This is a genomic window from Mixta mediterraneensis (assembly GCF_014946725.1).
Taxonomy (GTDB): Bacteria; Pseudomonadota; Gammaproteobacteria; order Enterobacterales; family Enterobacteriaceae; genus Pantoea; species Pantoea mediterraneensis.
This window is the reverse complement of sequence record NZ_JACFXY010000010.1, coordinates 1-57,671: the sequence shown is the minus strand read 5'-3', so window position 1 is coordinate 57,671 and position 57,671 is coordinate 1. Positions and strand designations below refer to the sequence as shown.

General features: G+C 53.1%; 43 protein-coding genes, 9 pseudogenes and 1 riboswitch (1 of these 53 running past the window's edge). Of the genes and pseudogenes, 29 read left to right on the top strand and 23 right to left on the bottom strand.

Annotated elements, in window-relative coordinates:
• The 3 genes from H2P46_RS16880 to ilvA form a co-directional block, all read left to right on the top strand.
• Positions 1 to 548, top strand: the 3' portion of a protein-coding gene (locus H2P46_RS16880) for a branched-chain amino acid transaminase (RefSeq protein ID WP_193406073.1). It extends 382 nt beyond the left edge of the window; 548 of the gene's 930 nt are visible here — the last part of the coding sequence; its start codon lies beyond the left edge, outside the window; its stop codon occupies positions 546 to 548.
• Between the two features lie 62 nt (positions 549 to 610).
• Positions 611 to 2,461, top strand: a complete 1,851-nt coding sequence (gene ilvD, locus H2P46_RS16875) for a dihydroxy-acid dehydratase (RefSeq protein WP_193406072.1) — start codon at positions 611 to 613, stop codon at positions 2,459 to 2,461.
• A 3-nt stretch (positions 2,462 to 2,464) separates the two neighbouring features.
• Positions 2,465 to 4,012 (top strand): threonine ammonia-lyase, biosynthetic, encoded by a 1,548-nt coding sequence (gene ilvA / locus H2P46_RS16870; protein WP_193406071.1) that lies wholly within the window; start codon positions 2,465 to 2,467, stop codon positions 4,010 to 4,012.
• Here ilvA and ilvY read toward each other — a convergent pair whose 3' ends face one another.
• Positions 4,013 to 4,894, bottom strand: a complete 882-nt coding sequence (gene ilvY, locus H2P46_RS16865; RefSeq protein ID WP_193406070.1) for an HTH-type transcriptional activator IlvY — start codon at positions 4,892 to 4,894, stop codon at positions 4,013 to 4,015.
• 168 nt (positions 4,895 to 5,062) lie between these two features.
• Here ilvY and ilvC point away from each other — a divergent pair, with 168 nt between their 5' ends.
• On the top strand, positions 5,063 to 6,538 hold the full coding sequence (ilvC, locus tag H2P46_RS16860; protein WP_193406069.1) for a ketol-acid reductoisomerase: 1,476 nt from the start codon (positions 5,063 to 5,065) through the stop codon (positions 6,536 to 6,538).
• 163 nt (positions 6,539 to 6,701) lie between these two features.
• On the opposite strand, the pseudogene H2P46_RS16855 reads toward ilvC, so the two are convergent.
• The 3 genes and pseudogenes from H2P46_RS16855 to H2P46_RS16845 form a co-directional block, all read right to left on the bottom strand.
• Positions 6,702 to 8,034: pseudogene (locus H2P46_RS16855) on the bottom strand (MFS transporter).
• Positions 8,035 to 8,312: 278 nt separating this feature from the next.
• Positions 8,313 to 9,326 carry an inner membrane protein YhjD gene (yhjD, locus tag H2P46_RS16850; protein ID WP_193406068.1) on the bottom strand — a complete coding sequence of 338 codons (1,014 nt, stop codon included), beginning with the start codon at positions 9,324 to 9,326 and terminating at the stop codon, positions 8,313 to 8,315.
• Between the two features lie 45 nt (positions 9,327 to 9,371).
• The gene (locus tag H2P46_RS16845; RefSeq protein ID WP_193406067.1) at positions 9,372 to 10,271 is read right to left on the bottom strand and encodes a LysR family transcriptional regulator; all 900 of its coding nucleotides are present in this window, start codon (positions 10,269 to 10,271) and stop codon (positions 9,372 to 9,374) included.
• A gap of 115 nt (positions 10,272 to 10,386) precedes the next feature.
• On the opposite strand from H2P46_RS16845, the gene H2P46_RS16840 reads away from it, so the two are divergent.
• Positions 10,387 to 11,139, top strand: coding sequence for an SDR family NAD(P)-dependent oxidoreductase (locus tag H2P46_RS16840; protein WP_193406066.1), 753 nt, complete (start codon positions 10,387 to 10,389; stop codon positions 11,137 to 11,139).
• Positions 11,140 to 11,170: 31 nt separating this feature from the next.
• On the opposite strand, the pseudogene H2P46_RS16835 reads toward H2P46_RS16840, so the two are convergent.
• Positions 11,171 to 12,011: pseudogene (locus H2P46_RS16835) on the bottom strand (PhzF family phenazine biosynthesis protein).
• Between the two features lie 110 nt (positions 12,012 to 12,121).
• Between H2P46_RS16835 and H2P46_RS16830 the strand changes: the two are divergent.
• Positions 12,122 to 12,745: a glutathione S-transferase family protein gene (locus H2P46_RS16830; RefSeq protein ID WP_193406065.1), complete on the top strand. Its 624-nt coding sequence runs from the start codon at positions 12,122 to 12,124 to the stop codon at positions 12,743 to 12,745.
• Here the strand turns inward: H2P46_RS16830 and H2P46_RS23055 are convergent.
• Positions 12,712 to 13,098 (bottom strand): annotated as a pseudogene (locus H2P46_RS23055) (aminotransferase-like domain-containing protein); the annotation flags it as partial. The gene H2P46_RS16830 and the pseudogene H2P46_RS23055 sit on opposite strands and share 34 nt — an antisense overlap.
• A gap of 244 nt (positions 13,099 to 13,342) precedes the next feature.
• Here H2P46_RS23055 and H2P46_RS16825 point away from each other — a divergent pair.
• Positions 13,343 to 14,179, top strand: coding sequence for a hypothetical protein (locus H2P46_RS16825; RefSeq protein WP_193406064.1), 837 nt, complete (start codon positions 13,343 to 13,345; stop codon positions 14,177 to 14,179).
• 448 nt (positions 14,180 to 14,627) lie between these two features.
• On the opposite strand, the gene H2P46_RS16820 is transcribed toward H2P46_RS16825, so the two are convergent.
• The 3 genes from H2P46_RS16820 to H2P46_RS16810 all read right to left on the bottom strand — a co-directional run bounded on the left by H2P46_RS16820 (position 14,628) and on the right by H2P46_RS16810 (position 19,551).
• Positions 14,628 to 17,012: a phosphoketolase family protein gene (locus tag H2P46_RS16820; protein WP_193406063.1), complete on the bottom strand. Its 2,385-nt coding sequence runs from the start codon at positions 17,010 to 17,012 to the stop codon at positions 14,628 to 14,630.
• A gap of 134 nt (positions 17,013 to 17,146) precedes the next feature.
• Positions 17,147 to 18,760, bottom strand: a complete 1,614-nt coding sequence (gene mqo / locus H2P46_RS16815) for a malate dehydrogenase (quinone) (RefSeq protein ID WP_193406062.1) — start codon at positions 18,758 to 18,760, stop codon at positions 17,147 to 17,149.
• A 548-nt stretch (positions 18,761 to 19,308) separates the two neighbouring features.
• Positions 19,309 to 19,551, bottom strand: a complete 243-nt coding sequence (locus H2P46_RS16810; RefSeq protein WP_193406061.1) for a DUF1158 domain-containing protein — start codon at positions 19,549 to 19,551, stop codon at positions 19,309 to 19,311.
• A 317-nt stretch (positions 19,552 to 19,868) separates the two neighbouring features.
• Between H2P46_RS16810 and mntP the strand changes: the two genes are divergently transcribed.
• The 3 genes from mntP (at position 19,869) to H2P46_RS16795 (ending at position 23,415) form a co-directional block, all read left to right on the top strand.
• A complete protein-coding gene (gene mntP, locus H2P46_RS16805; protein ID WP_193406060.1) occupies positions 19,869 to 20,441 on the top strand; it encodes a manganese efflux pump MntP in 573 nt (190 codons plus the stop codon).
• A 669-nt stretch (positions 20,442 to 21,110) separates the two neighbouring features.
• Complete coding sequence (locus tag H2P46_RS16800) at positions 21,111 to 22,031, top strand: alpha/beta fold hydrolase (RefSeq protein ID WP_193406059.1); 921 nt, start codon at positions 21,111 to 21,113, stop codon at positions 22,029 to 22,031.
• Positions 22,024 to 23,415, top strand: coding sequence for a hypothetical protein (locus H2P46_RS16795; RefSeq protein ID WP_193406058.1), 1,392 nt, complete (start codon positions 22,024 to 22,026; stop codon positions 23,413 to 23,415). Before H2P46_RS16800 ends, H2P46_RS16795 begins: the two co-directional genes overlap by 8 nt.
• 21 nt (positions 23,416 to 23,436) lie before the next feature.
• Here the strand turns inward: H2P46_RS16795 and H2P46_RS16790 are convergent, their stop codons facing one another.
• Both H2P46_RS16790 and H2P46_RS16785 read right to left on the bottom strand, forming a co-directional pair.
• Positions 23,437 to 24,786 carry an MFS transporter gene (locus H2P46_RS16790; protein WP_193406057.1) on the bottom strand — a complete coding sequence of 450 codons (1,350 nt, stop codon included), beginning with the start codon at positions 24,784 to 24,786 and terminating at the stop codon, positions 23,437 to 23,439.
• 175 nt (positions 24,787 to 24,961) lie between these two features.
• Positions 24,962 to 25,864 (bottom strand): GntR family transcriptional regulator, encoded by a 903-nt coding sequence (locus H2P46_RS16785; protein WP_193406056.1) that lies wholly within the window; start codon positions 25,862 to 25,864, stop codon positions 24,962 to 24,964.
• A gap of 136 nt (positions 25,865 to 26,000) precedes the next feature.
• Here H2P46_RS16785 and H2P46_RS16780 point away from each other — a divergent pair, with 136 nt between their 5' ends.
• Positions 26,001 to 27,029 carry a zinc-binding alcohol dehydrogenase family protein gene (locus tag H2P46_RS16780; RefSeq protein ID WP_193406055.1) on the top strand — a complete coding sequence of 343 codons (1,029 nt, stop codon included), beginning with the start codon at positions 26,001 to 26,003 and terminating at the stop codon, positions 27,027 to 27,029.
• Here the strand turns inward: H2P46_RS16780 and H2P46_RS16775 are convergent.
• Positions 27,019 to 27,942 carry a nucleoside hydrolase gene (locus H2P46_RS16775; protein WP_193406054.1) on the bottom strand — a complete coding sequence of 308 codons (924 nt, stop codon included), beginning with the start codon at positions 27,940 to 27,942 and terminating at the stop codon, positions 27,019 to 27,021. The two genes, H2P46_RS16780 and H2P46_RS16775, sit on opposite strands and share 11 nt — an antisense overlap.
• A 149-nt stretch (positions 27,943 to 28,091) precedes the next feature.
• Positions 28,092 to 28,167, top strand: a riboswitch (Fluoride riboswitch).
• A gap of 91 nt (positions 28,168 to 28,258) precedes the next feature.
• Here H2P46_RS16775 and crcB point away from each other — a divergent pair.
• Positions 28,259 to 28,636 carry a fluoride efflux transporter CrcB gene (crcB, locus tag H2P46_RS16770; protein WP_193406053.1) on the top strand — a complete coding sequence of 126 codons (378 nt, stop codon included), beginning with the start codon at positions 28,259 to 28,261 and terminating at the stop codon, positions 28,634 to 28,636.
• A gap of 156 nt (positions 28,637 to 28,792) precedes the next feature.
• A pseudogene (locus tag H2P46_RS16765) lies at positions 28,793 to 29,608 on the top strand (sugar phosphate isomerase/epimerase family protein).
• Here the strand turns inward: H2P46_RS16765 and H2P46_RS16760 are convergent.
• Together H2P46_RS16760 and H2P46_RS16755 are read right to left on the bottom strand one after the other, a co-directional pair.
• Positions 29,605 to 30,210, bottom strand: a complete 606-nt coding sequence (locus tag H2P46_RS16760) for an alpha/beta hydrolase (RefSeq protein ID WP_193406052.1) — start codon at positions 30,208 to 30,210, stop codon at positions 29,605 to 29,607. The pseudogene H2P46_RS16765 and the gene H2P46_RS16760 sit on opposite strands and share 4 nt — an antisense overlap.
• 26 nt (positions 30,211 to 30,236) lie before the next feature.
• The gene (locus tag H2P46_RS16755; RefSeq protein ID WP_193406051.1) at positions 30,237 to 30,431 is read right to left on the bottom strand and encodes a hypothetical protein; all 195 of its coding nucleotides are present in this window, start codon (positions 30,429 to 30,431) and stop codon (positions 30,237 to 30,239) included.
• Positions 30,432 to 30,497: 66 nt separating this feature from the next.
• Here H2P46_RS16755 and H2P46_RS16750 point away from each other — a divergent pair, with 66 nt between their 5' ends.
• Entirely contained in the window at positions 30,498 to 31,619 is a 1,122-nt protein-coding gene (locus H2P46_RS16750; protein ID WP_193406050.1) for a GNAT family N-acetyltransferase, read from the top strand.
• On the opposite strand, the pseudogene H2P46_RS16745 reads toward H2P46_RS16750, so the two are convergent.
• Positions 31,616 to 33,449, bottom strand: a pseudogene (locus H2P46_RS16745) (ABC transporter ATP-binding protein). The gene H2P46_RS16750 and the pseudogene H2P46_RS16745 sit on opposite strands and share 4 nt — an antisense overlap.
• Positions 33,450 to 33,521: 72 nt before the next feature.
• On the opposite strand from H2P46_RS16745, the pseudogene H2P46_RS16740 reads away from it, so the two are divergent.
• Positions 33,522 to 34,010: pseudogene (locus H2P46_RS16740) on the top strand (GNAT family N-acetyltransferase); the annotation flags it as partial.
• A gap of 50 nt (positions 34,011 to 34,060) precedes the next feature.
• On the opposite strand, the gene H2P46_RS16735 reads toward H2P46_RS16740, so the two are convergent.
• Positions 34,061 to 34,978, bottom strand: coding sequence for a sugar ABC transporter substrate-binding protein (locus H2P46_RS16735; RefSeq protein ID WP_193406048.1), 918 nt, complete (start codon positions 34,976 to 34,978; stop codon positions 34,061 to 34,063).
• Positions 34,979 to 35,397: 419 nt separating this feature from the next.
• On the opposite strand from H2P46_RS16735, the gene H2P46_RS16730 reads away from it, so the two are divergent.
• The 6 genes from H2P46_RS16730 to H2P46_RS16705 all read left to right on the top strand — a co-directional run bounded on the left by H2P46_RS16730 (position 35,398) and on the right by H2P46_RS16705 (position 40,916).
• Positions 35,398 to 36,792, top strand: coding sequence for an MFS transporter (locus H2P46_RS16730; RefSeq protein ID WP_193406047.1), 1,395 nt, complete (start codon positions 35,398 to 35,400; stop codon positions 36,790 to 36,792).
• A 200-nt stretch (positions 36,793 to 36,992) separates the two neighbouring features.
• On the top strand, positions 36,993 to 37,169 hold the full coding sequence (locus H2P46_RS16725; RefSeq protein WP_193406046.1) for a hypothetical protein: 177 nt from the start codon (positions 36,993 to 36,995) through the stop codon (positions 37,167 to 37,169).
• Between the two features lie 174 nt (positions 37,170 to 37,343).
• The gene (locus H2P46_RS16720) at positions 37,344 to 37,847 is read left to right on the top strand and encodes a TIGR00645 family protein (protein ID WP_193406045.1); all 504 of its coding nucleotides are present in this window, start codon (positions 37,344 to 37,346) and stop codon (positions 37,845 to 37,847) included.
• Positions 37,848 to 38,134: 287 nt separating this feature from the next.
• The gene (locus H2P46_RS16715) at positions 38,135 to 39,478 is read left to right on the top strand and encodes a cation:proton antiporter (protein ID WP_193406044.1); all 1,344 of its coding nucleotides are present in this window, start codon (positions 38,135 to 38,137) and stop codon (positions 39,476 to 39,478) included.
• 31 nt (positions 39,479 to 39,509) lie between these two features.
• Entirely contained in the window at positions 39,510 to 39,848 is a 339-nt protein-coding gene (locus H2P46_RS16710; protein WP_193406043.1) for a hypothetical protein, read from the top strand.
• A 171-nt stretch (positions 39,849 to 40,019) separates the two neighbouring features.
• Positions 40,020 to 40,916 carry an alpha/beta hydrolase gene (locus H2P46_RS16705; RefSeq protein WP_193406042.1) on the top strand — a complete coding sequence of 299 codons (897 nt, stop codon included), beginning with the start codon at positions 40,020 to 40,022 and terminating at the stop codon, positions 40,914 to 40,916.
• A 132-nt stretch (positions 40,917 to 41,048) separates the two neighbouring features.
• On the opposite strand, the gene gorA is transcribed toward H2P46_RS16705, so the two are convergent.
• Complete coding sequence (gene gorA, locus H2P46_RS16700) at positions 41,049 to 42,401, bottom strand: glutathione-disulfide reductase (protein ID WP_193406153.1); 1,353 nt, start codon at positions 42,399 to 42,401, stop codon at positions 41,049 to 41,051.
• Positions 42,402 to 42,528: 127 nt separating this feature from the next.
• Between gorA and H2P46_RS16695 the strand changes: the two are divergent.
• From H2P46_RS16695 to H2P46_RS16675, 5 genes and pseudogenes are all read left to right on the top strand, one after another.
• A pseudogene (locus H2P46_RS16695) lies at positions 42,529 to 42,951 on the top strand (ribonuclease Z); the annotation flags it as partial.
• A 48-nt stretch (positions 42,952 to 42,999) separates the two neighbouring features.
• Positions 43,000 to 43,805 (top strand): annotated as a pseudogene (locus H2P46_RS16690) (IS5 family transposase).
• Between the two features lie 152 nt (positions 43,806 to 43,957).
• The gene (gene greB, locus H2P46_RS16685) at positions 43,958 to 44,431 is read left to right on the top strand and encodes a transcription elongation factor GreB (protein ID WP_193406041.1); all 474 of its coding nucleotides are present in this window, start codon (positions 43,958 to 43,960) and stop codon (positions 44,429 to 44,431) included.
• Positions 44,432 to 44,538: 107 nt separating this feature from the next.
• Positions 44,539 to 46,860: a Tex family protein gene (locus tag H2P46_RS16680; protein ID WP_420846547.1), complete on the top strand. Its 2,322-nt coding sequence runs from the start codon at positions 44,539 to 44,541 to the stop codon at positions 46,858 to 46,860.
• Positions 46,861 to 47,144: 284 nt separating this feature from the next.
• Positions 47,145 to 48,833: pseudogene (locus H2P46_RS16675) on the top strand (alpha-amylase family glycosyl hydrolase).
• On the opposite strand, the gene H2P46_RS16670 reads toward H2P46_RS16675, so the two are convergent.
• Positions 48,834 to 49,103, bottom strand: a complete 270-nt coding sequence (locus H2P46_RS16670; protein WP_193406039.1) for a YdgH/BhsA/McbA family protein — start codon at positions 49,101 to 49,103, stop codon at positions 48,834 to 48,836.
• A gap of 169 nt (positions 49,104 to 49,272) precedes the next feature.
• Positions 49,273 to 50,049 carry a pimeloyl-ACP methyl ester esterase BioH gene (gene bioH / locus H2P46_RS16665; protein WP_193406038.1) on the bottom strand — a complete coding sequence of 259 codons (777 nt, stop codon included), beginning with the start codon at positions 50,047 to 50,049 and terminating at the stop codon, positions 49,273 to 49,275.
• 34 nt (positions 50,050 to 50,083) lie between these two features.
• Between bioH and gntX the strand changes: the two genes are divergently transcribed.
• On the top strand, positions 50,084 to 50,764 hold the full coding sequence (gntX, locus tag H2P46_RS16660) for a DNA utilization protein GntX (protein WP_193406037.1): 681 nt from the start codon (positions 50,084 to 50,086) through the stop codon (positions 50,762 to 50,764).
• Positions 50,765 to 50,822: 58 nt separating this feature from the next.
• Positions 50,823 to 51,398: a Fe-S biogenesis protein NfuA gene (gene nfuA / locus H2P46_RS16655; RefSeq protein WP_193406036.1), complete on the top strand. Its 576-nt coding sequence runs from the start codon at positions 50,823 to 50,825 to the stop codon at positions 51,396 to 51,398.
• Positions 51,399 to 51,446: 48 nt separating this feature from the next.
• Here nfuA and malQ read toward each other — a convergent pair whose 3' ends face one another.
• The 4 genes from malQ to glpE form a co-directional block, all read right to left on the bottom strand.
• On the bottom strand, positions 51,447 to 53,516 hold the full coding sequence (malQ, locus tag H2P46_RS16650; RefSeq protein WP_193406035.1) for a 4-alpha-glucanotransferase: 2,070 nt from the start codon (positions 53,514 to 53,516) through the stop codon (positions 51,447 to 51,449).
• A gap of 219 nt (positions 53,517 to 53,735) precedes the next feature.
• Positions 53,736 to 54,494, bottom strand: coding sequence for a DeoR/GlpR family transcriptional regulator (locus tag H2P46_RS16645; protein ID WP_193406034.1), 759 nt, complete (start codon positions 54,492 to 54,494; stop codon positions 53,736 to 53,738).
• Between the two features lie 47 nt (positions 54,495 to 54,541).
• Positions 54,542 to 55,366 carry a rhomboid family intramembrane serine protease GlpG gene (glpG, locus tag H2P46_RS16640; protein WP_193406033.1) on the bottom strand — a complete coding sequence of 275 codons (825 nt, stop codon included), beginning with the start codon at positions 55,364 to 55,366 and terminating at the stop codon, positions 54,542 to 54,544.
• Between the two features lie 32 nt (positions 55,367 to 55,398).
• Complete coding sequence (glpE, locus tag H2P46_RS16635; RefSeq protein WP_193406032.1) at positions 55,399 to 55,725, bottom strand: thiosulfate sulfurtransferase GlpE; 327 nt, start codon at positions 55,723 to 55,725, stop codon at positions 55,399 to 55,401.
• Positions 55,726 to 55,953: 228 nt separating this feature from the next.
• Here glpE and glpD point away from each other — a divergent pair, with 228 nt between their 5' ends.
• Positions 55,954 to 57,453, top strand: coding sequence for a glycerol-3-phosphate dehydrogenase (gene glpD / locus H2P46_RS16630; protein ID WP_193406031.1), 1,500 nt, complete (start codon positions 55,954 to 55,956; stop codon positions 57,451 to 57,453).
• The last annotated feature ends 218 nt before the right edge of the window (positions 57,454 to 57,671 follow it).

Genomic DNA, 57,671 nt, shown 5'->3' with positions numbered 1-57,671 from the left:
GCGCTTACCTGGGTGCCGAAGCGCTGGAGCAAGGCATCGACGCCATGGTCTCTTCCTGGAACCGCGTAGCACCTAATACGTTGCCAACGGCGGCAAAAGCGGGCGGTAATTACTTGCCCTCACTGCTGGTAGGCAGCGAAGCACGCCGCCACGGTTATCAGGAAGGGATTGCGCTGGATACCAACGGGTATATTTCAGAAGGCGCCGGTGAAAACCTGTTCGAAGTGAAAGACGGCATTCTGTTCACGCCACCGTTCACCTCTTCGGCGCTGCCGGGCATCACGCGTGACGCAATCATCAAGCTGGCGCTCGACATGGGGATTGAAGTCCGTGAGCAAACGCTGTCGCGTGAATCGCTGTATCTGGCCGACGAAATCTTCATGTCAGGCACAGCAGCAGAAATCACCCCGGTTCGCAGCGTAGACGGTATTCAGGTTGGCGAAGGCAAACGTGGTCCGGTTACCGCACGCATTCAGCAGGCGTTCTTTGGCCTGTTTACTGGCGAGACTGAAGACAAATGGGGCTGGTTAGATCCGGTCAACGCATAATTAAATATTGCGCGGGCGTCAAACGACGTCCGCGAGCTTTTTCTTACTGGAGTAAATAGAGCATGCCTAAGTACCGTTCCGCCACTACCACCCATGGCCGTAATATGGCGGGTGCCCGTGCCTTGTGGCGCGCGACAGGAATGACCGACGATGATTTCGGCAAGCCGATTATCGCCGTGGTCAACTCATTCACTCAATTTGTACCCGGTCACGTCCACCTACGCGATCTGGGTAAACTGGTCGCTGAGCAGATCGAAGCGGCGGGCGGTGTCGCCAAAGAGTTCAACACCATCGCGGTTGATGACGGTATTGCCATGGGACATGGCGGCATGCTGTATTCACTGCCTTCACGCGAGCTGATTGCGGATTCGGTTGAATACATGGTCAATGCGCACTGCGCTGATGCCATGGTCTGTATCTCCAATTGCGACAAAATTACTCCCGGCATGTTGATGGCCTCATTGCGCCTGAATATTCCGGTGATTTTTGTTTCCGGTGGTCCGATGGAAGCCGGTAAAACCAAACTCTCCGACAAAATCATCAAGCTGGATCTGGTGGATGCGATGATTCAGGGTGCTAACCCGAACGTCAGCGATGCCGACAGCGAGCAGATCGAACGTTCTGCATGTCCAACCTGTGGCTCCTGTTCTGGTATGTTCACCGCTAACTCGATGAATTGCCTGACCGAAGCGCTGGGCCTGTCGCAGCCAGGTAATGGTTCATTGCTGGCAACCCATGCAGACCGCAAAGACCTGTTTATCAACGCGGGCAAACGTATTGTGGGACTGGCGAAGAAATACTACGAGCAGGACGATGACAGCGTGCTGCCGCGTAGCATCGCCAGTAAATCGGCGTTCGAAAATGCGATGACGCTGGACATCGCCATGGGCGGCTCGACTAACACCGTTCTGCACCTGCTGGCGGCGGCACAGGAAGGCGAGATCGACTTCAATATCTCCGACATTGACCGCCTGTCACGCCAGGTTCCACACCTGTGTAAAGTGGCACCCAGCACCCAGAAATATCATATGGAAGACGTGCACCGCGCTGGTGGCGTTATCGGTATTCTGGGCGAGTTAGATCGCGCCGGTTTGCTCGATAACCAGGTACGCAACGTGCTGGGCCAGAGCCTGCGTGAAACGCTGGATCAGTACGACATCATGCTGACTCAGGACGAGGCGGTGAAGAAAATGTTCCGCGCCGGCCCGGCAGGCATTCGAACCACGCAAGCTTTCTCCCAGGAGTGTCGCTGGGACACGCTGGATGACGATCGTCAGGATGGCTGTATTCGCACCCGTGAATTTGCCTTCTCGCAAGACGGCGGCTTAGCGGTGCTGTACGGCAACATTGCAGAAGATGGCTGCATCGTGAAAACGGCTGGCGTGGATAAAGAAACCCTTACCTTTAGCGGCCCGGCCAAAGTTTATGAAAGCCAGGACGATGCGGTAACCGCGATTTTGGGTGGCAAAGTGGTCGCGGGCGACGTGGTGGTGATCCGCTACGAAGGACCGAAAGGCGGACCAGGCATGCAGGAAATGCTGTATCCGACAACTTATCTGAAATCGATGGGTCTCGGCAAAAGCTGCGCGTTGATTACCGATGGTCGTTTTTCGGGGGGAACCTCGGGCCTTTCAATCGGTCACGCCTCGCCAGAAGCAGCCAATGGCGGCACCATCGCGCTGGTGAAAGATGGCGACACCATTGAGATTGATATTCCAAATCGTGGTATCAAACTGGCAGTGCCGGACAACGAACTGCATGCGCGTCGTGAAGAGCAGGAAGCGCGTGGTGATGCCGCTTACACGCCAGTAAATCGCGAGCGTGAAGTGTCGTTTGCGCTACGTGCTTACGCTTCACTCGCGACCAGTGCAGACAAAGGCGCGGTGCGCGACAAGAGCAAGCTGGGAGGCTAACCGATGGCTGAGTCTCAACCGCTACCCGATGCGCCTTGCGGTGCAGAGTATTTGCGCGCCGTGCTGCGCGCACCTGTTTATGAAGTTGCGCAGGTGACGCCGCTGCAAAAAATGGAGAAAACATCATCGCGTCTCGGCAACACCGTTTTGGTGAAGCGCGAAGATCTCCAGCCAGTGCACAGTTTTAAACTGCGTGGCGCTTACGCGATGATCGCTGGTCTCAACCAGGAGCAAAAAGCGCGCGGCGTGGTAACGGCTTCGGCCGGTAACCATGCACAAGGCGTAGCGCTCTCTGCCAGCAAACTAGGCATTAAGTCGCTGATTGTCATGCCGCTGGCGACAGCTGAGATCAAAGTTGATGCAGTGCGCGCATTTGGCGGTGAGGCTTACCTGTTCGGGGCGAACTTTGACGAGGCGAAAGCCAAAGCCATTGAGTTATCGCAGCAGCAGGGCTATACCTTTGTGCCACCGTTTGATCACCCGGCGGTAATCGCTGGTCAGGGCACGCTGGCGATGGAACTGCTGCAACAGGATGCCCATCTCGATCGCGTATTTGTGCCGGTTGGCGGCGGCGGTCTGGCGGCGGGCGTGGCGGTGCTAATCAAACAGCTGATGCCACAAATCAAAGTGATTGCGGTTGAGTCAGAGGATTCCGCCTGCCTTAAAGCGGCGCTGGATGCCGGACAGCCGGTGGATCTGCCACGGGTTGGACTGTTTGCCGAAGGCGTGGCGGTTAAACGCATCGGCTGTGAAACTTTCCGTCTGTGTCAGGAATACCTGGATGACATCATCACCGTTGACAGCGATGCGATTTGCGCGGCGATGAAAGATCTGTTCGAGGATGTGCGTGCGGTAGCTGAGCCTTCTGGCGCGCTGGCTCTGGCAGGAATGAAAAAGTATATCCATCAGCACAACCTCAAAGGCGAACGGCTGGCACACGTATTATCTGGGGCTAACGTTAACTTCCACGGTCTGCGTTACGTTTCAGAGCGCTGCGAGTTGGGCGAACAGCGCGAAGCGCTATTAGCCGTGACCATTCCGGAGCAGCAGGGCAGCTTTCTGAAGTTTTGTCAGACGCTGGGTGGACGGTCGATTACCGAGTTTAACTATCGCTACGCTGACGCTGATAAAGCCTGCATCTTTGTCGGTGTGCGCTTAACGCGTGGACTGGAAGAGCGCAGCGAAATCATCAGCCAACTGAGCGAAGGCGGCTATCAGGTTGTTGATTTATCTGATGATGAAATGGCGAAGCTGCATGTGCGCTATATGGTGGGAGGACGTCCGTCCAAACCGCTGCGTGAGCGTCTGTTCAGCTTTGAATTCCCGGAAGCGCCGGGCGCGTTGCTGAAATTCCTGCAAACGCTCGGTACGCACTGGAATATTTCGCTGTTCCATTATCGCAGTCACGGCACGGATTATGGTCGTGTGCTGGCGGCGTTCGAACTCGGCGATGTTGAACCCCGTTTCGAAGAGCATCTTACCGATTTGGGTTACGACTTCCATGACGAAACCCATAATCCGGCGTTTCGCTTCTTTCTTACCGGACAGTAATCATAGCTGGCTCCAGAATGCGCTAATAAGCGGCTCGCCGAGCCGCTTTTTTTGTACGCAAACACCCAGTTCGAACGGCGCGACCGACTCGATATTATCCAGCATTAACACGCGATTGCGTACCGGCTCCGGGCTATTTTCCAGCACCACTTCAGGCAGCAAAGCAATGCCGCAACCCAGCGCCACCATCGATACAATCGCCTCATGACCGGAAACGGTGGCGTAAATCAGCGGGTTCGGAATGCGATGGCGACGAAACCAGAGATCAATTCGACGGCGTGCCGGCCCTTGCTCCGGCAGAATAAACGGAATTTGTGACCAGACTGGCGTGACCTGCGTGACTTGCGCATGTACCGCACAGGGCAGCGCTGGCGCGAGCAGCACCAGTGGAATCAGCCCCAGTGGCATAAAATCTATGCTGGCGGGCAACGTCTCGGGACGTCCGGCAATCGCCAGGTCGGCATCGCCGGTATGCACCTTCTCCACCGCATCGGCGGCATCACCGGTATTGAGCTTGATTTCCACCTGCGGGTGCTCAGCGCGAAAGCGGTCAAGAATGGGGGGAAGATGGCTGTACGCTGCGGTGACTGAGCAGAACAAACGCAACTCGCCACTGAGCGAGGGACCGTTAAGATCCATCACATGACGCAACTGTTGATATTGCAGCAGGGTCTGCTGAGCGAACTGACGCAGGCGTTCACCGGCTTCGGTCAGCGTTACGGTGCGGTTATCACGCATAAATAAAGCGTGACCGACATCCTCTTCCAGGCGCTGAATCTGACGTGAGAGCGTAGACGGTCTAACGTGCATGGCGCGTGCAGTGCGACCAAAATGGCAGCTTTCGGCCAGATGAAGGAACAGTTTCAGGTCTCGTAAATCCATACGCGCATCGCCTCAGGTGGATATTGCAAATATTGCAATGTGATATTGTTAATATATCAATTTAAGCAACAGATTTCCTGTCATATGATGGGGTCATTCGCGGCGTTATCCTTATCGCTGAACCTGAACCTGAACAAAGACAGTAAACACAACCTCACCGGAGTACCCATGGCTAACTATTTCAATACACTGAATTTGCGCAATCAGTTAGCGCAATTAGGCAAATGTCGTTTCATGGCGCGTGACGAGTTCGCGGACGGTGCCAGCTTCCTGAAAGGTAAAAAAGTCGTCATCGTTGGCTGTGGTGCTCAGGGCCTGAACCAGGGTCTGAATATGCGTGATTCTGGTCTGGATATTGCCTACGCGTTACGTGCGGAAGCGATTGCCGAGAAACGTGCATCCTGGCGCAAAGCGACCGATAACGGTTTCAAAGTGGGCACCTATGAAGAACTGATTCCGCATGCCGATCTGGTTGTGAACCTGACGCCAGATAAACAGCACTCAACCGTTGTTCAGGCTGTGCAGCCGCTGATGAAAGATGGCGCAGCGCTGGGTTACTCGCACGGTTTTAACATCGTTGAAGTGAGCGAAACCATTCGTAAAGACATCACTGTCGTCATGGTTGCGCCAAAATGTCCTGGCACCGAAGTGCGTGAAGAGTACAAACGTGGTTTCGGCGTGCCTACGCTTATCGCGGTTCATCCAGAAAACGATCCAAAAGGCGAAGGTATGGCAATTGCTAAAGCCTGGGCTGCGGCAACCGGTGGCGACCGCGCTGGTGTGCTGGAGTCTTCCTTCGTTGCCGAAGTGAAATCTGACTTAATGGGTGAGCAAACTATCCTGTGTGGCATGCTGCAAGCGGGTTCACTGTTGTGCTTCGACAAGCTGGTGGCTGAAGGTACCGATCCTTCTTACGCTGAAAAACTGATTCAGTTCGGCTGGGAGACCATCACCGAATCGCTGAAGTTTGGTGGTATCACCCTGATGATGGATCGCCTGTCTAACCCGGCAAAACTGCGCGCTTATGCGCTGTCTGAACAGCTGAAAACCATTATGACGCCGCTGTTCCAGAAACACATGGATGACATCATCTCTGGCGAATTTTCTTCCGGTATGATGGCTGACTGGGCGAACGACGATAAAAATTTGCTGACCTGGCGTGAAGAGACCGGCAAAACAGCATTTGAAACGGCTTCTCAGTACGACGGTAAAATCGAAGAGCAGGACTACTACGACAAAGGCGTGGTAATGGTCGCGATGGTAAAAGCGGGTGTTGAGCTGGCTTTCGAAACCATGGTTGATGCGGGAATAGTTGAAGAGTCGGCTTACTACGAATCACTGCATGAGCTGCCGCTGATTGCGAACACCATCGCACGTAAGCGTCTGTATGAGATGAACGTGGTTATTTCTGATACCGCGGAGTACGGTAACTACCTGTTCTCTTTTGCAGCGGTTCCGTTGCTGAAAGAGTTCATGACCACATTACAGCCGGGCGATCTGGGCAAAACCGTTGAAGGTACCCAAGTGGATAACGCGCAGTTGCGTGATGTCAACGAAGCGGTTCGCCAGCATCCAATCGAAGCTGTAGGGCGTAAGCTGCGTGGCTACATGACTGATATGAAGCGCATCGCTGTCGCGGGTTAATTTCGCCTGACGCGATTTTCAGCAGAGAAAAACCCCGGCTTGCCGGGGTTTTTTTATAGCAATTTGCAGGCACTGCGAAGTGCGGCCCTTCTGCCGATTCATGGCGTCCAGCGCCAGTAAAAAACCCGGCCTGAGCCGGGCTTCCATGGCATCATCCATGATTTTACACTTCATACAGCGTCTGATGGCGCGTCTCTTTGCAGGCAATCAGTGCGATCAACGTCAGCACTGCCATTGACGCCAGGTAGAGTCCCACCGCCTGTAGGCCGTAATGGGTGTTCAGCCAGGTCGCAATATATGGCGCAACAGACGCTCCTAAAATTGACGACAGATTATATGAGAACGATGCGCCGGTATAACGCACTTCCGTCGGGAACAGCTCCGGCAACAGCGCGCCCATCGGGCCAAAGGTCAAACCCATAATGCTCAGGCCGAGCAGCAGAAAGCCCATCACCAGTGCCTGTGAACCTGAACCCAGCAGCACCGGGAACATGAGCGAAAACGCGATAATCAGCAAGGTAATCACGATCATGGTTTTACGGCGACCAAAGCGATCCGCCAGCAGGCCCGCAACTGGCACCATAACACCGAAGCCAATTACCGCGACCATCAGCATCCACAGGAAGCTGTTGCGCGAGAAACCGAGGCCAGCGGGGGCGGGTGCCGTACCGTAACTCATTGAGTAAACGGTCATAATATAAAACAGTGTATAAGTGGCGAGCATGATAAAGGTGCCGAGGATCGTCGCGGTCAAATGCTTACTCAACAGCGCTGCAATTGGCACGCGCACCTGCTTCTTCTCTTTTTGCACTTTGGCAAATACCGGGCTTTCATGCAGCGAAACGCGCACATACAGCCCGATCAAAACTAATATTGCTGAAAGGATAAAGGGTACACGCCAGCCCCAGTCCATAAATTGCTGATCGGTAAGCAGCCAGGAGAGCAGCAGAAATGTACCGTTGGCGAAGAAGAAGCCAATCGGTGCGCCCAACTGAGGGAACGAACCATAAAGCGCGCGTATTCCTGGCCGGTGCATTTTCCGTGGCCAGCAACGCTGCGTCGCCCCATTCGCCACCTAATCCTAAACCCTGACCAAAACGTGCCAGCGCCAGCAACAGGGGGGCCATCACGCCAATCGATTCGTAGCCCGGCAGCAGACCGATCACCACGGTAGAAATTCCCATGGTTAGCAGTGACGCAACCAATGTGGCTTTACGTCCTACGCGATCGCCGAAGTGACCAAAGAGCGCGGAACCAATCGGACGCGCCACAAAGGCGATGGCAAAGGTTGCCAGTGATTGTAGCGTCGCGACGGTAGCATCACCCTGTGGGAAAAAGATATGTGGAAAAATGATGACGGCGGCGGTGGCGTAAATATAAAAATCGAAGAATTCGATGGCCGTGCCGACCAGCGAGGCAATGACCACTTTGCTACGCGAATTGACCGGCGTTGGCTCATGTTGCTTATCAATTATTTCTGAGATGGAGGCTTGCATAATTGTTTCTTATTTGTAAATGAGATCAAGAATCTTACGCACCTGAATGACGTCATTCAATGGCGAAAAGCCGCGCTACGACAGGCTTTAGCAAGGAAAAAGTGGATAATCTTTGAGTCTGAACCAATGCCGGGTTATGGCAGGGAGAAGAGGCCGAAATTTGGCGAGATGCTCTACAAAATGGCTTAATAAAAGTGACCCCTCAGCTATTCATCCTGCTGTTTGCTATTAAAAATAGCCGAAGGGGGAAATTTTCCGCTGTTATTAATGCCTTGTTATCATCCGTTACGCAACGTGCGGTCGGTTGGCTGCTCGACCGGGTCATCTTTATAGCGGGCAGTCGCGATCCACGCCGCGCAGAACAGCGTTAAACGTGCAAAGAAATAGAAAAACGCCATCAGGCCGAGCACTGAACCAAACGCTGCCCCAGAAGGTGAACTTGCCAGTTTAGGCAACGTCAGCGTCATGACAAATTTAATAATTTCAAAACCTATTGCCGCCAGCAAGGTGCCACGAAACAGCGCCTTTTTACGTGGCTTGTGGCGCGGCAGAATCCAGAAAATCCACAGAAACAGCAGATAATTGGCTAAGACAGAAATGGAGGTGGCGATGATGGTCAGCGCCGGACGAAGCCATTCTATGCCCCCCAGCCCCAGTGCATTCACGATACTGGCCTGTGCCGAACCGGCAACAGACGTCAGCGATAAGGCGATCACCAGCGCCAACATCAAACCGGTCAGCGACAGAAAGTCACGAATATAGCGTTTCCAGATTTTCTCTTTGTCGTCGGGTTTACGTTCCCAAACGTCGCGTGACTGGGCGCGAATCGCTTCCCGCAGGTTACCCATCCAGTTCAGCCCTGAATAAAGCGCCAGCAGTAAGCCGGTAATTCCTACGGTGGCACGTTGTTGAACGGCGGTATTTACGGTGTTTTTCAGGGTGGTGGCTAAAGTCGGATCGCTAATGCTGCTCACTATTTTATTGATCACATCGGTCAGTAACCCCTGGTTTGAAGCCAGCACAAAACCAACCGCCGCAAAAGACACCATTAAAATAGGGATCAGAGACAAAAACGAAAAGTAAGTAATGGCCGCGCCAAACTGACTGCCGAGACGATCGTTAAAGCGATCAATTGCGCGAATAAAATGCGCTACCGCCGGAATAGCCTGCAACCAGGCGGCAAAGCGCGACACGCGCGCAATTGAGTCATCGACTGATTTATGGCCGGTTTTAATATCAATCAGCGGCTTCTCCGGCTGCGTTTCCTGTTGTTTCTCCTGGTTGTCTGTCATATACGCTTATCATCCTGTTAATGATCAAAAACAAATTATAGTCTGTCAGGTGACGTACTCCTGCAGGACCTGGCTCAGCCATTCCATAAATACCCGCACGCGTCGCGCCACATTGCGACGATGCGGGTAGAGCAGATGAATCGGCATGGGTTTCGCGGGAAAATGATGCAGCACCTCAACCAGCTCGCCGGTTTCCAGTAATTTCCGAATTCCGAGCGCCGGCACCTGAATAATGCCCAGTCCTGCCAGACAAGCGGCACGATAGGTTTCAGTGCTGTTTACCGTCACCACGCCACCGGTTTGGACAAAATGGCACTGCTTACCATCGTAATACTCGAACCCCGGCGAAGGCTGGCCCAGTTGCTGGGTGTAATGCACCATCGCATGCTGTGACAACTCCTCCAGGCGGATCGGCATACCAAAGCGCGAAAGGTAACCAGGGCTGGCGCAGTTGATCAAGCTATGGGTGCCGATTTTTCTGGCAATTAAACCGGAATCTTTCAGCTCGCCTACACGAATAACGCAGTCAAAGCCTTCGCGAACCACATCAACCTGGCGATCGCTGCTGCTGAGCTCTATTTCGACACCGGGATAGTGCTGCAAGAATTCCGGCAAGCGCGGCAGAACAAAACCGGTTGCCATTGCCACTGACATATCCACCCGCAGTTTGCCGCTTAAGGTTGCGGGATCGTGCTGAAACAGACTATCCATATCCTCGATTATTGACAGCAAATCCAGGCAGCGATCGTAATAAACCAGCCCGTCCTGGGTGAGCTGCACCCGTCGCGTCGTGCGGTGCAGCAGCCGGGTGCCCATCTGATTTTCCAGCGCTTGTAGTTGCCGCGATACGCTACCTTTAGGAAGGCCTAAGCTTTCTGCAGCACGGGTAAAACTGCCCATTTCGGCAACCCGGACGAACACCTGCATTGCGTGAATTTTATCCATGTTGTTCACCGATTGTTGTTTTAACTGAAACAGTGCTGCGTATTTAACTGCGTTTATAGATCAATTATTCGCGAATATCCTTAAATTGTGTTCAATTTTGCAACAGGAGCGAAACATGAAGCGTAAAATAGCGTTGATTACCGGCGGAAGCCGCGGTTTAGGTAAGAATGCAGCCCTGAAACTGGCCGCAAAGCAGACAGATATTATTTTAACCTACCGCAGCCAGGCGGAAGAAGCGCAGGCGGTGGTGAAAGAGATTGAAGCGCTTGGAAGCCGCGCAGTGGCGCTGGATGTCAGCGATACCCGGCAGTTTGATGGCTTCGTTGCTTCCGTGCAGAACGAATTGCAAAATCGCTGGCAGCGAGAACACTTTGACTATTTAGTGAACAACGCCGGTACTGGCCATTACAAACCGCTTGCGGAAACCAGCGAAGAGGAATTTGACAGCCTGATTAATGTACATTTCAAAGGTCCGTTCTTCCTGACCCAGAAGCTATTGCCCGTGATAGCCGATGGGGGACGCATTCTTAATATCTCCAGCGGTCTGACGCGCATTATCCTGCCGGGTTCAGGCACCTACGGATCGATAAAAGGCGCAATGGAAGTCTTAACGCGCTATCAGGCGAAAGAGTTAGGCGAGCGCGGTATCCGCGTTAACGTTTTGGCCCCAGGCGCGATTGAAACGGATTTCGGCGGTGGTCGGGTTCGTGATAACCCAGAACTGAATCAACACATCGCCTCATTAACCGCACTAGGTCGGGTTGGCTTGCCGGATGATATTGGCGATGCTGTCACCGCCTTGTTGAGCGATGAAACCGGGTGGATCACCGGCCAGCGCATTGAAGCCTCAGGTGGGCAGGCAATCTGATCAGAGGGCGACAATGTTGTCGCCCGTTTTTTTATAGCTGAATATTGCCATCAATCACCGTCATGGTATGGCCGCCAACCCAGATGATGTCGCCATCAAAATCGACATGGATGCGGCCTTCGCGTTGAATCGCCGTGCCCTGACGCGCGCAATAGCGGGCAGTCTGGCCCTGAGCCGCAAAGTAACGAGCCAGGCAGGCGTTAGCGCTACCGGTGATGGGATCTTCGGTCAGGCTGCCATGTTCAACCAGCAGGCCACGTACTTCATACTGCTCCGCTTCACCCTCTGGCAGACGTCCAAACGGCATGACGCCGTTCACGCCAGCATGTTTAAGAAGACGCTGAAGATCGCTGACGTTCGGTTTAATCGCCAGAACGGCCTCCGCACTGACCATCGGGATCAGTAAAAAGCGTATTCCCATATCCACGACGGTCGCGGTTTGCGTAAGATCAAACGCATCACTGTTAAGTGCGCTGCTCATCAGGGCATCACTAAATGGCTTCAGCGTAGCGGCTGGCGCGGCAAAAGCCAGCGCACCGTCGTCAGCAATTTTTACTGTGACGTTACCCACGCCGCACTCCTGCACAATTTTTCCCGGCGTTTTAACCGGCTTCCAGCAACGCATGCGCGGTGCCGAGAGTGGGATGACTCGCAAACGGTAATTCACCTTCGACGGTAAAAATACGTACGCGATAGTCAGCCTGCGCATGTTGCGGTGGCAACACAAAGGTGGTTTCCGACAAATTTGTCCAGCGTGCAATCGCAGCCAGCTGTTCGTCACTCAATCCCTGCGCATCCATAATCACCGCCAGCGGGTTACCGTTAAACGCTGATGAGGTAAAAACATCCACTTGCTTAAACGCGACCTTCATTGTCTCTCCTTCCTGGTTGTGGTTTGAAACGGGCTTTTTCTGTCTGGCGATTGCTTATCGCTGTTAACAGCGCTATGAATAAGTTAAACATTTCACTATGAGAGCTGGCTATGTTGAAAATTCTCGGGCGCACCACCTCAATAAACGTGCGCAAAGTTTTGTGGCTGTGTGATGAGCTGAAGCTGGATTACGAACGCGAGCAGTGGGGCGACGACGTTAAATCGCTGCATGCGCCGGAGTTTATGGCTCTCAATCCTAACGCGTTGATCCCGGTGCTTAAAGATAATGACTTTGTGCTATGGGAATCCAACGCCATTCTGCGCTATTTGTCCAATGCCTACGGCGGCGAATGGCTTTACCCGACGCAACCGCAGGCGCGCGCACGCGTTGATCAATGGATGGACTGGCAATCTACCGAGCTGAATACCTCGTGGCGCTACGCGTTTATGTCGCTGGTCCGTCATTCACCTGCACATCAGGATCCGCGCCTGCTGGCCGCCGCTTGTAAAGGCTGGTCACACACCATGAATATTCTCAATCAGCAGCTGGAAAAAACCGGGCGCTTCGTTGCCGGTCATCACTTTACGCTCGCCGATATTCCCATTGGCCTTGCAGTAAACCGCTGGTTTGAAACGCCGCTGGATCATCCTGATTATTCGGCAGTGCGTACCTACTATGAACGCCTGACCGAGCGCCACGGCTACACTGTCTGGGGCCGCAACGGCACGCCGTAATTCTGGCCTGGCGCCAGGCCGGTCAGTCCGCAGCCTATCGCCACGGCACGCTTAATTGCCCAGGTATAACGATCATCGAACGGATAACATCAGGAGCGGTGCAACGCATGATAATAGCGCTCGCTTAAGGAACAGCACACACCCGGCGTGACGCAAATCTGCTCCTGTAATAGCTGATCAGGCCTCTCATCACGCTACCTGTCAATTCACCCCAGAAAACAAAGCCACCGCGCGGTAAGGTGGCCGCATAACTGGGAAAAGGAGCGCGCAGTCAGTCCACGCGCTTCGTCCAGACTGATGACATAACGACGACGCAGCGTGCGGAGATGATGATCGTAACCACCAATGGCTAATCTCCTCTGATTTAAGGTAGATTTCGTCCATACACCATCCTCTGTTCACGTTGCGTTTATGCCAACAAAACGCTTTATCCAGTGACGGCACTTTAATGCGACACCATTCTCCCGTTTCTTCCTTCTCTACGCGCCACAAAGAAATAACTTAATCAGAAAACGAATTTCTTCTTCCGGGAAGTGGAGGATTCTTGCCGTATTTTAAAAATATACTATTCCCTTTCTTAGCAAGGATGGTTATAAAATGAAAATAACAAAAAAATTTAAGCTCTCATTACTCATGGGATGCATGGCAATTACATTAGGTGCAACGGCAGCCAGTCATCAGGAATGGAAAAACGGAACCCAATACTGCAAGAATGACACCGTAAGTTATAATGGGAGCGTCTATCAGTCACAGTGGTGCACGACAGAAAATCCAGAAAAAAATCACGGTAACTATAAAGCATGGAAAAAAATAGGTGCCGCTGAAAATAATCATGATAGTGCCAGTGAAGACAAAACTATCGATCCTATTAAACCAACCACAGATAATACTATTTCAAAGGGTGAGCACGCAGCGCTGAGTGCGGATCAGCAAATTTGCCTGAAACAAATCAAAGAGATGGCGACGGTACGTAATTTACGTTACGTGACGAAAGACCCAGAGCGTATGCCAACGCTCTATTTCATTACGCCGGATGACAGTAATAGCATGCGTATTCGTCAGGAACATAGCAGTGGTCCGATAATTACCGCTTATCCTACAGATAAAAAACGCTACAGACTGTTCTTCAAAGATAAAAATCTGCAAAAGCTGACGGATCAGGATGAATCCCACCCTCGTATTTCTGTACCCATCGCAAATGGATATGACCATGTTTCAACATCACCGGTAGAAGGCTGGTATCAGCTGGAATACAGTACAGACAATAATTTACCGGATGGCAACTATGCGTCACCCGATCATCGATCAGGTGGTGTCGTGAACTTTTCAATCGCAAAAAATATCACCCAGCCTGAGATTGATAAAATGATTGCCAGCATTCCGACGAAGCAATGTAAATATGGTGATAAAAAGACGGTAACGATTAATCAGTAATTAAAGTTAGGTGGGTTCATGCTCAGGCCGGTTATTGGTTTTCCGCCAGGTCGGGCGTGATTAATTTATCGCCGTTGTGATGACGGCGTAGAACATGAAAATCCAGGGGCAATGCTTTAATCCAGCCAGCGTAGAAGGTTGTGTCGTATTAAGATGCAGTCGGGTAACAGCCTGTTTTTTCCTTGTTGCCTGATGATACGTAAAGGGCAATACCCACAACGTGAAGGATTGTCACCTATGAAGCAATTTTATTTTCTGGCTACTTGAATAACCAGCAACGTCAATTTTGCTGACTTGCCGCCGTTAACGCGACACAACCGTTTAATCTATCGTGCATTTTGGTCTGGACGGCGCTGGGCGATGGTCTGCGCCGCCATTTACAGATTGAGTGGAAACGCCGTCTGTTTAACGGGCTGAGGGCGCTGTCGCGGGTGGCGGCACTCAATGCTTAATCCGGCGCGCCTGGCGCGTCCTGCGACGGCCATAACCAGTTGCGCACTTCCGGCACGTCTTCGCCATATTCACGAACATAGCGATGATGCTCGGCGATGCGTTCCTGTAAATCATCTAACAGCTCGGGATGTTTATCCGCCAGTCCCGGCACGCGCAGAATAGCTTCCTGCGCCAGATGATAACGATCGAGTTCGTTTAGCACCGTCATATCAAAGGGCGTGGTGGTGGTGCCTTCTTCTATAAAGCCGCGTACGTGGAAGTTGCGGTGATTATTGCGTTGGTAAGTCAGCCGATGTATCAGACTGGGATAGCCATGAAAGGCGAAAATCACCGGCTTGTCTTGAGTAAACAGCGCATCGAATTCTTCTTCCGATTTGCCATGCGGGTGTTGCTCCTGCGTTTGCAGCGCCAGCAAATCCACCACGTTTACCACGCGAATACGCAGGTCAGGCAGGTAACCGCGCAGCAGATCAACCGCTGCCATCGTTTCCAGCGTCGGGACGTCACCGGCGCAGGCCATGACCACATCCGGCGACTCGCCTTCAGGTGTAGAGCCTGCCCATAACCACTCGCCCATCCCGGCTTCGCAATGGGCAATCGCGCTGTCCATATCCAGCCATTGGGGCGACGGCTGTTTACCGGCCACAATGACATTGATGCGATCCCAGGTATGCAGGCAGTGATCGCCCACCCACAATAACGTGTTGGCATCGGGCGGCAGATAAATGCGTACAATATCGGCTTTTTTGTTGGCAACATGATCGATAAAGCCGGGATCCTGATGACTGTAGCCATTATGGTCCTGACGCCAGACGTGGGACGAAAGCAGATAATTGAGTGATGAGATGGGTTTGCGCCCGCCTAGTTTACGCAAAACTTTCAACCATTTAGCATGCTGATTAAACATCGAATCGACGATATGGATAAACGCTTCATAACAGTTGAACAAGCCGTGACGGCCGGTAAGTAAATAACCTTCCAGCCAGCCCTGGCACTGATGTTCGCTGAGAATTTCCATCACCCGGCCATCACGTGCGAGCTGTTCATCATAAGGTTTTACCGCTTCCAGCCAGGTTTTATTCGTGGCGTCAAACACGGGCGTTAAGCGGTTTGAGGCGGTCTCATCGGGACCAAACAGACGGAAATTATCTTTATTGCGCTGGAAAATCGCGCTCAGATAGCGGCCAAGCTGCTCGGTAGCCTGCGCCTGTTGTGAGCCGGGTTTCTGCGTGTCGAATGCAAATTCACCTATATCTGGCGTGTTCAGCTCTTGTCGTAATAAGCCGCCGTTAGCAAAGGGAGATGCCCCCATGCGTTTATCGCCCTGGGGTGCCAGCGCCTGCAATTCGGCTTTAAGCCGACCGTGTTCATCAAACAAATCGTCTGGCTGATAGCTGCGCATCCACTCCTCAAGGATCTTGCGATGCGCGTCATTTTCACGGCAGGCGGAAACCGGCACCTGATGCGCCCGCCAGAAATCTTCCACTTTCTTGCCGTCAACCGTTTGTGGGCCTGTCCAGCCTTTCGGGCTCCGCAGAATAATCATTGGCCAGGGTGGAATGCCTTCTGTGACCTTACCTGCACGAGCTTCCGCTTGATAAGCTGCGATTTTCTCAAAGGCGTTATCCAGCGCTTCGGCCATCTGGACATGCATTTTTTCCGGTTCATGACCCGCAACAAAAAGCGGCTCGTAGCCGTAGCCGCTGAATAACTGATGTAGATCATCATCGCTGGCGCGCCCAAGAATCGTTGGGTTAGCAATTTTGTAGCCATTGAGATGCAAGATCGGCAGCACCGCGCCGTCACGCTCAGGATTGAGAAACTTGATCCCGTGCCAGCTTGACGCCAGCGGCCCGGTCTCGGCTTCGCCATCCCCAATCACACAAGGCACCACTAAATCAGGATTATCGAAGGCGGCGCCAAAGGCATGCGCCAGTGAATAGCCTAACTCGCCGCCTTCATTGATTGAACCGGGCGTTTCTGGGGCCGCGTGGCTCGGAATGCCTCCAGGAAAAGAGAACTGCTTAAATAGCCGCTGCATACCTTCCGCATCCGGGCTGATGTGCGGATAGATTTCGCTATAACTGCCTTCCAGCCAGGTATTGGCTACCATCCCCGGTCCACCGTGCCCCGGCCCGCAGATATAGATCAGGTTCAGATCGCCCTGGCGAATGATGCGGTTCAGATGTGCATAGATAAAGTTCAGCCCCGGCGTGGTGCCCCAGTGCCCAAGCAGACGTGGTTTGATGTGTTCTGGTTTTAATGGCTCGCGTAGCAGCGGATTTTCCATCAGGTAAATCTGTCCAACGGACAGATAATTGGCGGCACGCCAGTAGCGATCCAGTAAGGTGAGTTCATCGGCGGCGGTCGGCTGGGACATACAGTTTTCTCCTGATTCAGCGGGCAAAGTGATGCAGCACACCACTAACCCAAATAGAGAATCAGCCAGTCGACCAGGACGCCACGAAACAAAAGGGCCTCGTCATGCGAGGCCCTGAGAAGAGAATTAACGGGTTACTTTCCCACAACGTGCGCTGTTTCGCGCGCTTCGTCGTTGGCCGCCATGGGCGTTACCGGCGCGTAATCGAGTTGCAGGATGCGGCTGGTTTCAGCCAGCACTCTCTCGGTCAGCGCCACGTCGCCGTTCAGCTTACGACCCCAGGAAGGGATCACCGCGCGGATTTTATTTTGCCATTCTGGCGATGCCATTTGCTCTGGATACACTTTATACAGCAGCTCCAGCATGGTTGGCGCGGCGGTTGACGCCCCCGGAGACGCGCCCAGCAGCGCAGAGATGGAACCATCTTCTGACGCCACTACTTCGGTGCCAAGGCGCAGCACGCCGCCTTGTTCCTCATCTTTCTTGATGATCTGGACTCGCTGACCAGCGGTCACCAGACGCCAGTCTTCCTGCTTCGCCTGCGGCACATAGGCGCGCAGCGCATCCATCCGATCGCGATCGCTTTGCAGCACCTGATCCATCAGATATTTCACCAGGTCAAAACTTTTCAGACCAACGTGCATCATCGGCAGCAGGTTCGAACTGTTCATTGAAGCGAACATATCCAGCAACGAGCCTTGCTTAAGAAACTTAGTAGAGAAGGTGGCAAAGGGTCCAAACAGCAGTACCTGCTTGCCATCTAAAACCCGAGTGTCCACATGTGGCACTGACATGGGCGGCGCACCAACGCTGGCTTTGCCATAGACTTTCGCCATGTGCTGCTTCACCACGTCCGGGTTTTCAGTGACGAGGAAGGAGCCGCCTACCGGGAAACCGGCATATCCACTGGCTTCCGGGATACCGGCTTTTTGCAACAGCGGTAGCGCGGCGCCGCCAGCACCGATAAATACGGTTTTTGCCGTCAGTGTGCGCCGTGTGCCGTTCGTCAGACAATGCAGCGTGACCTGCCAGCGACCATCATCAAGACGGGTAATATCGCGTACTTCCTGACGCAGACGCAGACGGAAGCCTGGTTTTTTTTCCAGCGAAGCGATCAACTGGCGCGTCACTTCCCCGAAGTTCACATCAGTGCCCATTTCGGTCCAGGTTGCTGCCACTTTCTGAGTCCGATCGCGGCCCTTCACCACCAGTGGGATCCAGGCTTCAAGCTGCTGCGCATCTTCTGAGTAATCCATACCGCGAAACAGCGTGCTTTTCTGCAACGCCTGATAACGTTTGCGCAGGAAAGAAACATTATCGTCGCCCCAGACAAAACTCATATGTGGCGTGCTATGGATAAAGCTTTTAGGGTTTCGCAGGTTGCCTTTCTGAACATGATAAGCCCAGAACTGGCGAGAAATCTGGAACGATTCGTTAATCGCTACCGCTTTAGAGATGTCGATGCTGCCGTCGGCTTTTTGCGGCGTATAGTTCAGTTCAGCCAGCGCGGCATGGCCAGTACCGGCATTATTCCAGCCGTTAGATGATTCTTCCGCCACGCTGTCCAGCCGCTCGACCATTTCGATCGACCAGTCCGGTTCTAAATCTTGCAGCCAGGCGCCTAAGGTTGCGCTCATGACGCCTGCGCCAATAAGCAGCACGTCTACGTCTTTACGCTCCTGCGTGATGGTGGTGTCCTTGCCGATGGCACTCATCGCGAGCGCGAGGTTTACTGCTGATTTGCACATGAGGCGACATCTCCTCTTCTGTTGACCTGAAGCTCAACAGGTTTGCAGGCGAAATAGACACGCTTCTTTCGAGCGCGTTGCGCTACTTCTCAAAGGTTAAGACTCAGGTATAGGTTAAAGCGGTGATAACGGTTAACTGCACGTTATGCTTTGTCTTGCGAATATAACATTCTCGCATCTGAATTAAACATTTGTTTATTTTTTAAATGCAGAAATGATTCAGCATAAGAATTAATCATCAAAGCTGACGGGGTATAAGGAATTTTTTTGCATTAACTCAGTAAGTTAACGGCATGAGCTGTTACAGCTTTGCTTTGACGGAAAAGATGCCCTTTACTGATTTATTTTTAAGCAATTTTATTAACTAATTGATTTTTAATGATTAAAATGAAGTTGAGAATTTGTGCGTTTTTTTATCGACGTGACGGTTATCCCATTATCGTAAAAATAATGTTACATATTTGTGACTCTGAAAAGAAGGCTGCGGATACGTGCAGCCATCGCGCTTTACTCTGTTTAAACGGCATTGCCAGGACCTGGACGCGATCTTACACGCGAAACCAACGACGCCAGACAAAGCGAATCACAAAAAATTCAAGCGTGCCCAGCAGCAAAAACCAAATACAGAACACCACGGTATAAAGCTGGCTGAGATCCTGGAAATGGAAAATCTCCAGCAGATGTTGCGCCAGAGGGATGCCAAACGCCGGCGCAGGCAATAGCAGGGCAGAAAGGAAGCTAAGCAGCAGGATACCGCCGGGGATAACTAAGGTTTCGAAGGGATTATTCATTACGACATTTCTCTAAAGGTTAGCCCGGCATTTTCCGGCAATCTGCCCTGCGGTTCAATCCCACAACGGCGTGCTGCGCTATCCGATGCGTTCACAAACACGCCTAAAGAACCGAGAAAAGGCTTTTACACCATCGACTTAGCGGCAAACATAGCGAAAGTTAAGAGGTATAGCCTTTGCTATACTTAAACCCCTGATTTTACTGTCTTTTTATCTCTTGATATGCGTGCTAGACTGCGCGCACTTTTTCATTACTGAACGAAATGTGTGGTGAAAGCAGCGTAAAGGCTGACTTTTTCATCGCAACCGTAGAAATCATGACTTTTATCGCTACGCTCATTCTCGCATTAGGTATGTCCATGGACGCTTTTGCTGCTGCACTTGGCAAAGGTGCGACACTGCATCGTCCCGGATTTAAAGAAGCGCTGCGTACCGGTCTGATTTTCGGCTCAATCGAAGCCTTAACGCCGCTGATTGGCTGGGCGATTGGACTGGCTGCCAGCCGCTATATCATGGCGTGGGATCACTGGGTAGCGTTTGCCCTGCTGGCGTTTCTTGGCGCTCGCATGATGATGGAAGGGTTTCGCCAGACGGCGGCAGAACCCTGCGAAGCACCGCAGCGTCACGGTTTTATGGTATTAGCAACCACCGCCGTCGCGACCAGTCTGGATGCGCTGGCAGTGGGCGTCGGCCTGGCTTTTCTCCAGGTGAATATCATTACCACGGCGTTAACTATTGGGGCGGCCACCACCGTTATGGCAACTACCGGCGTGCTGGTCGGACGCTTTATCGGCCCGATCCTGGGTAAATGGGCGGAAATTCTGGGTGGTTTAGTATTGATTGCCGTTGGCTCTACTATTCTGGCAGAGCATCTTGGCTATCTGAATTAAGCGCTTAGCCTGCACCTGAACAGAAATTTTGTGATCTTCCTCAAAATTTATTGCCCGGAAAATGCGCAGAAGTTATACTTTTCTCGTATTTCTTCAACTAATTTTTAACCGGGTATCCCATGAAACGCATGATAAAGTACGTGTTCCGCGCATATGTTGAGATGTTTAAACACGTACCGCCGGGTGCTTTGAACTAAGCATCGCGGGCAAGTAACCCTCGATAATCGCGGTCAGGGATTGACCGGTGATTATCACTTCTCCTCCCGTTTTCCTTTTGTGTATCAAATAAATTCTCTTCTGATTGGCTATCTGCACGCGAAACGCTATTACAGCGAGGCCGTACGACAGTTTCTCATCTTTTTCTTCCTGATCGGCAAAGCATCCTTTCCGCGGTGTGCTGCGAGCTGACGATTTTGATCTGTGATTGATTGCCTGCATCCTGGCATTCTCGTTGTCGCCAGACACTGTGAGCCTCTTCGCTTCATCGGCCAGCGTGGCCCACGTTTAGCGATGAGACAAAGGTTGAAACTGGAAGAAGCCATGCCGTCATCGGAATATTTCAGCTCGTCGCTACTGCCAGCACAGTGGTGGCCTGAACAGTGAATGATTAACCGCCTGCCGCTGAATCCCGACCTACACTGAATTATTACGTCGGAACAGGAGCAACGGATGAGACGAACTATCCAGAGTAAACGACGACAGCGTGCTGCGCTGGTGGCAGGCGTGGGGTTAGCAACCGCTGCCACGCTGTGGGGCATTAAGAAGTGGCAGCGGTTAAAGCAAACGCCGCCCGTTTCGCCGCGCAGCCATCATGCTGGATTAGCCGGTTATTATCAGCAGATTGGTGACTGGCGCATTTTCACCCGCGTCACACCTAATGAAAGCCACGGTTTGCCGGTGGTGCTGATTCACGGCCTGGTGATGTCGGGCCGGGCAATGGAAGATCTGGCGTTAGCGTTAAGCCGTGACTATCACGTTTTAGTCCCCGATCTGCCTGGATTTGGCGCCAGTGCGCTACCGGCGAAAGCGCCGATTTTATCGGTGGATGCGTTAGCCGATGCGCTGTGGTTATGGTTGCAGCACAACAATTTTCAGCGGGCCATCTGGATCGGCAACTCGTTTGGCTGCCAGATTCTGGCCGCGCTGGCGGTGAAGCACCCGGACGCGTTGGCTGGATTAGTGTTGCAAGGTCCAACCGTTGATCGCCATGCGCGCAGTCTGCCACGGCAAATATGGCGTGACTGGCGCAACGGGCGGCTGGAATCACATCGGCCCCCGGGCGAACTGGCGTTAATTGACTACGCCAAAGCCGGATTATGGCGCGCCTTTGGCACCTTGCGCGCCATGATGCGCGATCATATTGAGCGGCGGCTGACCTATATCACCGCGCCAACGTTGCTGTTGCGTGGCTCGCGCGATCCCGTATCGCCAGCACGCTGGGTCGAAGAGCTTGCCGCGCTGCTGCCTAACGGTGAAACCCTCACTTTGCGAGGCGGCACTCATACGCTGCACTTTGTCTATCCATGGAGTTTCTGTCGCGCGATCCGTCCCTTCCTGGCGCGCATTCAGCAGGAGAATCATCATGAGTAAACCGCCAAAAGGTATTGCCCGCTTTGACTCCTCTGCTGCGATGTTGGTGGCGCTGGCCAACGCCCTGCACGATCGCCCATTCGCCAGCCCAAGCCAGTCGCCCACGCTGGATCGGCTGCTGCCATCATTAAATAAACTTCCCATGCGGTTGCGTGAATGGGGCTACGCCGTTGGTGGCATGGCGGAAGGCATCACCCTGAAACAAGCGGGCGAACTGGATATTGAGGGCATCGCCGAGTGGATGGTGAGTGAATATCCCCAGCAATCCTACCCGGCGGCGTTTATCGGCTCGTCGAACGGGGCGATGATTCACCTGGCAGCGGCAATGGGCGTGCCGTGGCTTCCCCAGACTTTTCTCTGCCCGGTGCGTGCCCTGAATAACGATCCCGATGATGCCCAGGCCGGTTTTGAACAAGGCAAGCCGGTAGCGGCCGCTTTGCTGGCGGCCTGGCCGCAGCTGGCGGTCCATCATATGCAGGATCCGAACCAGGACCGGCTTATGCTCGATCAAATGAGTTACTACCGCCTGAAAATGCGCGCGCTGCCGCTGGCGTTTAACGAGTTTTTGATGGGCAGTTTGCCAGCCGGTTCCACGCTGTTTATTAATCACTGTACGCGACAGTGGCCGGTCACGCGCACCAGCGATCGCTCATTCTTTCAGTTTGGGGCGTTGGGCGGCGCGACCGAAAAAGAGTATCTGCAAGGCGGGCCGCGTGTTGCTGGTTATCTGGCGCGTTATGGTATCGGACGCGATAAATGGGACGCGCCTGCTGTCACCGACACGGTACCGGAAGCGGAATGGGGTTTAGACGGTTATCTGATTTCGCCGCTAAAAAGCCTGGCGACTTCGCAGGGCCTGAAACTGATGGAAATCCGCTATGAAGAGCCGGAAGCGCTGAGTTTTGTCGTCGCTGAAATTTATCGTGACTGGTATCTGGCGGCAGGTATTTTGTCGACTCGTCTGACGGTAGACAGCTTCTTATTGATGGATCCCTGGTGCAGCATGCATCAGCACGCGATCCCGTTCTGGCTGGTATTTTGTACTTCGCCATCAGCGGCAACGTTGCAAAAATTTCTGGAAAAACAGCCACCGTTCCGCAATATCGACATGATGCTGTTTTCACATGGTACGGAAAGTATTGGGCTGGCAGAAATTTCACGCTGGCAGGAATTGCTGAATTTTGCCCGGGATGAGGGGGCCTTCGTTGGCGTTGATACTGAACGTTTTCCACGTGACTTCGCCACACTGGCGCGCTTCGACTCAGCGCTGCGTGAACGGGCGCCGCTGTTGCCGCCCCCTCCACCGCTCAGCGTCGAAAAAGTCATTTCAGGAATTCAGCGTTACGGCGTGCGACACGGTGTAACGCTGACGGCGCTGAATTAAACAGCGCCGTCACGGCAGGGACTAATCGTTGTCGGTAATCGGTTTACGCACCAGCACCAGGTAAGCCAGCGCGCCAGCTAAGGTGACGCAGGCACAAATTATCAGCGCCAGGCTGAATGATTTGGTGGTATCGAGTACCCAGCCAGTAATCACCGGGGCAAACGAGGCGAAGATAAAGCTGGCAAAGTTCTGAATGCTGCCGACCGACGCTGTCATGCGTGCTGTCACATTGGCATGGATCAGTCCCCAGCACGAGGTTCCGGCAAAGTGGATGCAGAACAGCGCCATACCAATCAGTGTTACCGCGCTGGTGGTATCGGTGGCCCGCGTCACAATGGCGGTGAACGCGGCAGACAACACCATACCGCTGACGATACACGCTTTACGGGTTTTTACTGCATCGTAACCACGACGTACCAGCGCATCCACCACATAGCCATTCAGCAACATGCCTGCAGCGCCAAACAGGAAGGGAATCGCTGCCAGCAGGCCGGTGCTTTTCAGATCCAGATTGTAGGTTGACTGTAGGTAGCCCGGCAGCCAGGCGATATATAACCATGCGGTGTAATTGATCCCACTGAAACCAATCATCATTCCCCACATGGTGCGCTGCCTGAACAGGCCTCGCCACGCTTTGAAGCTGATGGGATCTTTCCGTGACGCCACGCTACCTGCTTGCAGATAATTAATCTCTTCTGCGCTCAGCGTATTGTTGTCACGATCGCGGTAAAGCATGTACCAGCCAGCGGCAAGAAAAATACCCATAATGCCGATAGTAACGAACATGCCGCGCCAGCCAAGTACCAGCAGCATGGCCGCCAGGATAGGCGGAGCCACGGAAAGGCCAATCATTGAGGCGGCGTTAAACATGCCCATTGGCATACCGCGATCTTTAATGTTGAACCAGTCGTTAATGACTTTAACGCCACACGGATTCATGGGCGCTTCACCCACGCCCAGGCCGATGCGCACGAAGATAAACTGAGTAAAGTTATGCACCAGCCCGGCTGCTGCCTGAAACAGCGACCAGATGAACATACCCACACCAAGCATAATGCGCGGACCTTTGCGGTCCAGCAGCGCACCGCACGGCAACTGAGCTAAACCATATGCCAGCGAAAATGCAGACAGTAGCAACCCAATTTCTGTCGCGTTCAGGCCCATTTCTTCACGAATAGTCATATTGGCAACAGAAAGCGAGCTGCGATCGAGATAGTTAATCATGGCGGCGAGTAGCAACAGCAGCATGGCCGTTACCTGAATTTTACGAATGCGCGGCGAGCGCACCACATCGCTGCGCATCGGGACGTAATCCTGAACGGCAGGCTCACCGGGCCTGGTATCGCGGCCGGTAACCGATGTCTTGTCCATTGCAACCTCCCAGGGCTGAATACTTATCGTTATGGTGAAAGCGGATGTTCGCGCGGCGGTCAAAAGGAAAGACGCCTTGACGTTGCCGTCGAGACTAAAAGCAATGGCAGGATAATGTTGCAAAGATGTTTCGGTTTCGTGCGGGAGCTAATGCTTTGCGGTTTTTAATCGGTACTTAATGATATTGGTGAATGGAGCGCACCATTGAAGATTTGGCTGTCGCTAAATGAGTATGCAATGCACATAGCGCATCCACGTCCTGACGGCCAATAAGCGCCGTGAGTATCGTCATATGCTCTTCCAGAGCCACAATGTTGCGCTGCTTTAAATCACTTTCATCCCATTGATAATGCGAGTGAAAAATCACCGAAATAATTTCCAGCGATTGATTGAAAAACGGATTGTTAGCAGCGGATAAAATCAGCGAATGCATCTGTTTATCTAATGCGGCGAAGTGACGATAGTTGCTGGCAATGGTATCGCGCATCGATCGGTGGCGATCCAGCAGATCGCGCGCCTGAATCCAGCGTTCATCCTCAGCAGGCAGGTTGAGAAAGCGACTCAGCGCATGCGTTTCCAGCATTTCACGCAGCTCAAATAACTTCTCGGCGTAATCCTGAGTAAACTTTTTCATTCGCCATTGCCCGCGCTTTACCGGCTCCAGCAGATCATAACGCATAAAGCGCAGCAGAAATTCACGCACGACCACCGGACTGACTTTTACCTGATGTGCCAGTTGGAGTTCGCTGAAGGTATCGCCTGGCATCAACTGGCGCTGGTTAATCATATTAAAAAACGCCTGCTCGAACTGACTGACCTGCTGTTCTATTGGGGGCTTTAGTCCGCTAAAACCGTCATCGTCGGTGGGATCGCGCACAATAACGTAGCTCTCTTCAACCTTTTTCAGCACGCCGCGTTGATGCAGATAATGCAGCGTGTGGCGTACCGTGGTGCGGCTGATATTGAACATTTCGGCCAGCGCAGCCTGCGGCGGCAGAGGCGATCGGATATGGCGCTGAGCAATGCTTTCCAGCATTTGGTTAATCACGTTGTGCCGCAAATTCTGGCTTCGACTCATATCGTCTCCGGTTTTTTATGCATTAAAAACCATTCAAAGCCCAAAAAAATCGTTGTGCTTCACAGATTCCACAGCGGAAATCCACGGGCAGCGCGTGATTCGTCATAAATGCCTGCAAGACAATGGGAGGATCATCATGACAATAATGAAAACGCTGGTTATTGCAGAGCCGCGTAAAATGGAGTGGGCGACACGTGAATCGCCCACTCCCGCTGCAGGCGAAGCGCTGATTAAAATTCTCACCGCCGGCATTTGCGGAACCGATATTCACGCCTGGGCAGGCAATCAGCCTTTCTTTAGTTATCCACGCATACTGGGCCATGAATTATGTGCCGAAGTGGTCGCGCTGGGCAGCGGCACCTGCGGTTTTACGCCAGGCCAGCGCGTGGCGCTGATCCCTTATCTTGCCTGCCAGCGCTGCGATGCCTGCCAGAGCGGTAAAACCAACTGCTGTGAAAAGATTTCGGTCATCGGCGTGCATCAGGATGGCGGCTTTTGTGAATACCTGAATGTGCCGGTCAGCAATCTGCTGGCTGTGGATGATGTGGCGCCGGAAGCCGCCGCGCTGATTGAACCCTTTGCCATCAGCGCCCACGCGGTACGTCGCGCCGGCATTATTGCCGATGAGCATGTGTTAGTGGTGGGAGCAGGGCCGATTGGCCTTGGCGTGGCCGCGATTGCCGCTACGAGCGGGGCAAAAGTCGTGGTTGCAGATACCAGCGAGTTTCGTCGTCAGCATGTGAAAGACAAGCTGGGCCTGGTGGCGTTACATCCGGCAGACGACGGTTTTTACGACGCGCTGCGTGAACAGTTTAATGGCCGACTGGCGCTAAAAGTGATCGATGCTACCGGCAGTCCGACAGCGATGAACAACGCGGTAAATTTAATGCGCCATGGTGGCACCATTGTTTATGTCGGCCTGCATAAAGGTGATTTGGTCATCCCTGACAGTGAGTTCCATAAAAAAGAGACCACGCTGATGGGCAGCCGCAATGCGACACGTGAGGACTTTGATCACGTCCGGGCGTTGATGGCCAGCGGTAAATTACACGCCGGGATGATGCTGAATAAACATTTTGCTTTCTCGACGCTGGCTGAAACTTTTGAGCCGCAGGTGATTAATAATCGCGAGTTGATCAAAGGAGTTATCCATTTTAATCGTTAATTTTCAGTGTGTTAAAAAAGTGCGTGCGTACCGCCTGGGCATCCACCTGTAAAGCGATACGCTGTGTGGGCAGATCGCGAAAAGCATCCTCGCGTGACGCTAACGCGCTGAGTTTACGCACCGTTTGCCCGCTGGCGATGCCTTCGGTAATAACCCGTAGCGGGCTTTCTGTCAGAGTAAAAGCCTGGGGCAAACACAGCCAGGAAATGGTCAGCGTGTCGTGCAGCGCCATGCCATCAAAGCCTTCTTTCGCCAGGCTGTAAGCAAGGTAAGGACGGCAAATAGCGCTCAATACCGGCTGATTAAGTTGATGCACTTCTTCGCCGCGAATAAGCACTTTGTGGGTAACATCCAGCGGCAATAAAATAACCGGCAATGCTGAGGACAGCACCTGATCGGCAGCGTGCGGATCTTTCCAGATATTGAATTCACTAAACGGCGTCACATTGCCCGCATGTCCGTCGGTGCCAAACGCGCCGCCCATAATCACCAGTTCTTTCACCTGCGAAATGATGTCGGGCGCCTGATTAATGGCGCTGGCGATATTGGTCAGCGGGCCAATCGCCACCAGGGTGATTTCATGCGGCTGCGCACGCACGCTATCAATAATGAACTGCACTGCGCCTGGCGCCTGGTCACTGTAGGTATTCTCGAACGCATCGCCAAGCCCATCCTCGCCATGTAGCTTAGCGGGAGTGCCGGGTGCCAGAGCCAGCGGCCGGGAACAGCCGCGATAAACCGGTGCAACGATTCCCATTTTCTCGCAAAACAGCCGGGCATTTTTCGTTGCCTGATGCACGCTGACATTGCCAAAAACCGTGGTAATGCCAAGCAGACGCTGCGTTTTTGCGGCATATGCCAGCGCAAAGGCATCGTCAACACCAATATCAGTATCAAAAATCAAGGTGCGCATGATGTTCTCCTGGTTAAGGGGAAACCCGCTTAGGTTGGGCATTCCAACCTACTTGAAAGTGCACGGCTGAGCGATAAAAATTCCGCGTTTCGTGTTGCGGTGTCCTTAATTCCCTGAGTTGTCAGTTTTTACTCTGGCACGTATTATCGTCACCTTAAGGTGATGGCGTTCCACCTTTCCCAACCGCTGTGGATTTAATCTGCGGCTGATGACGCCTGACATAAACCGTAATCCTCGCGCAGGAGCGGCTGTGTCAGGTGCGTTTTTTGCCTCTCACCGCTAGCCTGCGCGTCATTCTTAATCAGGAGCATTATTGATGTTGAAATCACTGTTAGCCGTAATGTTAGGCGGGGCGGTTGGCTGTTCGTTGCGCTGGCTTATTTCGCTGCGTTTTAACGCGCTGTTTCCTAATCTGCCGCCTGGCACGTTGATCGTGAATTTAATCGGCGGCTTTATTATCGGCGCTGCGTTGGCCTGGTTCGTAAAAAATCCGCATATCGACCAGACCTGGAAACTGCTGATCGTCACCGGTTTGTGTGGCGGCCTGACCTCTTTTTCCACCTTCTCTGCTGAAATTATCTTGCTGCTACAATCAGGTAAGTATTTCTGGGCGATGTCGAGCGTGTTCATTCACGTTACGGGTTCGTTGCTGATGACCTTTATCGGCTTTGCTGCCATCAATGCGCTGGGGTGATGCCTGACGCGTAAAGGGAGTGAAATCGTCCTTGAAATAACACTTAAGAGGTAGATACTGTTTTAGGTTCTGTAAAGAAAGCGCTGCTGCCAGGCGTGAACAACTGAACCTGAATATTCAGACACCGATTAATCCAGACGATTAAGGAGCCCGTTAATGAGCCATAACCCTAAATTCCTTAACCTGGTGTTGTTACACGGTGGGCCCGAGCAAAAATTGCAGGCGGCACAGGCGGCGGGTTTCGATCAGGTCGAAATCTGGCGTGAGGATGTGCAAGCCAGCGAGCAGGGCGCTGCAGCGTTAGCGCAATTTGCGGATCAGCAAGGGATAGGTTTTACCAATTTGCAGGTATTACGCGATTCTACCGGCACGTCCGCTGGCTTACGTATCCAGAAGCGTGAAGAGTTGCGCCAGTTTATCCAGATGGCGCAGGCGCTGGGCTGTGACACTATTCAGGCGCCCGCCAGTACGCGTGAAGATTGCATTCCCGAACGCATTGATGATGATTTGCGTTGGATGGCATCGGAAGCCGCGCGCTAAAAAAGGCGCTTTATGTACGAGCCAATGGCATGGTGTAGCGTTGATAATACGTTGCCGCTGGCATGGGAACGCTTGCAGCGCCTCGATCAGCCCAATATCGGTCTGGTGGTCGATCTGTTCCACATTTGTGCCCCTGGCGGCGATGCATCGCAGCTGGACGGCATTCCCGCCGATCGTATTTATGAAGTGCAACTGTGCGATATGGCAGAAAGACCGTCGCAGGATAAACAGGCGTTAATCGATATGGCGCGTCATCAGCGCTTGCTGCCGGGTGACGGCATTATCGAAATTGAACAGTTTGTCGATAAACTGAAAAGCGTTGGTTATCAAGGTCCGGTTGGGATTGAAGTCTTTAACGATGCGCTTAAACGCTTGCCGCCGGCCGAAGCGGCACAACAAGCGTGGCAAGCGTTGAATCGTTACTGGCCTTAATCCTGTAAACACTGCGCGATAAACGCTACAGCATCCATCGCGCCCTGGGCAGAAATCGTATGTCCGGTATTAGGTTCAAACCGCGTTTCGGTGGCGATGCCAGCGCTTTTAAGCCGCTCTGTCGCTGACTCGCTTTCGCGCCACGGAATAACCTCGTCGGCGCGTCCATGAATCAGCAAAACCGGCGTATAAGCTTGCGGCGTAAGCGGACCATCAAACGCCAGTCGGCCTGAAAAAGCGACCACGCCCGCCAGCGGGTGGCGTCCACTTGCCAACGCATCCAGCGCCATAATCGATCCTTGTGAAAAACCTACCAGCATGACGTTTTCCCAGCGATCGGCCATGCCGTTTTGCGCCATGATCGCGCTGATTGTGGCGTCAAATGCATCCCGCGCTGCACGCACGCGGGCTGGGCGGTTCTTTGCAGTTACGCCTGTCAGGCTAAACCATTGATACCCGAACCCTTGCTCAAAGGCGTAAGGCGCATCTGGCGAAGCAAACGCCACATCCGGTAAAAATGATGACCAATGCCGACCAATCGGTGCAAGATCGTCGCCGTTGCTGCCTACGCCATGCAGAAAAATCACCAGTGCTTTTGCCATGTTTATTCCTTGAAAACCGTAATGACTCAGGGCTGGGTCTGGCGGAACCATACAGTTGAGATGCAATGTGTTGATTGAATAATGACCGGGCTGATGTGATCGATACTAACAGTTCCACGCATGGTAACAAATTTCCGATCGCCGACAAGGCGATCCATCACGATGGCTGGCAGCCATAGACGGGTAAATAAGCGGCTCGCAGCCTTCACATTAGGTGCCATCGCGCTTCCCCTGTCTCCAAAAACCTGCTTGACTGATCGCTCGCCCGAACTTGTCTGGAGTTGTTGATGTCGCTGATTCACCTGACTTCATTAGCGGAAATCGCTGCCGCCGAGTGGGATGCGATCTTACCTGACGATCAACCTTTTTTACGCCATGCTTTTCTTGCCAGCCTTGAGGAGAGCGGCAGTGTGCGCGCTGAATCCGGCTGGCAGCCCGATCACCTGTTGTGGCGCGAAAACGGCATATTACGTGCCGCAATCCCCGGCTACCGCAAACGCCATTCAATGGGCGAATACGTCTTTGATCACGCGTGGGCCGATGCCAGCCAGCGCGCAGGCATTCGCTATTATCCCAAATGGCTCGGCGCGATCCCTTTTAGCCCGGTGACTGGCGCGCGCTTGCTCGGTGACGCCAGTGCAGTCGCTCAGCTGCTGGCTGCTTTACCGGAAACGCTGCGCAAAAGCGGCCTGAGCAGCGCGCATATTAATTTCACTGATGCACAGGCTAACCGGTTATTGCAAAGTGAAAACTGGCTGGCACGGTTGGGGCTTCAATATCACTGGCACAATCGCGGCTATCGCGACTTCCAGGATTTTCTCGACACGCTAATGTCACGTAAGCGCAAACAGTTGCGCAAAGAGCGTGAACAGGTAATGCAGAGCGGCCTCGAATTTGACGGCTATCGTGGCGATCAGCTGCGTGAGGATCAGTGGGATTTTGTTTATACCTGCTACGCCAATACCTACGCGGTACGCGGTCAACGGCCTTATCTGACGCGTGATTTCTTTAGCCTGCTGGCTGAGCGGATGCCACAAAATATCCGCGTTGTGATTGCACGCCTACAGCAGCAACCGGCCGCGATGGCGTTTTACCTCAAGGATGGTAAAGCACTCTATGGGCGTTATTGGGGATGTCTGGCAGAGTTCGATCGGCTGCACTTTGAAACCTGCTTCTATCAGGGAATGGATTTTGCTATCGCCGAAGGATTGCAGCGCTTTGATGCGGGGGCGCAAGGGGAGCATAAACTGGTGCGCGGCTTCGAGCCGCTGATCACCCATTCGTGGCATTACTTAATGCATCCGGGCCTGCGCGAAGCCGTGAATGAATTTCTTCAGCAGGAAAGAGAGGGCGTGCGCGCCTGGGCTGAGGAAGCGCGCGACGCCTTACCCTATCGACGTGGTGATTAATCGGCGCCGACGAAACCACCGGTTTGATGTTGCCATAAGCGGGCGTACAGGCCGTTTTGTGCCAGCAGTTCGCGGTGGCTGCCCATCTCGACAATCTCACCTTTCTCCAGCACGACTAAGCGATCCATTTTCGCGATGGTTGATAAACGGTGCGCAATGGCGATCACCGTTTTACCCTGCATCAACGATTCCAGGCTTTCCTGAATGGCTGCTTCGACTTCCGAATCAAGCGCGGAGGTCGCTTCATCCATAATCAGAATTGGCGCGTCTTTCAGTAATACGCGCGCAATCGCCACACGTTGACGTTGACCGCCCGACAACTTCACGCCGCGCTCACCAACGTGCGCATCTAATCCGGTGCGTCCCAGCGAATCGGACAGTAACGGAATAAATTCATCGGCACGGGCACGATGAATTGCCGTCGCCAGTTCCTGCTCGCTGGCATCGGGGCGTCCATACCGCAAGTTTTCACGGATTGAGCGGTGTAACAGCGAGGTATCCTGAGTGATCATGCCAATCTGGCCGCGCAGGCTCTCCTGCGAGACGTCTGCAATGTTTTGATTATCAATCATAATGCGGCCACCGTTCAGGTCGTACAGCCGCAGCAGTAAATTCACCATAGTGGATTTGCCTGCGCCAGACGGGCCAATCAGTCCAATTTTCTCACCGGGTTTAATGTCGAGGTTGAGGCGGTTAATGACCTGACGGCCACCGCCGTAATCGAAGCGCACATCTTCAAAACGGATATTGCCGCGTGTGACTTCCAGCGCTTTAGCCTTTGGTACATCCTGCACGCTGAGCGGCTGGGCAATGGTATTCAGGCCATCCTGCACCATGCCGATATTTTCGAAAATGCCGTTCACTACCCACATAATCCAGCCAGACATATTCACCAGGCGGATCACCAGGCCGGTCGCCAGCGCGATGGCGCCGACGCTAATCAGCGATTCACTCCATAACCACAGCGCCAGCCCGGAGGTGGAGACAATCAGCAGGCCGTTCAGCGCTGACAGCGTTAAATCCATACTTGGTCACCATGCGGCTGGCATGCTGTGTTTTATCGGTTTGCTCCTGGATGGCTTCACGGGCGTATTGACGTTCTAAATCGCTGTGGGCGAACAGTTTGATGGTGGCGATATTGGTGTATCCATCCACAATGGTTCCCATCAATTTTGAGCGCGCTTCCGACGACACCACCGAACGCGCTTTCACGCGTGGCACAAAGAAACGCAGCGAGGCGCTATACGCAATAATCCAGATCACCAGGGGGATCATCAAACGCCAGTCCGCCTCGGCGAACAAGAACAGCGAGGTCACGGCATAAATCAGCACGTGCCAGATAGCGTCTACCAGCTGCACCGCAGAATCACGCAGCGCGTTGCCCGTTTGCATAATGCGCTGTGCAATGCGCCCCGCGAAATCGCTCTGAAAGAAATTCAGGCTCTGACGCAACACATAATTGTGGTGTTGCCAGCGGATCATGCTGGTCATACTGGGATTAATACTCTGATGTACCAGCATGTCATGCAGAGCAATAAAAACTGGCCGCAGGATCAGCGCGACAAAACCCATCCACAATAAAATTCGCCCGTTATCACTGAACAGGCTGGCGGGTGTTGAATGGTTAACCAGGTCAATAATGCGGCTTAAATAGCTGAAAAGCGCTACTTCAATCAGCGCTGATCCTAGCCCCACGACCAGTAGCGCGGCGAAACTGGGCCACACCTGACGCAGGTAATAAAGATAGAAAGGCCAGACTGAGGATGGCGGCGTATCGGTGGGAGCATCCTGAAAAATATTGATAAAACGTTCAAAACGACGATACAACATAGATTCACTCTTTCCGTCCCATGAAGAGTTACAGCTTAGTGCAATAAAACCTATCGTCTAACAGGAGAAAATATGGAAATTATTATTCGTGGACGTGAACCAGGCGATGCTGCGGCTTATCAGCGTTTGTACAGCCATCCTGATGTTTATCCCTGGACGCTACAAATGCCGTATCCAAGCGTAGCCACGTGGGAAAAGAAATTTATAAAAATGGACGCTGAAGGTTATATCGCCTTTATCGCCGAAATTGATCGCCAGATGGTGGGCGAGTTAACGCTGTTTGTCGATAATAAGCCGCGTACCCGCCATTGCATCAGCTTTGGCATCGGCGTTGATCCCGCCTTTAGCGGACGTGGAGTAGGCGAGCGTTTGATTCGTACTGGCATAGAATATGCGCAAAACTGGTTGGGCGTGACGCGCATCGAACTGGAAGTGTTTCACGATAATCACCGTGCGCTGCGCTTGTATGAACGTCTCGGCTTTGAGCGCGAAGGTGTGCGTCGGCAGGCATCGCTGCGGGAAGGTAAACTGCATGATGTGGTGATGATGGCGACGATTATTGCCTACCAGATAAAGAACGGAGCAGCCGTTCAGCTGCTCCGGTTTCGCATTTATTTACTTTTTTCAACGTACTGCTGCATATTCTGTTTAGTGACCAGCTCAAAGGGGATCCATTGATGCGAATCGACTTTTTCGCCTTTCATTAAACGTTGTGCCACTTCAACCGATTTTTTGCCCTGTCCAATCCCATCCTGAAAAACCGTGACCTGCATACCGCCTTTAGCCAGCGATTTTAATCCGTCTGGTGTCGCATCAATACCGCCGATCAGAATGGTTTTATTCGGTTTCGTCTGTGCAATTGCCATGGTGGCACCGATCGCCATCTCGTCATTATTCGCGGCGACAATATCAATGTCTTCGCCATTCGACAGCCAGTTAATCATCAGATCCACGCCTTCGCTACGCGAGTAATTGGCGGTCTGTTTCAGCACGACTTTCATATTGGGATATTTCGCGACGACCTGTTCAACGTCTTTGGTGCGCTGCAATGCGCCGGCATCGGTCAGATTGCCGATCATAATGGCGACGTTGCCGCGATAGTTGGCCATCTTCGCCAGCGCTTCCATTTGCAGCACGCCTGATTCGCGTTCGTCAGAGCCAACAAACACGACGCCTGGCGGCAATGCCTTATTGCCGGGTGAACGGTTCACGAATACCAGCGGGATCTTCGCCTGTTGCGCCAGCTTAGCCAGCACCGGTGTACTGGCCGAATCGACCGGATCGACGATGATGGCATCCACACCTGAACCGATAAAACTTTGCACCTGATCGGTTTGTCGCCCGACATCGCCGCGTGCGTCCTCAAACTGCGTTTCCAGTCCGCGCGCTTTTGCTTCTTTATCAATCGCCTGTCGAATAATAGTCAAAAAGTTTTGGTCAAAGTAGGCCATCGACACGCCAATTTTTTCAGCCAGCGCAGAAGTGGAGACACCTAACAGGCACAGCAATACAAATGCGTTTTTCTTCATCGCAAACTCCGCAGGGTATTTTAGAATTTTATTTTCATTCAAAAATAAAATGGTTGAATGAATTCATTTGTAGCCTAAGTGTCGGCCCGCGCTTTGGCAACTTGCTGATTTTACTGTTGCTAACGGGTGCACATTTTGCTGAAAAATAGAGGGCGCATAGCTGTCATAGTGACCGATTTCTTCGACCTGGCGCACATTCCACAGCAAAAACAGGATTCTTTTTTGGCTTATGTGCAGCGTCGCACTGCGTGTTGTGGCAGATGCCAAAATTTCCGGCAAATGCGTCTGATAATCTCACCAATCGCACAATGACCTTTTATTGCTCTTCTATCTATATTGCCTGGACAGGGGAATTTCAGCGGTATTCCTGAAAAAAATCTTTGCGGCATGGAGCTGCCCCTTTTTAAGGAATTCACCTCATGTTGAAAGATAAACGCGTGACCAAAACGACGCATGTTCGCATCTGGATATTGTGTTTGATCTTGTTCTTATCGGTTGTGGCATATGCCGACCGCTCGATCCTGTCGATCTCCGGATCGGCGATCAAAGAGGAGTTTGGCCTGTCAGCGATCCAACTTGGACTGATCCTGTCGGCATTTAGCTGGGCTTACGTGATCGGCCAGATCCCCGGCGGCCTGTTTCTTGACCGTTTTGGCGCCAAAAAAGTGTATGGCGTGACGCTGGTTCTCTGGTCAATAGCCACCATTGCGATGGGCTTTGTCGGTGAGTTTTCCAGCGGTATGACCGGTGCGTTGGTGCTGATGTTCGGCCTGCGCTTTGTGCTGGGATTGATTGAAGCGCCAAGTTTTCCGGCCAACGCCCGCGTGGTTATCATGTGGTTTCCTGGCGCGGAACGCGGTCGCGCCTCTTCGCTGTTTAGTTCGGCGCAATACTTCGCTGTCGCCATATTCTCACCGCTTTCCGGCTGGCTGGTATCACGCTACGGCTGGGAATGGCCGTTCTTCGTATTAGGCGGCATTGGCGTGGTGACCGTGCTTGTCTGGGCCAGTTATATGCGTGAACCGCGAAATCATACAGGCGTATCGGAAACGGAGCTGCGCCACATTGTTGATGGGGGCGGGCTGGTGGATATTGACTCCGCGAAAACGCTGAAGGAGCGTCCGGTGCTGAGCAAAGCGATATTCAGGAAATTGCTGACTAACCGTATGTTATGGTGCGCCTACCTCGGACAGTATTGCATCATTGCGCTGAGCTATTTCTTTATCACCTGGTTCCCTATTTATCTGGTGCAGGCGCGCGGCATGAATATTCTTGATGCCGGTTTAGCCACTATCGCTCCGGCGCTGTTCGGTTTCCTCGGTGGTATTAGCGGCGGTTACATCTCTGACAAGCTGCTCGCGCACGGCTGGAGCGTTTCCTGGGCACGCAAAACTCCTTATATCGTTGGTATGCTGATGGCGGCAAGTCTGACGCTGGCGGCGGTGATCCCCAGCAATGTCGGCATTATCGCCATTATGTCGTTTGCCTTTTTTGGCAAAGGCGTGGCGGCGGGAGCGGGCACCTGGACGGTGATCAGCGATACCGCGCCAAAAGAAGCGGTTGGCCTGGCTGGCGCGATTTTTAACGGCATCGGTAATATCGCCGGTTTCGTCACGCCACTGCTGTTTGGCATCATCGTCGGTTTGACCGGCAGCTACAGCATTGGACTGGCATTTGTCGGCGCCCACTGCGTGCTTGCCGCCGTGCTGTTCCTGTTTGTCATGGGCCCAATCGAGCGTGTCGGTAAAGAACAGCCGGTCAGTAAGGAAAGCTTCGAAAGACAGAGGGAAGAAGAGAGCATCAAAGCAATTTAACGTGCGGATAAAGGATATTCTTGCCGCCGCGTTTGATGAAAAAACGTGAGGCACCTTTACGTCTTATCGCCTCTGAGAAAAGCAGAGTGCTTATCTCAGAGGCTGATCCACAATCGACGCGCTGATGATGCGCTGAGAAATAGCACCTTATTAATCAGCGCCTGTCTCTCGCTTCTCCGCCCCTGTTACTCATCCGCAACGTGACCATTGGTTCTCAGCCGATCGCTACGTTACGCAATGCAGCGTTCCAGATCGTCAGCAGAAAGATCGCGCATACCTTTTTCGGAGCAGGCACCGCTATGTTTCAGCAGAACAAGCCGAACGTGTGGGCGATGTTTAACAAGGCTGGCTTCAGAGCCGGTTGCGAAACAATTTAATTTGCTGAAAAATCAGCGGATAAACCGATAAAAATCGCGAGGCACTGCTAAGGTGTGCGGCGTGTAGACTGTTATTGATAAGGCGCGCTTGCCTGGATTTGTGAAAATGGATTGAAATAAATTTGCCGTTCATCGGTTATAATGCCTCACTTATTGGTAAATTACTGGAAGCTTATGGAACGTTTTGCCGAAAATCTGATGTATGCATCGCGCTGGTTATTGGCTCCGGTTTACATTGGCCTTTCGCTGGGATTGCTGGCGCTAACCATCAAATTTTTTCAGGAAATTTTTCACCTGTTGCCCGGCATTTTTAGCATTGCGGAAAACGATCTGATTCTGCTGCTGCTGTCGCTGGTAGACATGACGCTGGTTGGCGGCCTGCTGGTTATGGTGATGCTGTCGGGTTATGAGAATTTTGTTTCTAAACTCGACATTGATGAAAATAAAGAGAAGCTGAGCTGGCTGGGAAAGATGGATTCCGGCTCGCTGAAGAATAAAGTCGCGGCCTCGATTGTGGCAATTTCTTCTATTCATTTGTTGCGCGTCTTTATGGAAGCGCGCAATGTCACTAATGACAAGCTAATGTGGTATGTGATTATTCACCTGACGTTCGTGCTCTCGGCATTTGTCATGGGCTGGCTGGATAAGATGTCGCGTGGTGAGAAACAAGGGCATTAAAACTGATCGTCTGCTTACGGGTCCTCAGTGAGGGCCCGGTACAAAAAGTCTCGCCTTCAGCTCATCCGGGGCCGCTCGTGTGCTCTGCCAGCTCTGATACTTTCTCTTCATCATGGCAAAAATAGCGGCATCTTTACTGGCTGTCTCTTTAGCGGGATCGGCATTATCGACCGGAGCCAACGTTGTTAGCCTGACCCTGCTTTGCCGCCCCGCCTTAAAAACTGATCCTTCAGCCTGACAATTCTTGTGCCAGGCTTAGAGATAATCTCGAATTAAGACGGATCACTATGGATTTTCTTGCCTGGACAGCCGCAACGGGTTGCCTGTTGTTGCTAATGTCACTGGCTTCCGGTTGGATACACCGTGGGCCGGTCACTCCATTCGGCCTCTTTTTGGTTGCGGGCTTGCTGTGTGGCCCATGGATGTTTAACGTCCTGCAAATTGACATACTCAGCCATGCCGATCTGGTGGCGCATATCACCGAAATTACCATGGCGGCGTCCCTGTTTATTACCGGCCTGAAGCTGCGTCTGCCGCTCAAAGCCCACAGCTTGCGTACCGGCGTTCGGCTGGCGTTTCCTGCCATGCTGTTGACCGTGATGGCGATGACCGTATTGGTGCACTGGCTTATTGGCTTTGACTGGCCGCTGGCGCTGGCGTTTGGGGCGATTGTGGCGCCTACCGATCCGGTGCTGGCAAGTCTGATTTCAGTTAACGATGCACGCGATGATGATTCGCTGCGCGTGGCGATCTCCAGTGAAGCGGGAATGAATGACGGCTCCGCTCTGCCGTTGCTGGTACTGGCATTACTGCTGTTCAACGGGCAGATCCTGAACGGTGCGTTGCTGACGCAGTGGGGCGCAAGAGAGGTGCTGTGGGCGATTGGCGGCGGGCTGCTGACAGGGTTCGTCCTTGGGCGAATAATCGGTTTGCTGGCAACCCACTTGCGCAGCGCGAATGGCGATGTCGCGCCTAATGACTTTCTTGCCCTGGCGTTAATTGCGCTAAGTTATGCGCTGGCGCAATGGTTAGGGGCATCCGGTTTCCTCGCCGCCTTTGCCGCCGGTGTGGGTTTGCGCCGTGCCGAGCTACGCGTGTTCAAACGTTATCAGTCGGATGATATGTCTGAGGATGAGCGTGTAATGCCTGCCGAAGCGCTGGTAAACCCCAATAAACGTATGGAACAGCAAGGCAACGGCATGGTCAAGTCGGTAGGGCTGGTGGTAGGGGATGCGCTATCGTTTGGCGATACTATCGAACGCTTGCTGGCTGCGTTGATGATGGTGGTGCTGGGCGTGACGCTGGTGCATCACTGGAACCTTAACGGCGTGCTGCTCGGACTGTTGCTGTTTGTGGTTGTCCGGCCGTTGGCGGTATGGCTTGTGACCATTGGCGGCGGCATTCCCATGGCGCAACGATTGCTGATCGGCTGGCTGGGAATTCGCGGTATCGGTAGCCTCAACTATATTGCCTTCGCCTGGGTTCATGGCATGGAGGGAGAACAGGCCGAGTTGATGGTTGATATGGCGCTGACGCTGGTGGTGTGCAGCATTGTGATTCATGGCGTAACGGTGACACCGCTGCTTAACTGGCGGCAGAAACGACTTGAAGCGCGCCATCGCAATCAATAATTTTCTTAACCCGATAAAACAGGAGTATTAAATGAAAACGACGCAAATACTGCTGCTGGGCATGCTGGTTTCCGGCAGCGCACTGGCTGCTGATGATAATGAACAAAATGTCTATGCCAGCCAGTTGTGTCACATTGTCAGCAGCGAACATTCGACCTCTAATGCTGACCAGTACGTTGAGAAAATGAAATCAAATGTGGCGCAAAGCCAGTCGTCATCTGCAATGAAAAAGCCGGAATTTGATGAGGATACCGCGCATGATGTCGTCAGCGCATGGCTGCAATTAGGGGATGACGAGCGCGCCAAATTGCGTTCGGATGAGCAGCAGTGTGAACAAGCCGTCATGGCCCAGTTTCAGCAAGAAGATTAATACCGCCCGCTTCACTCACATACAAACGCGTCTTTTCGACGCGTTTTTTTATGGATTTTAAGGTAAAGTTGCGGACATAATCGCCAGTATCTGGCACTGGATTCGTCTCTACTATTACCGCAGCGAGCCGCAATGGTTGGCTGATTCGTTTGGCATTAAATAACAGGCATTATGATTACGCGTCGACACTTTATTCTCGGCTCGGGAGCGCTCGCGCTTTCGATGACGACCGGCAAATTGTTTGCCCGTAATGACATCGTTCCTCTCTGGCCGGATGAACCTCCCGGCGGCGGCGGCCCGTCCGGTGAGCTACATGTCAGCAAAAATGGCTCCTGGTCGAATATCGTGAGTCCGGCAATTCAGCGTTTTAATCCGGAAAATCCTAACGGTGAGGCCGTATTAATCGCGGCGGGTGGGGGCTATCGCTGGATTGGCATGGGGCGCGAAGCCTGGCCAGTCGCACGCTGGCTTAATACAAATGGCTATACCGCCTATGTATTGAGCTATCGTCTGCCCCATGAGAAGTGGCAAGCTGGGCACCTGGCACCGCTACAGGATGCGCAGCGCGCTATTCGCCTGGTGCGCTCGTTTGAGCGCAAGGTGCATGTGCTGGGCTTCTCAGCCGGTGGGCATCTGCTGGGGATGGCAGCAGCCCGACCCGATTTTGCGTCTTACGCCCCCCAGGATCCACTGGATGAGATGGTGCCAAACGTTGACAGCGTTGGCATGATTTATCCGGTCATTACGCTCGAAATGCCCTATCAGCACACCACGACGCATTTGATGATGGTGGGAAAAAATGCCACACCACAGGATGAGGCCAGCTGGTCGGTGCAAAACTATGTCACGCGTAACTATCCGCCGACGTTTTTAGCGCAGGCTGAAGACGATCGCACGTCCAGTCCTTTCAACACCGAGTTAATGCGCAACACCTGTCGCCGCAATCATGTGCCGGTTGAGCTGATTCAGATTAGCGAAGGCGGTCACGGCTTTGGTTTGGGGAAAGCAGGCACGCCTGCTGCGTTGTGGGATCAAGCCTATGTGCGCTGGCTGGAGCGGTTTAATTAACCGGCGTTGGCATATATGGCCGCATCGTCAAAGAAGTAAAAAGGCTACGTTGGTCCGGGCGGCAGGAAAAAAATTACCCTGTGCTGGAAAACAGGGTAATTTAAAGGCGATCAGCGTTTTTGCCTGAGCGGTTTAGCGCATCGTCACAAACTCTTCCGATGCTGTCGGGTGAATCGCCACAGTATTATCGAAATCTTGCTTAGTCGCGCCCATTTTTAACGCCACCGCGAAGCCCTGTAGCATTTCATCCATACCGAAACCAATGCCGTGAATGCCAACAATCTTCTCTTCTTTACCCACACAAACCAGCTTCATCCGGCACGGCTGACGATGTTGTGTGACTGCGGTGTACATAGCAGTGAAGGAGGATTTGTACACTTTCACCTGGTCATCGCCGTACTGCTCACGTGCCTGTGGTTCAGTTAACCCCACAGTACCAATTGGCGGATGGCTGAATACAACGGTTGGGATATTGTTGTAATCCAGATGTTCATCCGGCTTGTTGTTAAACAAGCGCTCAGAAAGGCGACGACCCGCCGCGACGGCAACTGGCGTCAACTCAACCGCACCCGTATTATCGCCCACGGCGTAAATACCTGACACGTTGGTGTTCTGGAATTTATCGACCTTGATATAGCCTTTTTCGTCCAGCTCCACGCCCGCCACATCAATATTCAGCGTGTCGTTAGCGGGTTCGCGACCAATCGCCCACACCAGACAATCAACGGTTTGCTCGCTACCCCCCTCTAGCTGCAGCGTCAGGCTGCCATCCGCGTTTTTGATTACGGCTTTTGGAACCGCATGCGTATGCAGTCTGGGGCCTTCAGCGTTCATCACTTCAACCAGGGTTTCGGTGATCAACGGATCAAAGGTTCGCAGCGGTGCATGTTTACGCACAAACAGATGCGTTTCTGAGCCTAACGCATTCACCACGCCTGCCAGTTCAACCGCGATATAGCCTGCACCGCCCACGGCGGTACGCTTTGGCAGCGCATCGAGTTCAAAAAAACCGGCAGAATCAATGCCATATTCGGCTCCTGGAATGCCCGGATGGCTCGGACGTCCACCGGTGGCAATCAGGATATGATCGGCGGTAATGGTTTCGCCGTTTACTTCCACCGTGTGCGCATCAACAAAACGGGCAAAGCCTTTAATCACCTCGACATTATTCTTGCCTAGCACGTTGTCATACGAGGTATGGATACGGTCGATATAGGCGCTGCGGTTTTTCACCAGGGTTGCCCAGTCGAAGCGATTGACCGTAGTATCAAAACCGTAATCGGGTCCATAAAGATGAATAGCTTCGGCAATCTGCGCAGCATGCCACATTACCTTCTTTGGCACGCAACCCACGTTGACGCAGGTGCCGCCCAACTCTTTAGCTTCAATCAGAGCACATTTCTGTCCATGCATTGCCGCACGGTTAATTGACGCGATGCCGCCGCTGCCGCCGCCAATGGCGAGATAGTCAAAATGTCGGGTCATTGCTATATCCATTCGGTTGCAAGAAAAATTGGCATAGAGTGTAACGCTGCGGGTCGAATTGACGCAAAGTTTGCACCTATGATTGTAATAGGGTTAAATTTTTCCATCATTTACAGGGAAGCATAGCATGCGTCTCACTTTTCTTGGCACTGGCGGCGGTGCGCCCAGCCTGCAACGCAATGTGTCTGCCATCGCTTTTACGCACTCTATCCGCGGGGAAACCTGGCTGTTTGATTGCGGCGAAGGCACGCAGCATCAGTTCATGCGCAGCGCACTGAAACCGGGGCGGCTAGATAAGATTTTTATCACTCATTTGCATGGCGATCATATTTTTGGTCTGCCCGGCTTACTCACCAGCCGTTCTATGGCCGGGCTGACGGAGCCGTTCACCGTGTACGGACCGAAAGGCATTAAAGCCTTTATCGAAACCGCGCTGTCGCTCAGTGGTTCCTATACCAGCTATCCGTTGGAAATTATAGAGATCGAGGCGGGAACGGTGCTGGATAACGGCGAGTTTCGCGTCACTGCCTGGCCGCTTAGAACCTATCCCAAAAGGAATTGTCAGATCGTAAATAATGGCAATTTTTGAGGGCGAAGTATGGCGGGCAACAAGTGGCAGATCAGCGATGAACTCTGGGAGAAAATGGCTCCACTTCTCCCGGAACATAAAACCCACCATCCGCTGGGCACGCATCGTAGACGTGTTGATAATCGTGCCGCAATGAACGCCATTTTCTTTGTGCTCAGAACCGGTTGCCAATGGAATGCCCTGAATGCCACGGATATTTGCTCATCCAGCTCAGCCCACCGCCGCTTTCAGGAATGGCGGGATGCTGGAGTATTTGAACGCTTCTGGCAAAACGGGCTGCTTGCCTGCGAGAAGCGGGATGCCATTGACTGGTCATGGTTGTCGATGGATGGCTGCATGACAAAATCGCCCCTTGCAGGCTCAAAAAAACAGGTCGCAACCCGACTGACAGGGGGAAGCAGGGAGTAAAGCGGAGCCTGATGACCGACGGGAACGGGCTTCCGCTCTCGCTGGCTGTCGCAGGGGCAAATACCCACGACATAAAACTGGTTGAAGATACGCTGGACGCGCTACAGACCGGCAGGCCGGGTCGCAGGCTGCATCTGTGTATGGACAAAGGCTATGAGGCTGAATGGGTGGAAATTTGTTTGAAAGCTCGTCGTTATGAACCTCATATCCAGTCGGGGAAAGAGGAGTCTGAGGCAATTAAAAACAGCGAGTTCAGGGCTCATCGTTGGGTTGTGGAAAGAACGCATAGCTGGATGAATCGCTTTCGCCGCATACTGACGCGATGGGAGAAGAAAGTCGAAAACTACGAGGCGATGCTGCATTTTGCTTGCAGCATCATTGTCTGGAATAAAATCCTTTTGGGATAGGTTCTTAGAATACCCCTTCTGTGTCAGCCTGTTTCGCCACCGGGGAAGTCAACGTGGGTTTTTAGCGTTTAAAAACCCTTTCCCCGACTCTTTTTTGCCGCGCCGCATTTGCTTTACACTGAACCTCTTTTCACATTTCTGGCTGCTGTTGCATGAAAACCCGACTCATTACCCGCGAAGGCTTTAATCAGTTAAAGGCCGAGCTTGATTATCTGTGGCGCGAAGAGCGACCTGAAGTGACCAAAAAAGTCACCTGGGCTGCCAGCCTCGGCGATCGCAGCGAAAATGCAGATTATCAATACAACAAAAAGCGTCTGCGCGAAATTGATCGTCGGGTACGTTATCTGACCAAAAGCCTTGAACAACTTCGCATTGTTGATTATTCCCCGCAGCAGGATGGCAAGGTTTTCTTTGGTGCGTGGGTCGAAGTCGAGAACAATGACGGGATTATTAAACGCTTTCGCATCGTTGGTTACGACGAAATTTTTGGCCGTAAAGATTACATCTCGATTGATTCCCCCATGGCTCGGGCGCTGCTAAAAAAAGAGGCTGGCGATGTCGCGACGGTAGAGACACCAGCCGGTCCCGCATTGTGGTATGTCAACGCGATTACTTATCAGGAATAGCGACTCAGAATATCGCCTAAATCCGCCTGCGCCGCTGGCAATCTCAGCCGTCAATCCGTATAACTGTTCGCTATTTCTTAACCCTGTAAGCAAGACAGTTACTGATGATGAAAGATACGCTGAGCCACATAATTGCGAGTGAGCTGCAGGCGCGGGCAGAGCAAGTTGATGCCGCCGTTCGCCTGCTGGACGAAGGGAATACCGTGCCGTTTATTGCACGCTATCGTAAAGAGGTGACCGGCGGACTGGACGATACCCAACTACGCCAGCTGGAAACCCGCCTGAGCTATCTGCGTGAACTGGAAGAACGCCGCCAGTCGATTCTGAAATCCATTGATGAACAAGGCAAACTCACCGACGACCTCGCCAGAGCCATCCGTACCACTCTCAGTAAGACCGAACTCGAAGACCTTTACCTACCGTATAAACCCAGACGCCGCACACGTGGACAGATCGCGATTGAAGCCGGTCTGGAGCCGCTGGCAGAGACCTTGTGGCAAGATCCTTCGCAGCATCCTGAGCAGTTAGCGGCAGGCTATGTCGCGCTGGATAAAGGCGTCGCGGATGTCCGTGCTGCACTGGATGGCGCCCGCTATATTCTGATGGAACGCTTTGCTGAAGACGCCACGCTGTTGGCGAAAGTGCGCGATTACCTGTGGAAAAACGCCCATCTGGTATCAAAGGTGGTGGAAGGAAAAGAAGAAGCCGGCGCAAAATTCCGCGACTATTTCGATCATCATGAAGCGCTAAACAGCGTGCCGTCACACCGCGCCCTGGCCATGTTGCGCGGGCGAAACGAAGGCATATTGCAGCTGTCGCTGGATGCCGATCCGCAATTTGACGAAGCGCCGCGTGAAAGCCACGGCGAAACGTTGATTGCCGGGCACTTAAACCTTCAACTGAATAACGCCCCGGCAGACAGCTGGCGTAAAGCGGTAGTGAGCTGGACGTGGCGCATCAAAGTAATGCTGCATCTGGAAACAGAGCTGATGGGCACAGTACGCGAACGCGCTGAAGATGAAGCCATCAACGTGTTCGCCCGTAACCTGCACGATCTGCTGATGGCGGCACCGGCGGGGATGCGTTCGACGATGGGGCTCGACCCCGGTCTGCGCACCGGCGTGAAGGTCGCAGTCGTCGATGCCACCGGCAAGCTGGTCGCCACCGATACCATTTATCCCCACACCGGCCAGGCCGCGAAAGCTGCGGCCCTCGTCGCGACGTTGTGTAGCAAGCATCAGGTTGAACTGGTCGCCATTGGTAACGGCACCGCTTCGCGTGAGACTGAGCGCTTCTTCCTTGAAGTGCAGAAACAGTATCCGCAGGTTACCGCGCAGAAAGTCATTGTCAGCGAAGCGGGGGCATCGGTGTATTCCGCGTCAGAACTGGCCGCGCTGGAGTTTCCTGATCTGGACGTTTCCATCCGCGGTGCCGTTTCTATCGCCCGCCGTTTGCAGGACCCGCTGGCAGAGCTGGTGAAGATCGATCCAAAATCGATTGGTGTGGGCCAGTACCAACACGACGTCAGTCAAAGCCAGCTGGCGAAGAAGCTGGATGCGGTAGTGGAAGACTGCGTGAACGCCGTTGGTGTTGATCTGAATACTGCTTCGGTGCCGCTGCTTACGCGCGTTGCGGGTTTAACGCGGATGATGGCCCAAAATATCGTTAACTGGCGCGATGAGAATGGCCGTTTCCAGAATCGTCAGCAGTTATTGAAAGTTAGCCGTCTTGGCCCTAAAGCCTTTGAGCAATGCGCAGGTTTTCTACGTATTAACCACGGCGATAACCCGCTTGATGCTTCAACCGTTCACCCGGAGGCCTATCCGGTGGTGGAACGTATTCTGGCGGCAACCGAGCAGGCGCTGAATGATTTGATGGGCAATCCGTCTGGCTTGCGTGGTCTGAGCGCCAGGGATTTTACCGATGAGCGTTTCGGCCTGCCAACCGTGACTGACATCCTGAAAGAACTGGAAAAACCGGGTCGCGATCCACGCCCGGAATTTAAAACGGCACAGTTTGCTGAAGGCGTGGAAACACTGAATGATTTAACGCCCGGCATGGTGCTGGAAGGGGCGGTAACCAACGTTACCAATTTTGGTGCGTTTGTGGATATTGGTGTTCATCAGGACGGATTAGTCCATATCTCTTCACTTTCGGACAAGTTCGTGGACGATCCCCACAAAGTGGTTAAAGCTGGCGATATTGTCAAAGTGAAGGTGATGGAAGTCGACCTACAGCGTAAACGCATTGCGTTAACGCTGCGGCTGGACGAACAGCCAGGCGAAAGCAGTGCCCGCAGCAATCGCAGCGCGCCACGTGAAAATGCGCGGCCAGCGGCGAATAAAGGGCGACCGCGTCCTGTCAGCCAGACGGCGGGTAATAGCGCGATGGGCGATGCGCTGGCGGCCGCGTTTGGTAAGAAGCGCTAAGTAAAACTGGAGACCACACGCCAATTGCGGTAGCGCCGGGCAGACGACAGGACACCAATGTCATTGCTGGCAGCCTGTCCTGCGCCGCCCACCACACGAGACGCTTTACCTCGCTGCTCGTGTTCTCTGCGCGTGATGTCTGCCAGTAGCTTGCGATAGTTTATCGCTTTGAACCGTTTATCCCCTGCCTGGCGGGGGATAATTATTTGAAAATCCCCACCGGCACACTACGCTAAAAAAACGCCTGTCATAAAAACAACACCTGCTGTGGCACCCAATTCACGATGGAAACGATCACTGCTTTAATCGATAAGATTTATGCTGACACCTTTCCACAGGCCGCGCGTGAACGCCTGCTTGCCAATATTGCCAGAGCGTGCAATGCGACGAAACTGCCGCGCAAAACGCACTGGGATGAACAGGATGTGGTCCTCATTACCTACGCCGACCAGTTCCGCGAGCCTGATTAACCCACGCTTTGCAGCTTCTCACGCTTCTATCAGCAGCATCGGCAATCCACTTTTCCACTGGTACATCTGTTACCGTTTTTTCCTTACTCTTCTGACGATGGTTTTTCAGTGATTGATTATCACCAGGTCAATCCGCTATGCGGCGAATGGCACGATGTCGCCACACTGCACCAGGAAACCCGGCTGATGTTCGATTTCGTCTGTAATCACATGTCAGCGCATAGCGCGTGGTTTAAACATTATCTGGCGCAGGATCCTGGCTGGGACAATTTCTTTATCAGCATGCCGCCTGCCACCGATCTCAGCGCGGTGACGCGGCCGCGGACCTCGCCATTGCTGACACCATTTCAGATGGCAGATGGCGAAACGCGCTTTATCTGGACGACGTTTAGCGCCGATCAAATCGATCTCAACTTCGCTAACCCCGACGTTTTAATCCGCATGGTGGATGTATTACTCGACTATCTGACGCGCGGAGCGGATTACGTGCGGCTGGATGCGGTTGGCTATATGTGGAAAACCCCCGGCACCCGCTGCATCCATTTAGCGAAAACCCACCTGCTGGTGAAATTATTTCGCGCCATTGCGAATAAGGTCGCGCCTGGCACGGTGATCATCACCGAAACCAACGTGCCGCATAAAGACAACATCAGCTATCTCGGCAATGGCCATGATGAAGCACAAATGGTGTATCAGTTTTCGCTGCCACCGCTGGTACTGCATGCTATTCATTCGGGCTCGGGACGCGCGCTGCGCCAGTGGGCCAGCTCGCTCGATCTGAGTAACAGCGGCACGACCTTTTTCAATTTTCTCGCTTCGCATGATGGCATTGGACTGAATCCGGCACGCGGCATTTTAACCGAAGTCGAGATTGTGGCGTTGGTGCGCGATTTAGCGTTAGAAGGCGCATTGGTTTCCTACAAAAACAATCCTGACGGCACCACCAGCCCATACGAAATTAACGTTACCTATCTCGACGCGTTAACGCGTCAGGAAGAGGACGACACAACGCGCCTGAAGCGATTTTTGCTTGCTCATGCCATATTGCTGGCATTTCCTGGCGTGCCGGCTGTCTACATTCAAAGCATTGTGGGATCGCGTAATGATTACGCTGGTGTGCATGCGGCAGGTCATAACCGCGCCATCAATCGTCAGAAATACGATTTGCAGGAGATTGAAACCGCTCTGGCGGGCGGCGACTGGCTACGTCAGCAGATTTATACCCGGCTCAGTCAGCTTATCCAGCTACGCCGACGACAGTCAGCCTTTCACCCCGATAACCCCATGACGCTATTTGACTGTGAAAATGCGCTGCTCGTACTAAAACGCCATTCGCCCACTAGCGGTGAGAGTTTACTCTGCGTGTTTAATTTGAGTGGCCGACAAGTTAAAACGCAGCTACCGGAGGCGCGGACATTACAGGACGTGATTACGGGAGAGAAAATAGAAGGCACCCAGCCGTTAACGCTGGATGCCTGGCAGTTTATGTGGCTACGCGGATAATTATTTGTAGACGTCAGCGACGGCGCTAAATTTGCCGTGTTCACGGCCAGCGATCACCAGGAAATAACGCCCCCCTTTTTCATCCGTTAATTTTGACAGCTCGCGCTTCGCATCCATCGGTGAGGTGGTTTCCGCCGTGGTGTTTACTGTACCTATTTTCTTAAGGTTCATCTTCTGAACGTCTTCTTTAGTAACCTCTTTCGCTGCTATAGCTGAGAAAGAAACGGCACTTATCATCACGGAAGCCAAAACCCATTTCATCATCTTCATTTGATTACCCTCATTCATGATCCATTGTTGAGATGTAAGCAGCCGCAAAGCGCGATAAAGCAGTATGGAACGGCATAGCCCAGCCCTGGCTATTCACATATAAATTCAGCGGCCTTGCTCACGAATGAAGTATTACCGCTGCCGGTTATTTTGCCAGCAGTGGAAGGATTTATGTCGATAATTCATCGCTGAAACGCATGATATGTTGCGTAAATGCATCAGGATGCGAGATGAAAGGCGCATGTGCTGCTTTCTCTATCACGACCGAAGGCGAGAAAGGCAGCGCCTGATCTAACAGCTGAGCAATACGACGCGGCACCAGACCATCCAGCGAACCGTAAATTCGCAGAAACGGCTGGCTGATGCCGGGTAATGCGCTGCATAAATCAACCTCACGCAGGATCTCTAACCCACCTTCCAGCACCTCAACCGACGGTATCGGTTGTGACAGCACCACCTCCTTCAACTGGCGTGCATCGGCGCGCGCACTTTCAGTGCCTAACGTTTGTAGTGCAAGAAAACGTTCAACGGTGCGCTGAAAATCATTACTCAGCTGTCGCTGAAAGCCGTGCAGGGTTTCTGATTTGATGCCTGGCCATTCATCGCTGGCGGTAAAACAGGGCGATGAAGCCACGGTAATTAGCGCGCGTACTCGCTCAGGTGCCGTTAATGCCAGCTGCGTTGCCACTAATCCCCCCAGCGACCAGCCAAGCACAATGGCGCGTGGCGGCAGCGACGGCAACAGCTGTTCTGCCATCTCATCCAGCGTCATTGCCGTAAAACCCTGACTGCGACCATATCCCGGTAGGTCGATCAGATGCAGGCGAAATTGCGCACTGAGTCGCGGAACGATGCTTTGCCACACTTCGGCATTCAGTCCCCAGCCGTGAAGCAGCACAAGATCTGTCTCCCCTTCTCCGCAGGTATACCCGTAAAGCGACGTCATCAGTTACTCTTCCAAAGTTGATAAGGAGGTCGTTATGCTACCAATGCCAGCCCTTTGTTGGCTATGTTCGTTACCGCTGCGTTTTTCGCATCACGGTATTTGTAGTCATTGTTTACGTAGCCTGCCGCTGCTGCCTTCGCTTTGTCCGCGCTGTGGACTGCCCGCTGCCTCAGCCCGGTTACCCTGCGGTCGCTGCCTGCTTTCGCCGCCCGCGTGGCAGGCACTGGTTTGTGTCAGTGCTTATCAGGCGCCAGTGAGTCATTGGGTGCATCAACTCAAATTTTCTCGCGTTACCGCACTTAGGGTGATGCTGGCCCGACTGCTTTTGTTAAGCTGGTTGCAGGCTTACCGCACACGCCTGTTAACGCGTCCAGATTTATTACTGTGCGTACCGCTGCATCATCAGCGCGGTTGGCAGCGCGGCTACAATCAGTCGGCATTGCTGGCCCAACCGCTGGCGCACTGGTTAACGTGTGAATTTAGCGAAGGATTGCGGCGACAGCGCAAGGGCGCATTGCAACATCAGCTCAGCGCGCAGCAGCGCCGCACTAATTTACGCGGCGCCTTTCGCCTTGAATTTGCGGTGCGTGGTCGCCATATCGCCCTTATCGACGATGTGATTACCACAGGCAGTACGGTAGAAGAAATTAGCCGTCTGTTACTGGCGCAGGGCGCGGCCAGCGTGCAGGTTTGGTGTCTGTGCCGTACCTTGTAGAGCGCCGGTGATGGGCGTATTATAACCAACTAAATTAGTCAACTATTGAGCAATCGACATGATCCGAATTACTGATTCTGCCCAAGAGCACTTCTCAAAACTGCTGTCCAAACAAGAAGATGGCACCCAGATTCGCGTATTCGTGATTAACCCGGGTACGCCAACGGCCGAATGTGGCGTTTCCTATTGCCCGCCCGATGCCGTTGAAGCGACGGATACCGAACTAAAGTTCGAAAAGCTGTCCGCATACGTTGACGAGTTGAGCGCGCCCTATCTGGAAGACGCTGAGATCGATTTTGTTACCGATAACCTTGGCTCACAGCTCACGCTGAAAGCGCCAAACGCTAAAATGCGTAAAGTATCTGACGATGCGCCGATGGTCGAACGCGTTGAATACCTGTTACAGGCGCAGATTAACCCACAACTGGCCGGTCACGGTGGTCGCGTGTCACTAATGGAAATTACTGACGATGGTTATGCCATTCTGCAATTTGGCGGTGGCTGTAATGGCTGCTCCATGATCGATGTAACGCTAAAAGACGGCATCGAAAAAGAGTTGCTGGCGGCTTTCCCTGAACTGAAAGGCGTGCGTGACCTTACCGAACATCAGCGCGGTGAGCATTCTTATTACTGATCGATTTACCGGGTAATGCAGCGCGACAGCCCTGTCGCGCTTCCCTTCTCAGTTTGTCTTACGTTGCTGGCTTACCGTTTTCAGTAATTTTTTCACTTCTGTATTTGCGAAGATTTTCTCAAGCGGCTGCGTCAGCTTTCGGCGCCAGTTAGGATATTGATCCACCGTACCCGGCACGTTCACTGGCGTGGTCATGCCCAGCCAGTCTTCCGGCTGCAACCCCAGTAACGCACTATGCGTATTCGCAAGAAAACGATGGATGGCCTGATTAAGTCTGGGTGACATGAAGAGCTTATCCGCCTGCCTCGGGCTGCTTGCGGAGAGCGATCCGGCCTGGTGCAGCACATTTAACAGCGCCTGTTTCTGCGCTGCGCGTTGCTGATGTAGCGGCTGCACCGCATCACCGGGATACAATCCTATTTTTTCTCCCAGCAGCAGATCCCCTGCTTCCCAAAAACCGCTTAATGTCGGCAGATCGTGTGTACTGGCGCTGGCAATTGACTGGCGTGGATATTCATCCGGCGTGCGGTATTTTCCATCATGCTGCTGCTCAAACCACAGCACCTTCCAGGAAAATATCCCGCTGTTACGCAGCAGGCTGACAATCTCTTTCGGCACAGTTCCCAGATCTTCGCCAATCACCATACAGCGCTGACGCTGACTTTCCAGCGCCAGAATCCCAAGCAGATCCTCAACCGGATAGGCGACATAAGCACCTTTGTCGGCAGTCTCACCCGCAGGCACCCACCACAGGCGCAGCAGCGACATGACGTGATCAATACGCAGCGCGCCGCAGTCCCGCATATTCGCGCGCAACATGTCGATAAAGGGCTGATAGCCGCGCACCTGCATCACGTGCGGATCCATCGGCGGCAACCCCCAGTATTGCCCCAGCGGGCCAAGTCTGTCGGGCGGTGCGCCTACCGAGGCGTGTAGTCGGTAAAGTTCAGGATCGTGCCAGGTTTCAGCACTGCCTTCCGCGACGCCAACGGCTAAATCGCGGTAAAGGCCAATGCTCATTCCCCGCGTTTGGCTGATTTGCCAGCAGCGAGAGAACTGTTGCTGCGCCAGATATTGCAGCCATTGCCAGAAAGCGATTTCGTCCTCGTGCTGTTCGCACCAGCGCTGCACCTCAGGCAGTTGACTGTTACGCCAGTCCTCCGGCCAGGCTGGCCAGCCCCAGTGTTGCGCATTTTCGGCGCGGCGCTCTGCCTGTAAGCCGTCATAGGCGGCCTGGTAATACAGACTGTCGCCCCCTTCCTGCACAAACGCAGCAAAAGTACGCTTATCCTCATCGTCTTTATCGCGTGGCTGAAACTGCGCCCATGCGTGACGCAACGCGGTCAGCTTCAGCGCCATCACTGCATCATAATCTACCCACTCCTCATCACGCGCTTTGGCGACTGCACGCTGCGTCTTAGCGCTTTTCCACCATCGCTGTGCCGCTGCGCTTTGCTGAAAATCCACCACCTGCGCCACATCAATGTAAATGATGTTGAGCCAGCGTCGCGAAGAGGGGCTATAAGGACTCGCAAAGTCCGGGCTGGCGGGATAAAGCGCATGCAGAGGATTCAGGCCAACGAAATCTCCGCCCTGTGCAGCCAGCTGCTCCAGCATTTGCTGTAAATCGCCAAAATCGCCGATACCCCAGTTGGTGGCCGAACGCAGGGTATAAAGCTGCACCAGTGCGCCCCAACGCTTTTCACCCGCACGCAGCGCGGGGGGCAGATAACAGCGGCGCGGCGTGACGATAATCCGCATGTGCCATTGCTGCCTGCCCTGGCTTAGCGTCAGATGGTGATAGCCTTGCCCCAGCGGCGAAGGCAGCGTAAAAAGCGCCTCACCTTGCACCTCACCTTCGAAAATTTTTCCATTTTCGCTACGTAGCTGCCAGTGATATGCGCCACGGCCACGCGGCGTAAGCTGACGCTTTGTTCTGCCACTGAACACCACAACTGGCGGCAGCGGCGACTTTTTACCGCGATCGGCGTTATCCATCACCGCCAGTAATGCACGCTTAGTTTCATCACTAATCGACTGGATTTCACCGTTAATATCGGTGAAGTGCAGCGAAATCCCGGCAGCACGCGCTGCTTTATCAAGCGAACTCTCTTTCATTGCCGCTCCTTAGCGTTTGGCTTGCCAGATGCGTGGTTGATAATTGTGAACCGGATGATCCCGGCTGAGCATACCGGTGTAGGCGGCGTTACGTTACTGACCGGGATGCGCATGGGCTGACGATGGTGTGTCAGTAACGTCATAAGTAAAGACGTGAGGGAGGAAAAAAGCGACAGCGATCAAGGAAAAACGCCAGCATTACGCTGGCGTTAAGGTAAATTAGCAAAGCTCAAGGTGCACTTCATATTGCTCAATGACCTTCATGACGCTGGCTGGCGGTATCTGGTCGGTGTAGAGATAGTCAAGCAGGCTCATATTGCCGAGATTCACCATCGCGTTACGACCAAACTTGGAATGATCAACCACCAGCATCACGCAGCGCGAGTTTTCGATAATCGCGCGCTTGGTGCGTACTTCGTGATAATCGAATTCCAGCAGCGAGCCATCTGTATCAATACCGCTAATGCCAAGGATGCCGTAATCAAGGCGGAACTGTGAAATGAAGTCCAGCGTGGCTTCGCCCATCACTGCACCATCACGGGTACGCACTTCACCACCGGCGATGATGACCCGAAAATCCGGCTTACCCATCAACAGCATCGCCACATTAAGGTTGTTGGTGACTACACGTAAATCATTGTGATTGAGTAACGCATGCGCAACCGCTTCCGGCGTCGTGCCAATGTCGATAAACAGCGTTGCACCATCGGGGATCTGGCTGGCGACGCGCTGAGCAATACGCGCCTTTTCTGCCGACCACATCATTTTACGATCCTGCCAGGCGGTATTCTCAGAACTTGACGGCAGTGCAGCACCGCCATGATGACGCTGGATCTTGTTTTGATCAGCAAGATCATTCAGATCACGACGAATGGTTTGCGGGCTCACCTCGAAGTGATCCACCAGCTCTTCGGTACTGACATATCCCTGACGCCGAACCAGATCGATAATGGCGTCGTGACGTTGCGTCTGCTTCACATTGCTCTCCTGTTTCCGGCCATGAGCCGCTCTTCTTTTTATTGTTCCTAACGACGCTTAACGTTGCGCGTATCAACAAAGGCCATCGCTAATCCCACCACCAGACCGGCAACATGCGCCGCATTGGCTATTGCCAGACCAAAAGCGCCAAACCAGCCAATCACCAGCCAGACAATTGCAAAACCGATCAAGCCACGCTCAAGATAGATGCCGCTGTCAGGATCGCGTTCACCGCGCAGCCAGCAGTATCCCATCAGGGCATAAACTACGCCGGATAAGCCGCCAAACCAGATGCCACTGAATTTAGCCTGCATCCAGCCGCTGAGTAGCGCTGAAATCAGCATGATGACAAACAGTTTGCCGCTGCCGAGACGCTTTTCTACCGCGCCACCGAGATACCACCACCACATCATGTTGAACAGAATGTGCAGCAGCGAAAAATGCAGCAGGATATGGCTGAACCAGCGCCAGCCTTCAAGATATTGATCCGGGCCGTCTGGCCAGGCAAGCCAGTACATGACGGTGCTGTCGCCGATCACCTGCATCAAAATAAATACCGCGATGCACATCGCTATGATGGTCATGCTCAGCGGGCCGGCGCGTTCACGAATATTCGCCCAGAAATTGGTGCGTTCATAACGTAAGCCGCTGTCGGTTTTACCACTATGCCAGCTAGCCGCCTGATAACGTGGATGATTAGGGTCACGCACAAACTGCTCAAGTTCGTTTTCGACCATCGTCAGTTTACTTTCATCATCCAGCATAATGACGTAATGACTTTCGCGCTCAATGCGCAAAACGACGCCGCGCGTTGCCATGTAATCGACGAACGCCTGCGCCATACGCGGCTGATTAAATTGGGTAATGCGCATGATGCGTAACTCTCTGTGCGATGATGTGCTGTTTAAACGCTGCCGTTAGCGACCTGCGCTGGAAAAGCTGCACGCCAGGCATCAAAGCCGCCATCAATGCTGTATGCCGCCGCGAATCCCTGATGCAACAAATAGTGTGCTGCGCTTTTGCTGCTGTTGCCGTGATAGCACATCACCAGCACCGGCAACGTGAGATCGGCACCGGCAATAAACGCATTGAGGTTGCTGTTTGACAGGTGCAACGCGCCAGTTGCATGACCCAACGCAAAACTTTGTGGGTCGCGAATATCTACCAGCAGCGCGCCTTGTGCCAGGCGATCCTGAGCCTGCTGAACATTAATACATTCGAACGTTTCCATGGTGTCTCTCATTACTGCGTCACAATGAGCGCCTAGTGTAACCCGATAATTTGCCCCAATGACCTGACTAATTTTAGGTGTTTGAATTTTTTTCACCCTCAGAATGTTAGCTATATCACGCAAAAATGTTTTTACCTGGTTAAAAGCTGGCATCAATGTTGGTTTACGATTATTATTATGCTCGAAAACGAACATTAATGAACTATTCCGAACATCGGAGGAGATGACGTGGAAACCAAAGACCTGATCGTGATCGGCGGCGGCATCAACGGTGCCGGCATTGCAGCGGATGCTGCAGGACGCAGACTGTCGGTGTTGATGCTGGAGGCGCGGGACCTGGCTTGCGCGACCTCTTCTGCCAGTTCAAAACTGATCCACGGCGGCCTGCGCTACCTTGAACACTACGAATTTCGCTTAGTCAGTGAAGCACTGGCAGAGCGTGAAGTGCTGCTGAAAATGGCGCCCCATATCGCGTTCCCTATGCGCTTCCGTTTACCGCACCGTCCACATTTGCGTCCGGCATGGATGATCCGTACCGGCCTGTTTATGTACGATCATTTAGGTAAACGCACCAGTTTACCCGGCAGTAAAAGCCTGCGTTTTGGCGCGGATTCGGCCCTGAAGCCAGAGATTACGCGCGGATTCGAATATTCTGACTGCTGGATCGACGATGCCCGCATGGTGTTATTGAACGCGCAGGAAGTCGTGAAGCACGGCGGTGAAGTGAAAACACGCACCCGTGTAACGCGCGCCTGGCGTGAAGGCGGCTTGTGGATGGTAGAAGCGGAAGATATCGACAGCGGAAAAACCTATACCTGGCGCGCCAAAGGGCTGGTAAACGCAGCCGGTCCGTGGGTGAAACAATTCTTTGACGATGGACTGAAGCTGAAATCCCCTTACGGTATCCGCCTGATCAAAGGTAGCCACATCGTGGTGCCGCGCGTGCATAAAGAGAAACAGGCTTATATCCTGCAAAACGAAGATAACCGCATTGTGTTTGTCATTCCGTGGATGGATGAGTTCTCGATCATTGGCACCACCGATGTTGAATACAAAGGCGATCCAAAAAACGTCAAAATCGACGACAGCGAGATAGATTATTTGCTGAAAGTGTACAACGGACACTTCAACAAACAGCTGGCCGCTGATGATATTGTCTGGACCTATTCTGGCGTGCGTCCGTTGTGTGATGATGAATCCGACTCACCACAGGCGATTACCCGCGATTACACGCTGGACGTGCGTGACGAAAACGGTCAGGCTCCGCTGCTGTCGGTATTCGGCGGCAAGCTGACTACGTATCGTAAACTGGCTGAACATGCGCTGGAAAAACTGGCCCGGTACTTCCCGAACGCCGGACCCGCCTGGACAAAAAACTGCGTGCTGCCAGGGGGTAACATTGCCGGAACGCGCGAAGATTACGCCGCCAGCCTGCGTCGTCGCTATCCGTTCATCAATGAAAATATGGCTCGCCACTATGCCCGCACTTACGGAAGCAATACCGAAGTACTGCTGGAGGGTGCGACAACGCTGGAAGATCTGGGTGAGAACTTTGGTCATGATTTCTACGAAGCAGAGTTACGTTATTTAGTGCAGAACGAATGGGTACGTGAGCTGGATGATGCGATTTGGCGTCGTACCAAGCAGGGTATGTGGCTGACAAAAGAGCAGCAGGCACGTGTAGCCGAGTGGCTGACAGCCAAACCTGCCCTGTCATTGGCCTCATAACCGCAGTTGAGCGCGTCGGGGCGCGAACCGGCGCTAAAGGCATTTGTTCGTGGCACGAACTGGCTAGGTGAGGAGTCGTCTGGTACTTCGAATCAGCGCGGTGAGGTTTCGTTCGCCCGGGCAGACGGGCAGTTTCATTACTGCCGCTGCGGGCGACCGACAAGGGTTGCAGAGCGGCAACCCTTGACCCGCGCTTCCGGCCAGCCCGCCCGCCGCTA

Excerpts from the sequence above, each read along its gene's own strand:
- ilvD (WP_193406072.1), top strand. The coding sequence starts at position 611 with ATGCCTAAGTACCGTTCCGCCACTACCACCCATGGCCGTAATATGGCG.
- ilvA (WP_193406071.1), top strand. The coding sequence starts at position 2,465 with ATGGCTGAGTCTCAACCGCTACCCGATGCGCCTTGCGGTGCAGAGTAT.
- ilvY (WP_193406070.1), bottom strand. The coding sequence starts at position 4,894 with ATGGATTTACGAGACCTGAAACTGTTCCTTCATCTGGCCGAAAGCTGC.
- ilvC (WP_193406069.1), top strand. The coding sequence starts at position 5,063 with ATGGCTAACTATTTCAATACACTGAATTTGCGCAATCAGTTAGCGCAA.
- yhjD (WP_193406068.1), bottom strand. The coding sequence starts at position 9,326 with ATGACAGACAACCAGGAGAAACAACAGGAAACGCAGCCGGAGAAGCCG.
- H2P46_RS16845 (WP_193406067.1), bottom strand. The coding sequence starts at position 10,271 with ATGGATAAAATTCACGCAATGCAGGTGTTCGTCCGGGTTGCCGAAATG.
- H2P46_RS16840 (WP_193406066.1), top strand. The coding sequence starts at position 10,387 with ATGAAGCGTAAAATAGCGTTGATTACCGGCGGAAGCCGCGGTTTAGGT.
- H2P46_RS16830 (WP_193406065.1), top strand. The coding sequence starts at position 12,122 with ATGTTGAAAATTCTCGGGCGCACCACCTCAATAAACGTGCGCAAAGTT.
- H2P46_RS16825 (WP_193406064.1), top strand. The coding sequence starts at position 13,343 with ATGAAAATAACAAAAAAATTTAAGCTCTCATTACTCATGGGATGCATG.
- H2P46_RS16820 (WP_193406063.1), bottom strand. The coding sequence starts at position 17,012 with ATGTCCCAGCCGACCGCCGCCGATGAACTCACCTTACTGGATCGCTAC.
- mqo (WP_193406062.1), bottom strand. The coding sequence starts at position 18,760 with ATGTGCAAATCAGCAGTAAACCTCGCGCTCGCGATGAGTGCCATCGGC.
- H2P46_RS16810 (WP_193406061.1), bottom strand. The coding sequence starts at position 19,551 with ATGAATAATCCCTTCGAAACCTTAGTTATCCCCGGCGGTATCCTGCTG.
- mntP (WP_193406060.1), top strand. The coding sequence starts at position 19,869 with ATGACTTTTATCGCTACGCTCATTCTCGCATTAGGTATGTCCATGGAC.
- H2P46_RS16800 (WP_193406059.1), top strand. The coding sequence starts at position 21,111 with ATGAGACGAACTATCCAGAGTAAACGACGACAGCGTGCTGCGCTGGTG.
- H2P46_RS16795 (WP_193406058.1), top strand. The coding sequence starts at position 22,024 with ATGAGTAAACCGCCAAAAGGTATTGCCCGCTTTGACTCCTCTGCTGCG.
- H2P46_RS16790 (WP_193406057.1), bottom strand. The coding sequence starts at position 24,786 with ATGGACAAGACATCGGTTACCGGCCGCGATACCAGGCCCGGTGAGCCT.
- H2P46_RS16785 (WP_193406056.1), bottom strand. The coding sequence starts at position 25,864 with ATGAGTCGAAGCCAGAATTTGCGGCACAACGTGATTAACCAAATGCTG.
- H2P46_RS16780 (WP_193406055.1), top strand. The coding sequence starts at position 26,001 with ATGACAATAATGAAAACGCTGGTTATTGCAGAGCCGCGTAAAATGGAG.
- H2P46_RS16775 (WP_193406054.1), bottom strand. The coding sequence starts at position 27,942 with ATGCGCACCTTGATTTTTGATACTGATATTGGTGTTGACGATGCCTTT.
- crcB (WP_193406053.1), top strand. The coding sequence starts at position 28,259 with ATGTTGAAATCACTGTTAGCCGTAATGTTAGGCGGGGCGGTTGGCTGT.
- H2P46_RS16760 (WP_193406052.1), bottom strand. The coding sequence starts at position 30,210 with ATGGCAAAAGCACTGGTGATTTTTCTGCATGGCGTAGGCAGCAACGGC.
- H2P46_RS16755 (WP_193406051.1), bottom strand. The coding sequence starts at position 30,431 with ATGGCACCTAATGTGAAGGCTGCGAGCCGCTTATTTACCCGTCTATGG.
- H2P46_RS16750 (WP_193406050.1), top strand. The coding sequence starts at position 30,498 with ATGTCGCTGATTCACCTGACTTCATTAGCGGAAATCGCTGCCGCCGAG.
- H2P46_RS16735 (WP_193406048.1), bottom strand. The coding sequence starts at position 34,978 with ATGAAGAAAAACGCATTTGTATTGCTGTGCCTGTTAGGTGTCTCCACT.
- H2P46_RS16730 (WP_193406047.1), top strand. The coding sequence starts at position 35,398 with ATGTTGAAAGATAAACGCGTGACCAAAACGACGCATGTTCGCATCTGG.
- H2P46_RS16720 (WP_193406045.1), top strand. The coding sequence starts at position 37,344 with ATGGAACGTTTTGCCGAAAATCTGATGTATGCATCGCGCTGGTTATTG.
- H2P46_RS16715 (WP_193406044.1), top strand. The coding sequence starts at position 38,135 with ATGGATTTTCTTGCCTGGACAGCCGCAACGGGTTGCCTGTTGTTGCTA.
- H2P46_RS16710 (WP_193406043.1), top strand. The coding sequence starts at position 39,510 with ATGAAAACGACGCAAATACTGCTGCTGGGCATGCTGGTTTCCGGCAGC.
- H2P46_RS16705 (WP_193406042.1), top strand. The coding sequence starts at position 40,020 with ATGATTACGCGTCGACACTTTATTCTCGGCTCGGGAGCGCTCGCGCTT.
- gorA (WP_193406153.1), bottom strand. The coding sequence starts at position 42,401 with ATGACCCGACATTTTGACTATCTCGCCATTGGCGGCGGCAGCGGCGGC.
- greB (WP_193406041.1), top strand. The coding sequence starts at position 43,958 with ATGAAAACCCGACTCATTACCCGCGAAGGCTTTAATCAGTTAAAGGCC.
- H2P46_RS16680 (WP_420846547.1), top strand. The coding sequence starts at position 44,539 with ATGAAAGATACGCTGAGCCACATAATTGCGAGTGAGCTGCAGGCGCGG.
- H2P46_RS16670 (WP_193406039.1), bottom strand. The coding sequence starts at position 49,103 with ATGAAGATGATGAAATGGGTTTTGGCTTCCGTGATGATAAGTGCCGTT.
- bioH (WP_193406038.1), bottom strand. The coding sequence starts at position 50,049 with ATGACGTCGCTTTACGGGTATACCTGCGGAGAAGGGGAGACAGATCTT.
- gntX (WP_193406037.1), top strand. The coding sequence starts at position 50,084 with ATGCTACCAATGCCAGCCCTTTGTTGGCTATGTTCGTTACCGCTGCGT.
- nfuA (WP_193406036.1), top strand. The coding sequence starts at position 50,823 with ATGATCCGAATTACTGATTCTGCCCAAGAGCACTTCTCAAAACTGCTG.
- malQ (WP_193406035.1), bottom strand. The coding sequence starts at position 53,516 with ATGAAAGAGAGTTCGCTTGATAAAGCAGCGCGTGCTGCCGGGATTTCG.
- glpG (WP_193406033.1), bottom strand. The coding sequence starts at position 55,366 with ATGCGCATTACCCAATTTAATCAGCCGCGTATGGCGCAGGCGTTCGTC.
- glpE (WP_193406032.1), bottom strand. The coding sequence starts at position 55,725 with ATGGAAACGTTCGAATGTATTAATGTTCAGCAGGCTCAGGATCGCCTG.